At 73.9% G+C, this 57,671-nt stretch carries 37 protein-coding genes (2 of these 37 only partly in view); 18 read left to right on the top strand and 19 right to left on the bottom strand.

The genetic code is table 11. The features are described from left to right. The 6 genes in view from ACLQ22_RS09070 to ACLQ22_RS09095 are tightly spaced (at most 52 nt apart) and all read left to right on the top strand, a layout consistent with a single transcriptional unit that may run on beyond the window. A protein-coding gene (locus ACLQ22_RS09070; protein WP_425691853.1) for a PaaI family thioesterase crosses the window boundary here: on the top strand, positions 1-208 show its 3' portion. 440 nt of this gene lie to the left of the window's left edge; the window shows 208 of its 648 coding nt (coding positions 441-648); its start codon lies beyond the left edge, outside the window; it ends in the stop codon at positions 206-208. After that, complete coding sequence (locus tag ACLQ22_RS09075; protein WP_425691854.1) at positions 205-1,116, top strand: SDR family NAD(P)-dependent oxidoreductase; 912 nt, start codon at positions 205-207, stop codon at positions 1,114-1,116. Before ACLQ22_RS09070 ends, ACLQ22_RS09075 begins: the two co-directional genes overlap by 4 nt. Continuing rightward, positions 1,113-2,261 carry a TIGR03617 family F420-dependent LLM class oxidoreductase gene (locus ACLQ22_RS09080; protein ID WP_425691855.1) on the top strand — a complete coding sequence of 383 codons (1,149 nt, stop codon included), beginning with the start codon at positions 1,113-1,115 and terminating at the stop codon, positions 2,259-2,261. The genes ACLQ22_RS09075 and ACLQ22_RS09080 overlap by 4 nt, the downstream gene beginning before the upstream one ends. Continuing rightward, positions 2,258-3,154: a TIGR03619 family F420-dependent LLM class oxidoreductase gene (locus tag ACLQ22_RS09085; protein WP_425691856.1), complete on the top strand. Its 897-nt coding sequence runs from the start codon at positions 2,258-2,260 to the stop codon at positions 3,152-3,154. Before ACLQ22_RS09080 ends, ACLQ22_RS09085 begins: the two co-directional genes overlap by 4 nt. 52 nt (positions 3,155-3,206) lie before the next feature. Further along, on the top strand, positions 3,207-3,725 hold the full coding sequence (locus tag ACLQ22_RS09090) for a nuclear transport factor 2 family protein (protein ID WP_425691857.1): 519 nt from the start codon (positions 3,207-3,209) through the stop codon (positions 3,723-3,725). A gap of 4 nt (positions 3,726-3,729) precedes the next feature. Then, a complete protein-coding gene (locus ACLQ22_RS09095; RefSeq protein ID WP_425691858.1) occupies positions 3,730-4,599 on the top strand; it encodes a TIGR03619 family F420-dependent LLM class oxidoreductase in 870 nt (289 codons plus the stop codon). A gap of 86 nt (positions 4,600-4,685) precedes the next feature. Here ACLQ22_RS09095 and ACLQ22_RS09100 read toward each other — a convergent pair whose 3' ends face one another. From ACLQ22_RS09100 to ACLQ22_RS09110, 3 genes are read right to left on the bottom strand one after another with little or no spacing between them, the layout of a single operon-like run. Further along, the gene (locus tag ACLQ22_RS09100) at positions 4,686-5,516 is read right to left on the bottom strand and encodes an SDR family NAD(P)-dependent oxidoreductase (RefSeq protein ID WP_425691859.1); all 831 of its coding nucleotides are present in this window, start codon (positions 5,514-5,516) and stop codon (positions 4,686-4,688) included. Further along, on the bottom strand, positions 5,513-5,989 hold the full coding sequence (locus ACLQ22_RS09105; protein WP_425691860.1) for a nuclear transport factor 2 family protein: 477 nt from the start codon (positions 5,987-5,989) through the stop codon (positions 5,513-5,515). Before ACLQ22_RS09105 ends, ACLQ22_RS09100 begins: the two co-directional genes overlap by 4 nt. Further along, positions 5,986-6,909: an NAD-dependent epimerase/dehydratase family protein gene (locus ACLQ22_RS09110; protein WP_425691861.1), complete on the bottom strand. Its 924-nt coding sequence runs from the start codon at positions 6,907-6,909 to the stop codon at positions 5,986-5,988. Before ACLQ22_RS09110 ends, ACLQ22_RS09105 begins: the two co-directional genes overlap by 4 nt. A 206-nt stretch (positions 6,910-7,115) precedes the next feature. On the opposite strand from ACLQ22_RS09110, the gene ACLQ22_RS09115 reads away from it, so the two are divergent. Continuing rightward, positions 7,116-7,577, top strand: coding sequence for a hypothetical protein (locus ACLQ22_RS09115; protein WP_425691862.1), 462 nt, complete (start codon positions 7,116-7,118; stop codon positions 7,575-7,577). Positions 7,578-7,683: 106 nt separating this feature from the next. On the opposite strand, the gene ACLQ22_RS09120 is transcribed toward ACLQ22_RS09115, so the two are convergent. From ACLQ22_RS09120 to ACLQ22_RS09130, 3 genes are all read right to left on the bottom strand, one after another. Next, positions 7,684-9,294, bottom strand: a complete 1,611-nt coding sequence (locus tag ACLQ22_RS09120) for an amino acid adenylation domain-containing protein (RefSeq protein ID WP_425691863.1) — start codon at positions 9,292-9,294, stop codon at positions 7,684-7,686. A gap of 65 nt (positions 9,295-9,359) precedes the next feature. Next, on the bottom strand, positions 9,360-16,697 hold the full coding sequence (locus ACLQ22_RS09125) for an amino acid adenylation domain-containing protein (RefSeq protein ID WP_425691864.1): 7,338 nt from the start codon (positions 16,695-16,697) through the stop codon (positions 9,360-9,362). Further along, the gene (locus ACLQ22_RS09130) at positions 16,694-18,523 is read right to left on the bottom strand and encodes a condensation domain-containing protein (RefSeq protein ID WP_425691865.1); all 1,830 of its coding nucleotides are present in this window, start codon (positions 18,521-18,523) and stop codon (positions 16,694-16,696) included. Before ACLQ22_RS09130 ends, ACLQ22_RS09125 begins: the two co-directional genes overlap by 4 nt. A gap of 232 nt (positions 18,524-18,755) precedes the next feature. Here ACLQ22_RS09130 and ACLQ22_RS09135 point away from each other — a divergent pair, with 232 nt between their 5' ends. From ACLQ22_RS09135 to ACLQ22_RS09155, 5 genes are all read left to right on the top strand, one after another. After that, positions 18,756-19,763: a ketoacyl-ACP synthase III family protein gene (locus tag ACLQ22_RS09135; RefSeq protein ID WP_425691866.1), complete on the top strand. Its 1,008-nt coding sequence runs from the start codon at positions 18,756-18,758 to the stop codon at positions 19,761-19,763. 13 nt (positions 19,764-19,776) lie between these two features. After that, positions 19,777-20,046, top strand: a complete 270-nt coding sequence (locus ACLQ22_RS09140; protein ID WP_151452852.1) for an acyl carrier protein — start codon at positions 19,777-19,779, stop codon at positions 20,044-20,046. A gap of 5 nt (positions 20,047-20,051) precedes the next feature. Then, positions 20,052-21,218, top strand: a complete 1,167-nt coding sequence (locus tag ACLQ22_RS09145; RefSeq protein WP_425692142.1) for an acyl-CoA dehydrogenase family protein — start codon at positions 20,052-20,054, stop codon at positions 21,216-21,218. 5 nt (positions 21,219-21,223) lie between these two features. Next, on the top strand, positions 21,224-22,243 hold the full coding sequence (locus ACLQ22_RS09150) for an HAD-IIIC family phosphatase (protein ID WP_425692143.1): 1,020 nt from the start codon (positions 21,224-21,226) through the stop codon (positions 22,241-22,243). A 74-nt stretch (positions 22,244-22,317) separates the two neighbouring features. Then, a complete protein-coding gene (locus ACLQ22_RS09155) occupies positions 22,318-23,202 on the top strand; it encodes a 3-hydroxyacyl-CoA dehydrogenase family protein (protein WP_425691867.1) in 885 nt (294 codons plus the stop codon). A 145-nt stretch (positions 23,203-23,347) separates the two neighbouring features. Here ACLQ22_RS09155 and ACLQ22_RS09160 read toward each other — a convergent pair whose 3' ends face one another. The 4 genes from ACLQ22_RS09160 to ACLQ22_RS09175 form a co-directional block, all read right to left on the bottom strand. Continuing rightward, complete coding sequence (locus ACLQ22_RS09160; RefSeq protein ID WP_425691868.1) at positions 23,348-25,024, bottom strand: hypothetical protein; 1,677 nt, start codon at positions 25,022-25,024, stop codon at positions 23,348-23,350. Between the two features lie 166 nt (positions 25,025-25,190). Continuing rightward, a complete protein-coding gene (locus tag ACLQ22_RS09165) occupies positions 25,191-25,919 on the bottom strand; it encodes a VOC family protein (RefSeq protein WP_425691869.1) in 729 nt (242 codons plus the stop codon). A gap of 268 nt (positions 25,920-26,187) precedes the next feature. Further along, entirely contained in the window at positions 26,188-27,333 is a 1,146-nt protein-coding gene (locus ACLQ22_RS09170; RefSeq protein ID WP_425691870.1) for an RNA polymerase sigma factor, read from the bottom strand. A 4-nt stretch (positions 27,334-27,337) separates the two neighbouring features. Next, positions 27,338-27,745, bottom strand: coding sequence for a YciI family protein (locus ACLQ22_RS09175; RefSeq protein WP_121401212.1), 408 nt, complete (start codon positions 27,743-27,745; stop codon positions 27,338-27,340). An 801-nt stretch (positions 27,746-28,546) separates the two neighbouring features. Between ACLQ22_RS09175 and ACLQ22_RS09180 the strand changes: the two genes are divergently transcribed. From ACLQ22_RS09180 to ACLQ22_RS09190, 3 genes are read left to right on the top strand one after another with little or no spacing between them, the layout of a single operon-like run. Continuing rightward, positions 28,547-31,069, top strand: coding sequence for a beta-ketoacyl synthase N-terminal-like domain-containing protein (locus tag ACLQ22_RS09180; RefSeq protein ID WP_425691871.1), 2,523 nt, complete (start codon positions 28,547-28,549; stop codon positions 31,067-31,069). Next, entirely contained in the window at positions 31,066-37,950 is a 6,885-nt protein-coding gene (locus ACLQ22_RS09185) for a condensation domain-containing protein (protein WP_425691872.1), read from the top strand. The genes ACLQ22_RS09180 and ACLQ22_RS09185 overlap by 4 nt, the downstream gene beginning before the upstream one ends. Then, on the top strand, positions 37,947-38,981 hold the full coding sequence (locus ACLQ22_RS09190; protein ID WP_425691873.1) for a MupA/Atu3671 family FMN-dependent luciferase-like monooxygenase: 1,035 nt from the start codon (positions 37,947-37,949) through the stop codon (positions 38,979-38,981). The genes ACLQ22_RS09185 and ACLQ22_RS09190 overlap by 4 nt, the downstream gene beginning before the upstream one ends. A gap of 8 nt (positions 38,982-38,989) precedes the next feature. Here the strand turns inward: ACLQ22_RS09190 and fabD are convergent, their stop codons facing one another. Beyond that, positions 38,990-40,027: an ACP S-malonyltransferase gene (gene fabD / locus ACLQ22_RS09195; RefSeq protein ID WP_425691874.1), complete on the bottom strand. Its 1,038-nt coding sequence runs from the start codon at positions 40,025-40,027 to the stop codon at positions 38,990-38,992. On the opposite strand from fabD, the gene ACLQ22_RS09200 reads away from it, so the two are divergent. Then, positions 40,016-41,356, top strand: a complete 1,341-nt coding sequence (locus tag ACLQ22_RS09200; RefSeq protein WP_425691875.1) for an MATE family efflux transporter — start codon at positions 40,016-40,018, stop codon at positions 41,354-41,356. The two genes, fabD and ACLQ22_RS09200, sit on opposite strands and share 12 nt — an antisense overlap. A gap of 216 nt (positions 41,357-41,572) precedes the next feature. Here the strand turns inward: ACLQ22_RS09200 and ACLQ22_RS09205 are convergent, their stop codons facing one another. The 6 genes from ACLQ22_RS09205 to ACLQ22_RS09230 are packed head-to-tail and all read right to left on the bottom strand — an operon-like array spanning position 41,573 to position 50,433. Then, a complete protein-coding gene (locus ACLQ22_RS09205) occupies positions 41,573-42,400 on the bottom strand; it encodes a phytanoyl-CoA dioxygenase family protein (RefSeq protein WP_425691876.1) in 828 nt (275 codons plus the stop codon). A gap of 32 nt (positions 42,401-42,432) precedes the next feature. Next, positions 42,433-45,291, bottom strand: a complete 2,859-nt coding sequence (locus tag ACLQ22_RS09210; protein WP_425691877.1) for a non-ribosomal peptide synthetase — start codon at positions 45,289-45,291, stop codon at positions 42,433-42,435. Positions 45,292-45,302: 11 nt separating this feature from the next. Beyond that, positions 45,303-46,844 (bottom strand): amino acid adenylation domain-containing protein, encoded by a 1,542-nt coding sequence (locus tag ACLQ22_RS09215; RefSeq protein ID WP_425691878.1) that lies wholly within the window; start codon positions 46,842-46,844, stop codon positions 45,303-45,305. Beyond that, the gene (locus ACLQ22_RS09220; RefSeq protein ID WP_425691879.1) at positions 46,831-47,073 is read right to left on the bottom strand and encodes an acyl carrier protein; all 243 of its coding nucleotides are present in this window, start codon (positions 47,071-47,073) and stop codon (positions 46,831-46,833) included. Before ACLQ22_RS09220 ends, ACLQ22_RS09215 begins: the two co-directional genes overlap by 14 nt. Continuing rightward, positions 47,070-47,327 carry an acyl carrier protein gene (locus tag ACLQ22_RS09225; protein ID WP_425691880.1) on the bottom strand — a complete coding sequence of 86 codons (258 nt, stop codon included), beginning with the start codon at positions 47,325-47,327 and terminating at the stop codon, positions 47,070-47,072. The genes ACLQ22_RS09220 and ACLQ22_RS09225 overlap by 4 nt, the downstream gene beginning before the upstream one ends. A gap of 28 nt (positions 47,328-47,355) precedes the next feature. Next, positions 47,356-50,433 carry a non-ribosomal peptide synthetase gene (locus ACLQ22_RS09230; RefSeq protein ID WP_425691881.1) on the bottom strand — a complete coding sequence of 1,026 codons (3,078 nt, stop codon included), beginning with the start codon at positions 50,431-50,433 and terminating at the stop codon, positions 47,356-47,358. 432 nt (positions 50,434-50,865) lie between these two features. Here ACLQ22_RS09230 and ACLQ22_RS09235 point away from each other — a divergent pair, with 432 nt between their 5' ends. After that, positions 50,866-54,300, top strand: a complete 3,435-nt coding sequence (locus ACLQ22_RS09235; protein WP_425691882.1) for a non-ribosomal peptide synthetase — start codon at positions 50,866-50,868, stop codon at positions 54,298-54,300. Positions 54,301-54,315: 15 nt separating this feature from the next. On the opposite strand, the gene ACLQ22_RS09240 is transcribed toward ACLQ22_RS09235, so the two are convergent. After that, positions 54,316-55,494: an ATP-grasp domain-containing protein gene (locus tag ACLQ22_RS09240; protein WP_425691883.1), complete on the bottom strand. Its 1,179-nt coding sequence runs from the start codon at positions 55,492-55,494 to the stop codon at positions 54,316-54,318. 574 nt (positions 55,495-56,068) lie between these two features. Here ACLQ22_RS09240 and ACLQ22_RS09245 point away from each other — a divergent pair. Continuing rightward, the gene (locus ACLQ22_RS09245) at positions 56,069-56,896 is read left to right on the top strand and encodes an SDR family oxidoreductase (RefSeq protein WP_425691884.1); all 828 of its coding nucleotides are present in this window, start codon (positions 56,069-56,071) and stop codon (positions 56,894-56,896) included. Positions 56,897-56,950: 54 nt separating this feature from the next. On the opposite strand, the gene ACLQ22_RS09250 is transcribed toward ACLQ22_RS09245, so the two are convergent. Further along, positions 56,951-57,671, bottom strand: the 3' portion of a protein-coding gene (locus ACLQ22_RS09250; protein WP_425691885.1) for a hypothetical protein. Its footprint extends 215 nt past the window's final position; 721 of the gene's 936 nt are visible here — the last part of the coding sequence; the start codon falls outside the window, past its right edge; the stop codon is at positions 56,951-56,953.

Raw genomic sequence — 57,671 nt, forward strand, 5'->3', positions numbered from 1 at the left:
CGACATCTCCTTCCGCGCGGCCATTCCGATCGGCTCGACGATCACGATCCTGGCCCGGCACGACGGGCGCGACGGGCGCAAGGTGCGCAGCTCCGGCGAGCTGCGCGTCGGGGACCTGACGTGCGTCACCGCCACGGGCACCTTCGTGCTCATGGACGACCCGTCGACGCGGGAGAAGTTCCGACGGGACTCGAGGGAGCAGGGATGAGCACGAATCCCGACCACCCGCCACGGACACGACCCGACAGGGGGCAGCACCCGACCAGCGCCGCACCCGGTCCGCTCGCCGGCCGCGGTGCGCTCGTCATCGGCGGGGGCGGCGGCTTCGGCCGCGCCATCGCCGCCGCGCTGGCCGCCGACGGGGCCGCCGTGACGATCATGGGACGCACCGGGGCGACGCTGCGGGCGGCGGCCGCGACGATCGCCGCAGCCGCCCCCGGGGCGCTGCCGGTGCGGGTCAGCGTCGGCGACTCCGCTCTCGAGCAGGACGTCGCCGCGGCGGTGCGCGTCGCCGACGAGACCCCGTTGGTGGCCGTCGTCACGACGGTCGGCGGCGGCACCTTCCGTCCCGTGCTCGCCCTCGACGCCGAGACCCTGGAGCACGACTTCCGGCGCAACGTCACGACGGCGCTGCACGCGATCCGGTACGGCGGACAGGCCCTGGCCGCGCGCGGTGGGGGCTCGATCGTGTGCACCTCCTCGAGCGCGGGCGGGCACTCCTTCCCGTTCATGCCGTCGTACTCGGTGAGCAAGGCCGCGCTCGAAGCGCTCGTGCGGGTCGCCGCCGACGAGCTCGGCCACCTCGCGGTGCGGGTCAACGTCGTGCGCCCCGGCATCGTGGCCACCGACGGGAAGAACCCGGGCCTGCTGCTGGCCGACCCCGAGCTGGCCGCCGCGACCGTCGCCGAGAAGCCCCTGTCACGGGTCGGACGCGCCGAGGACGTCGCCGCCGCGGTCCGCTTCCTGTGCGGTCCCGAGTCCTCGTGGGTCACCGGCGCGTGCCTGCCGGTCGAGGGCGGGGCGCACCTGCGCCGCGCGCCCCGGCTGGAGAAGCTCGCCCGGATCGTCAGTGGCGACGAGGTCGTCGACGCCGCCCTGGCGGGCCGCATCCCGTGACGGCGGCACAGGCGTACGCCACCCGGATGGAGCTGGCCACGACGCTGCCGGCGACGACGGCGCTGCGCGAGGTGCCCGCGGTCGTGGCGCGCATCGAGCGGCTCGGCTTCGACACCGTGCACGTCCCCGAGACGACGCACGACTCGCTGGCGGTCGCCCTGCTCGCGGCCGAGCACACCAGCCGGATCACCGTGCGTACCAGCATGACGCTGGCCTTCCCCCGCAGCCCGATGGTGACCGCGTACGCCGCGTGGGACCTCGCACGGTTCTCCGAGGGTCGCTTCCAGCTCGGTCTGGCCACCCAGGTACGCGGCAACATCGTCGGCCGCTTCTCGGTGCCGTGGGACCGGCCGGCCGAGAACCTGCGCGACTACCTTGCCTCGATCCGGGCGATCTTCGCCGCGTTCACCACGGGCGGGCCCCTGGCGCACGAGGGCAGCCACTACCGCTTCACCCGGCTCCAGCCCTACTTCAACCCCGGCCCGCTGTCGACCGCGGCTCCGGCGCTCTACACCGGCGGGGTCAACCGGCGCGTCTGCGAGGTGGCCGGCGAACTCGCCGACGGCTTCGTCACCCACGCGACGAACTCGCACCCGAGCCATTTGCGCACGGTCGTGCTCCCCGCACTCCGCGCCGGGGCCGACCGGGCCGGACGCGCCGGGATCCCGCGGGTCGTCGTCGTGTCCAAGTCGATCACCGGTCCGACGCGGGCCGCACTCGCCGCGAGCCGCGACTCCGCCCGCCAGGAGCTGGCGTTCCTCTTCTCCACCCCGGCCTACCGCACCACCCTGGACCGGCTCGGCCTGGGCCGGGTCGGCGAACGGCTCGCCGAGATGGCCGCCTCCGGGCGCTGGGCGGGACTCGCCGACATCCTCGACGACGAGACCCTGGCCACGCTCATCCCGCACGGCACCTATGCCGAGCTGCCGGACGTGCTCGAGCAGGCCTACGGCGGGCTCGCCGACGGGCTCGGGCTCGGGCTGCCGCTCGACCCGGCCGACGACGAGGAGTTCGAAGCGCTGCTCGTACGCCTCCGGCACATCCCCACGAGTACCGCGGCCTGCGGTCCGCCCGCGACCGGCAACCCCAGCGACGGGGCCGCCGGCGCGACGCGCGGCGGCGCCGGATCGGAGACCCCGTCATGACCGCACGAATCGGGCTGCTCACCCCGGTCGTCGTCCAGCACCCGCGCACCGCGGCCGCCTGGGAGCGGGACGTCCTGGCCGGCCCCGACGTCGGCGGCGCGCTGCTGGCCATCGCCCGCGCCGCCGACGACCTGGGCTACCACCACCTGACGTGCAGCGAGCACGTCGCGGTGCCCGCCCCGATCGCCGCCGAGCGGGGCGCGACGTACTTCGACCCCGTGGCCACGCTGTCGTTCCTCGCCTCGGCGACGCGCCGCGTCCGGCTCGCGACGAACGTCGTCGTCATCGGCTACCACCACCCGTTGGCCCTCGCCAAGACCTACGGCACCCTCGACCTGCTCAGCGGCGGGCGCGTCATCCTCGGCATCGGGGTCGGCAGCCTCGAAGAGGAGTTCGACCTGCTCGGCGCCGAGTTCGCCGAGCGCGGCGCGGTCGCGGACGAGGCGATCGCGGCCCTGCGCGCCGCATGGGGCAGGGCCGTGCCGCACCACGAGGGGCCCCGGTTCACGTTCACCGACTTCGTCGTCGAACCGCACGCGCCGCGCACGACGGTGCCGCTGTGGTTCGGTGGACGCACCCGCCGCTCGCTGCGCCGCGCCGTGGCGCACGGCACCGGGTGGGCGCCGTTCGGCCTCGGGCCGCAGGAACTGACCCGCCTGTGGACCTCCGTGGAGCGCCCGGACGACTTCGACCTCGTGTTGCAGATCCCGCCGCTGGACCCACTCGGGGACCCGGACCGCTCCCGCGCGCACCTGCGCACGGCCGATGCCGTCGGGGCGACCGCGGTCAACGCGAGCCTCGTGGCCACCTCGGCGGCCCACCACCTCGCGCAGATGGCCGCGCTGCGTGAGCTCACCCCGGAACGCTTCGAGACGACCGCGCCCACGACCTGACCGGCCACCGGCCGGATCGGCCCGCGAGAAGCCCGCTCGAGAGGAACCCACCATGACCGACTCGCAGCCCGACCGGCTCGCCCTGCTCGAGGCGCGCCTCGAGCAGGCCGAACGGCGCCTCGCCGCCGCCGAGGACCAGCTCGCCCTGTGGCAGGTCGTCGCCGGCTACGGCCCCGCCGTGGACAGCGGCTCAGCCGAGGTCACCGCCCGGATGTGGACCGAGGAGGGCGTGTACGACACCTACCCCGTCGTGCTCAACGGCCGGGACGCGCTGCGCGCCATGGTGACCGGTGAGCGGCACCAGGCGCTGATCCACTCCGGCGCCGCCCACCTCATGGGCCTGCCGCACATCGTCGTCGACGGCGACCGGGCCGTGGTGACGAACTACTCGCAGCTCGTGCTCCACGCTCCCGACGAGAACGGCTACCGGATCTGGCGCACCGGCTCCAACCGGTGGGAGTTCATTCGCACCGACGAGGGCTGGAAGGTGACCCACCGCTGGAACCGCCAGCTCGACGGCACCGACGAGGGCCGCGACATTCTCGCCCGCGCCGTCGACTCCGAGGCCTGAGCCCGTGCGCATCGGCCTCAGCGCCCCGGTCCTGGCCGACTCCGGGCCCCGGCCCGCGTGGGAGGCCGAGGCCGGGGTCGCCGAGCTGCGGGAGGTCTTCACGACCGCCGACCGGCTCGGGTACGAGTTCTTCACCTGCCCGGAGCACGTCAGCGTCTCAGCGGGGTTGGCCCGGGGTGAACGCTTCTACGACCCGGTCGCGACGTTCTCCCACCTCGCGGCGATCACGGAGCGGATCCGCTTCCTGCCGTACGTGCTCGTGCTCGGGCTGCACCACCCGCTGGAGCTGGCCAAGCGGTACGGCACCCTCGACCACCTCAGCGGGGGGCGGGTCGTCCTCGGGGTGGGCGTCGGCAACCTCGAGGAGGAGTTCGCGCTGCTCGGGCGCCCGTTCGCCGACCGCGGACCACGGGCGGACGACGCCCTGCGGGCCCTGCGGGCGTCGCTGTCGGTGCGGCTCGCGACCTACCACGGGGAGTACTACCACTTCACCGAGCAGGTCGTCAGCCCGCACGCGGTCCAGGAGAAGGTCCCCATCTGGGTCGGTGGTCACAGCAGGCGTGCCCTCCGGCGCGCGGTCACCCTGGGCGACGGGTGGGCACCGGCCCCGGTGACGTATCGCGGTCCGGACCTGGAGACCCTGCCGCGGATGCTCGCCGAGCACGACCTTCCGGAGGGGTTCGATGTCGTCATCACGCCGCCGGCTCGCCTCGACCCGACGGGCGACCCGGAGGCCGCGCTCGACCTCGTCGGCCGGATCGGCGAAGCGGGGGGCACCGTGGTCAACCTCGTCGTACGGCACCGCGAGCTGGCCGAGTACCTCGACCAGCTCGCGGCGGCAGCCGAGCTCTTCGGCCTCGACCGCCGCGACTGAGCACGGCCGGGTGCGCCGGGACCCCTGCGTGGGTCCCGGCGCACACACGCTGGTGTTCGTGAACGCCTACCTGGCCGGCTCGACGGTCAGGCCTCGTTGGGCATGTTCGACCAGCCCTTGCGGTCGACCCGCGCGTACCAGCCCGAGGCGGCCAGGGTCCCTCCGTCGACGGGGATCGTGTGCCCGGTGACGAAGCGGGCGTCGTCACTGGCGAGGAACTCGACGACGGCGGCGTAGTCGTCGGGCTGGCCGAAGCGCCCGACGGGGATCCACGTGCGGATGAGTTCCGGGTCACGTCCGCGCAGCATCGCCGCGGCCGGCGTCTGGGGCGTGTCCGCGAGGTCGGGCGCGATCGCGTTGACCCGTACCCCGTGGCCGGCGACCTCGACGGAGAGGCTCCTGGTGAAGGCGCTGACCCCGGCGTTGTAGGCGGAGTACGGGGCGCACGCCGGGATGCCCCGGAAGGCCTCGACGGTCGAGTTGTTGACGATGGCGCCACGGCCTCGCTCGACCATGCCGGGCAGCAGCGCGTGGGTCATCGCGAGCACGTGCCACAGGTTGACCTCGTAGAGCGCCTGCCACTGCTGCGGGGTCGAGTGCAGGAAGGTCCTGGAGGCCGGGCGGAAGTCGCCGACGTTGTTGACGAGCACGTCGACCCGCCCGGAGTCGAGGGCCGACGCGGCGGCGACAGCGGCGGCGACACCGTCAGGGGTGCGTACGTCGGCGAGGACGACCTCGACCTCGCCGCCGGCGCCACGGATGTCGGCGGCGGTGTCGACGGCGGCCTGCCCGTCGATGTCGACGAGGACGACGTGGGCACCGGCGGCGGCGAGACGGCGGGAGATGCCGCCGCCGATCCCGAGGGCGCCGCCGGTGACGACCGCGATCTGGTCCTCGAGCCTGCGGGTGGCGCTCATCTGCCGCTCTCTTCCTCGTCGGTCCTGATCGCGGAGACGCGGTGGCGCTCGATCCAGTTGATGGTCACGGCGCGACGCGTGAGGGCCCATCCGTCGTCGGTGCGCGCGTACTCGTCGTCGTAGTGCAGGAACCAGACGAGGTCCGAGGGCCCTTCGCGACCGGGCAGCAGGTGGTGGGCCGTGCCGCGGACCCGGCCACGGGCCCCGGTCGGCGTCGGCAGGTAGCGTGCCCCGGCCACGACGTGGGTCGTCGCCAGGGTGCCGGTGAGGGCCCCGAGCGCGGCCACGACAGCGGGACGGCCGACGTGGGACACGCGGGCGCCGAGGTGCGCCGGCGGCTCGGGGACGACGAGGACGCCGTCCGGAACGAAGAGCGCGCCGACCGCGGCTGCGTCACGGTCGTCGGCGGCCGCCGCATACGTCTCGGAGAGTACGCGCAGCGCGGTGAGGTCGGCCGCGTCGAGGCTGGTCACGACGCGGGGGCGGTCGCCGCGCGCACGACCTCGACGAGTTCGGCGGCGGCACGCTCGCAGTCACCGCGGGTGTAGCCGAGCAGTGCGGTCTCGGCCGGATCCGGTTCGTAGGAAAGGACGGTCCCGCGCCCCTGGACGATCATCGAGTCGGGCATGAAGGGGTGCGGCTCGTCGAGCTCGGCGATGGTGCGGTCGCCCCCGGCCGCGTCGACGAGCAGCTGGAAGAACTGCGCGAACGTGAGGTTGGCGTCACCGATGAGGTACGCCGCGCCCGCCGTGCCGCGGTCGAGCGCGCCGCCGATCGCCTCGGCCAGGGACCGGGCCGACATGTAGTTCGTGCCGCCGGCCGGTGCGTGGTCGGGGATCTGCGGCTCGTTGCCGGCTGCCCAGGACACCATGCGGCGGTAGCGCTTGGCCGTGATGCCGGGGATGGCACCGATGATCGAGGGCGGGTTGAGGGTGCAGACCGTGAAGGAGGCGTCAGCCAGCGCCCGGGCTCCCTCGTCGGCGTCGCGGCGGGCGGCGACGTAGGCGTTCGAGTCGGCCAGGGCGGGCCGCAGGTGGTGGTAGTAGCTGCCGACCTGGACGAAGCGGGAGACACCCGCGCTCTTGGCGAGCGCCGCGAAGGCCGGCACCCCCGCGCTCTGGGTCTCCTTCCAGAACTGGGTTTCGTCCGCGTCGCGGGGCAGGTGGCGCACGTCCTGCCCCGCGGCGAAGACGACCGCGTCGAAGGGGGCCAGGTCCTTGCGGGTGAAGGTCTGACGGGTGTAGTCCCCGCGGAGGACGGGCAGGTCGGCGACGGGCGAGTCCGCATCGACCGCCCCCCGGGCGGCGACGGTGACGTCGTCTCCCCGATCCCGCAGGTGGAGGGCAGTGTGGGCCCCGATCATGCCGGTTCCACCGACCACGAGCACCTTCATCGTGAGGTCTCCTTGCGTAGTGAGGCGACTCCCCCGCGCGGATCCGGGAGCCAGCAGGCTGCCGAGCTTACCAATCAAGCGATAGCTTGGTTAGCGGTACCGGAGTGTGCGCGCTGACGCAACAGGTGTGCACCCGCCCGTAAGGACAGCCATGTGCCGCGGCGAGCATGCTCGTTCCACAACGTCCGCAACAGACGGAGGAACCCATGCGAGATCTACGGAGAATCCGGGTCCTGGCGACGGCCGCCGCGGTCGTCGCGCTGCTCACCGCCGCCGCGTCCCCGGCGCGGGCGGACACCACGCTGGAGGTGAGACCGGGTCTCAGCCCGTTCTTCTCCGACGGCAAGAACGGCAGCGGATTCCGGGAGTACGTGACCCGCAACCTGAGCACGGAGGCCCGCAACCAGTACCTGCGCAGCTGCAGGTCGGGCTACTCCTGCTACGCCGTGGGAGAGGGCGACGGTCAGCACACCTTCTTCGAGCTCTACTACTGCGACGATCGGAACCTCACGAACTTCCTGGGCCGTGGCGCCGCCGTCAACCACCAGACGGACGACGCGGTCGTGTACCTCAGCGACAGAGACAGCTTCACGAAACAGGAGATCAACCCGGACAACATCCCGGTCTCCGTCGACTGGGACCCGATCTGGTACATCCACCCATGCTGACCCGGTGAGCGGGCCCGCGCCGTCGTGATCCGGGGGGCGACGGCGCGGGCGCGGTCGTGCGCGCACCTCTCCCCCCGGGGTGCGCCCACCGGCGGCCGGCCGGCGACTACCCCGGCACCCCGAGCACGTGCGTGCTGCCGGTGCGCGCCGGCCACGGCAGCGCCGCGCGGTCGAGCTTGCCGTTGTCGGTGGCGGGAAAGCCGTCCACGAACACCACCGCGGCCGGCACCATGTAGTCCGGCAGCGCGGCGGCCACGTGCCGGCGCAACTCCCGTACGGTCGGGCGGCAGCCGGGTGCCGGCACGACGTAGACCACCAGCGCGCGGTCGCCGTCGGGGGCCGGCCGGGCCAGCGCCACCACGTCCTTCACGCCGGCGTGCCCGCGCAGGCGGTGCTCGACCTCGGCCAACTCCACCCGGGCACCGCGGATCTTGACCTGCCCGTCGACCCGGCCGAGGAAGGTCAGCACCCCGTCGGGGCCGAAGCTCGCCCGGTCGCCGGTGCGGTAGAGCCGGCCCCGCGGGTCGAGCCCGAGTGTGTCCGGGACGAACCGCTGCCGGGTCAGCTCCGGCTGACGGTGGTAGCCGAGGGCGAGGACGTCGCCGCCGATGAGCAGGTCGCCCGGCACGCCCGCCGGGCACGGCCGCAGGTCCTCGTCGACCACCCAGTACTGCGCGTTGTCGATCGGCCGCCCGTACGGGATGCTCCGCCAGGCCGGGTCGACCGCGCCGACTTCGAACCAGTTCGACCAGACGGTCGCCTCGGTCGCGCCGCCGAGGCTGACGATCGTCGCCCGGGTGAAGACCGACCGCACCTCGTCGGGCAGCGTCAACGGCGTGTAGTCGCCGCTGAGGTAGACCAGCCGCAGGTCGCCGGTCCCGGCGGCACCCCGGTGCCCGCCGAGCAGCGGCGCGAGTTGGGCCAGCGTGGTCGGCGCGGAGTTCCAGTACGTCACCGGCTCACGCAGCAGCACGTCGAGCAGCAGTTCCGGGTCGCGCCGCTGCGCGTCGTCGGCGATGTAGACGCCCGCCCCGTACGCGGGCAGGCCGAGCAGGTCGAAGACGGACAGGTCGAAGCCGAGCGAGGTGACCGACAGGCCCAGGTCGTGCGGGCCGAAGCCGTGCGTGCGGCGACACCAGGCGAGGAGGTTGTGCAGCGACCGGTGCGCCACGGCGACGCCGTTGGGCCGGCCGGTGCTGCCGGAGGTGAAGACCACGTAGGCGGTGGAGTCCGCGCCGGTGCCGGGTTCCGGAGGGTGCTCCTCGCGGAGATCCGCGACCGGGGCGTCGGCGCCCACCGGGCGCACCCCCGGCGGCAGCGGCCAGCCGTCCTCGCCCTCGGCGACGACGAGCAGCCCCACACCGGCCTCGGCCAGCAGGGTGTGCGCGCGCTCGGCGGGCAGCGTCGGCTCGACCGGCACGTAGCAGCCGCCCGCCTTCAGCACCCCGTACACGGCGACCGCCAGCAGCGGGCCGCGCGGCACCCGGATGCCCACCGGCGTCTCGGGCCCGACCCCGCGGTCGCGCAGCGCCCACGCCAGCCGGTTGGCGCGCCGGTCCAGCTCGGCGAAGGTCAGCGCGCCGCCGGCCCAGCGCACCGCCACGGCGTCCGGGCGGAGCCGGGCCTGCGCCTCGAACAGCCGGTGCACCGGGCCGTCCGCGGCGTACGCGCGGCCGGTGGCGTTCCACGCCCGCTGCTGCGCGGCCGGATCGGGCACAGCCGGATCGGGCCTCGCCGGCCCGGGTGCCGCCGGGTCGGCCGACGGGCGGCGCGGCGTGGTGGTCATCGGGTGCCGGCCAGCACGGCGCTGATCACGTCGGTCAGGTGCACCAGGAGCGGCGGCTTCATGATCCCGATGTGGTCCCCGGGCACCCGGTGCAGCTCGATCCCCCCGCCGATCAGCTCCTCCCACCGTTCGAGGTAGTCGGCGAACGTCTGGCCGCTGGACACCACGTGCTGGCCGTTGGCGAGCGCGTCGCTGGCGATGAGGTGCAGCTTGCCGGCGTAGCGGGGGTTCGGGTATTCGATGAGCGCCTGCAACGACTCCCGCCAGACCCGGACCATCCGCGGCCAGGCGGCGCCGACGCCGCGCTCGGGCAGCGCCATGCCCTCCTTCTCGTCGATGTCGTTGGCCACCCGCTCGTAGAGGTCCATGATCTCGGCGCGCCGCTCGGGTGTGTCCGCCTCCGGCCCGCCCCGGTCGATCTCCAGCACCAGCTTCTCCAGCCGGCGCACGAAGCCCATCTGCTCGTAGAACTTCGGCCGGGTCTGCGCGTCCAGCACCGGGTCGAGAAGCATGAAGGTCACCTCCTCGCCGGCGTCCAGCAGCAGGGTGGCCAGCTCCGCCGCGATCGTGCTGCCGCCGCACCAGCTGAACAGCCGGTACGGCCCGTGCGGCTGGGCGGCCCGCAGCTCGTCGAGGTGCCGGCGGGCCATCTCGGCGGCGGTGGGGATCGTGGCGTGGTCGCCGTGCGGCTTCGGCCACTCGAACGCGGCCAGCGGTAGCTGCGGGTCCAGGTACGGCAGGAAGCGCTGGAACCAGTGGGCGCTGCCGCCGCCGGGGTGGATGCAGAACAGCGGCGTGGCGCTGCCGCGCCGCAGCCACAGCAGCGCCCGGTTGCGGCTGCCGGGCGCGGCCGGCGCCTCGGGGCCGCCGACCGCGCCGTCGGTGATCGCGGCGGCCAGCCGCGCGACGGTCTGGTGCTCCAGGAAGGCCCGGAACGTCAGCTCCACGCCGTGCGACTCCCGCAGCAGCGAGATGATCCGCATCATCGCCATCGAGTGCCCGCCGAGGTCGAAGAAGTCGTCGTCGATGCCGACCCGGTCCAGCCGCAGCACCTGCGCCCAGGCGTCGGCGATGCTCCGCTCCAGCGGCGTGCGCGGCGCCACCGGCGCGATCTGCGCGGCGGGCTTCGGTTCGGCCGCGATCAGCGCGGGGCGGTCGACCTTGCCCGAGGCGGTGACCGGGAACTGCCCGACGACGTGGCAGCGGGTCGGCACCATGTGCGCCGGCAGCCGGCGGCGTACGTGCTCGCGCAGCTCGGCCGGGGACGGGGCGGCACCGCAACTGCCGGCGGTGGGCCGGACGAACGCCACGAGCGTCGCCTCCTCGGTGCCCGCCGCGGCGACCGCGACGGCCGCGGCCTCGACGGCCGGGTGCGCCTGCAGCGCGTGCTCGACCTCGCCGAGCTCGATGCGGAAGCCGCGGACGCTGACCTGCTGGTCGCCGCGCCCGTGGAAGCGCAGCGAGCCGTCGGCGGCGCGGGAGACCACGTCGCCGGTGCGGTACATCCGGCTGCCGGGCGGTCCGAACGGGTCCGGGACGAACCGGTCCGCGGTCAGCGCCGGACGACCGACGTAGCCGCGGGCCAGGCCCGCCCCGGCGACGTACAGCTCGCCGCGCACCCCGGTGGGCAGCGGTCGCCCGTCGGCGTCGAGGACGTGGCACCGCACGTTCGCCAGCGGGGTGCCGATCGACGGCATCCGGTCCGGCGCGCCGGCGGCCACCGGCGCGTACGTGGCGGCGACGCACGCCTCGGTGGGGCCGTAGAGGTTGACGAACGTGGCGTGCCGCGCCCACCGGTCGGCCTGCACGGCGGGGCACGCCTCGCCGCCGACCAGGGTGACCCGCAGCTGCGGGAAGTCCGCCGGGTCCAGCCGGCTCAGCATCGACGGCGGCAGGAAGAGGTGGGTCAGGGTGGCCGCCTCGCCGCGCAGGTCGCCCGGGTCGCGGTCGGGCGCGGGCAGCACCAGCTCGGCGCCGGCGGTGAGCGCGGCGACCAGCTCGGACACCGACGCGTCGAAGCCCACCGAGAAGAACTGGAGCATCCGGTCGCCCGGTCGGACGTCGAAGACCTCCTGCTGGGCGTGCCGGAGGTTGAGCAGCGCCCGGTGCGGTACGGCGACCCCCTTGGGCCGCCCGGTCGAGCCGGACGTGTAGGTGACGTACGCCAGGTCCTCCGGCGCCACCGCCACCTCCGGCGTGGTGACCGGCATGTCGAGCTGGGCGGACTCGTCGGTCACGTCGACCGTCGGCACGCCCGCCGGACCGGCCTGGACGAGGCCGGCCCGCAGCCGCCCGGCGGCGAGCAGCACCGCGGCGCCCGTGTCGTCGAGCATGAACCGCAGCCGCTCGACCGGGTACGCCGGATCCAGCGGCAGGAACGCGCCGCCCGCCTTCAGCACGGCCAGCACGCTGACGGCGAGGTCGGGTGTCCGTGGCAGGCAGATGCCGACGACCGTGCCCGGACCGACGCCGAGCGTGCGCAGCCGGTGCGCCAGCCGGTTCGCGCGTAGCTCCAGCTCGGCGTAGTAGACCTTGACGGCGCCCTGCCGCAGCGCGACGGCGGTGGGCGCGGACCGGGCCTGCCGCTCGATCAGCCGGTGCACCGGCTGGTCGGTGGGGAAGGCCCGGTCGGTGCGGTTCGACTCGACGAGGACCCGGTCGCGGTCGGCCGGCGCCAGCGTCACGGTCCGCGGCGACGACGACGGCGTCGCGGCCGGGGTCGCGTCGAAACCGGCGCCGGGGTCGCGGGCGGCACCGGTCCCGGCCGTGCTGGCGGCCATCGACGCCAGCACCTGCCGGTAGGTCCGGCCGATCAGCTCCAGGTACGGCCGCCCGATCCTGCTGGGCCGACCGAGCAGGCGCAGGTACCCGGGGAACGACACCGCGGAGAACGGCTGCTCGCTCGGGCTGAAGTCGGCCTCCAGGTCGATGCCGGAGCTCCAGTCGAGCATGTGGAAGTCCAGGTACGTGAAGCTGACGTCGACCAGCGCCGAGGCGTGCCGGCCGTCGCGCCGCATCGCGGCCATCGGGTAGCGCCGGTGCGGCCACATCCGCGCCTCCCGCGCGAAGACCGCCCGCACCAGTTCCGGCCAGCTCGCGGCGGTCAGGTCGGCGGGGAACGGCACCGTGTTCAGGTACATGCCGATCACCTCGTCGCCGCGCAGCCGCTCCGGCCGGCCGTTGCCGACCAGCCCGGTGAAGAAGCGCTGCCGCCCGGTGACCACGCCCCAGGCCGCGAGGTGGGCGGCGTGCAGCACGCTCTTCAGCGACGCCCCCGCGTCGGCCGCGAGCCGGCGCAGCGCCGGCTCCAGGTCGGCGTACCCGACGACGACCTGGCCCGGCGCGTCGTCGGCGCCGTCCGACCCCTCGGCCCCGTCCATCCGGCCGCCCCACTCGGCCGGGATCTCCAGCTTGTCGGCGGCCGTGATGGTGGCGGTCCAGAAGTCCCGGTCGGCCGCCGAGCGCAGCGACTCCTGCTCGGCGGCGACGAAGTCGGCGAACCGGACGGCGGGCAGCGGCGCCGGCCGGGGTACGCCACCACGGCGCAGCGTCCGGTAGTGCGCGAGCAGTTCGGCGATCACCGACGTGTGGCTCCAGCCGTCGAGGATCGCGTGGCACTCGACGTGGGTGAGCCACCACTCGCGCTCGCCGGTCCGGTGCACCGTGTAGCGCAGCAGCGGCGGCACGGCCAGGTCGAACGGCACGGCGCGCTGGGCGAGCAGGAAGGCGTCGAGGACCTGGCGCTGCGCGGCCGGCGGCAGGTCCCGCAGGTCGTCCAGGTCCACCGGCAGCTCGGCGGTGCGGTGCACCAGCTGCAACGGCCGCGTGTAGCCGGCCAGCGCGAACGAGGTACGCAGGATCTCGTGCCGTTGCACCAGCAGCGCCGCCGCCGCGCGCAGGTCGGCCAGGTCGAACGGCGTCTCGTCCTCGATCCGGTAGCAGCTGACGTTCACGTAGACCGGCCGCTGCGCGGCCAGCATCTCGTACACCATCCCGGCCTGGATCTCGCCCATCGGGTACGCGTCGACCAGGCCCGGCGGCAGCAGCGCGCGGTCGCCGTCGGAGAGCAGCGCGAACGGCGCCACGACCGGCTGCTCGGCGGGCCGCTCCCCCACGGCGGCCGGCCTCTCCGGCGCCCGGGTGCCGACCAGTTCGGCCAGCTCGGCCACCGTGGCGTGACTGAACAGGTCGTGCACCGACACCGGCAGGCCGGCCGCCCGCAGCGCGCCGACGGCACGGATCGCCCGGATCGAGTCGCCGCCGTGCGCGAAGAACGCGTCGTGCCGGCCCACCGCGTCGACGCCGAGCGCGTCGGCCACGGCGCGCGCGATCGTCCGCTCCAGCGGGGTGTGCGGCGCCTCCGCCGCCGGCCCGGCGCTGGCGGCCGGCGCGGGCAGCGCGCGGTGGTCGACCTTGCCGGCGGCGGTCAGCGGCAGGGCGTCGAGCACCACCCAGCGTGCGGGCACCAGCTGCCGGGGCAGCCGGGCCCGGGCGTGCGCCGCGACGCCGTCCCGGTCGAGCGCCGGACCGGCCGCGTCGCCCGAGCCGACGAGGTACGCGACGAGCCGGTCGTCGTGCACGGTGACCACGGCGGAGGCGACGTCCGGATGCGCGGTGAGCACCGCCTCGACCTCGCCCGGCTCGATCCGGTGGCCGTGCAGCTTCACCTGCCGGTCCAGCCGGCCCAGGTACTCGATCGTGCCGTCGGCGCGGTGCCGGGCCAGGTCGCCGGTGCGGCAGAGCCGGCCTCCCGGCTGCGTGCCGAACGGGTCCGGCACGAACCGGTCGGCCGTGTGCGCGGGGCGGCCGAGGTAGCCGCGGGCGAGCTGGACGCCGGCCACCACCAGCTCGCCGGGCACGCCGGCCGGCAGCAGCCGCAGGTCCGGGTCGACGACGTGGACGCGGGTGTTGGCGACCGGCCGGCCGATCGTGACCGGCTCCCCGGGCAGGCAACGCGCGGCGGTCACGTCGATCGTCGCCTCGGTGGGGCCGTAGAGGTTGTGCAGCTCGCCACCGATCCGCTCGTGCACGGCCGCCGCCAGCTCGGCCGCCAGCGGCTCGCCGCTGGCGAAGATCCGGCGTACCGAGGGCAGCTCGCCGGTGGGCGTGTCGAGGAAGGCGCGCAGCATCGACGGCACGAAGTGCAGGGTGGTGACGCCGTGCTCGGCGATCGTCGCGGCCAGGTACGCCGGGTCGCGGTGCCCGCCGGGGCGGGCGACGACGAGCGTCGCGCCGGTGACCAGCGGCCAGAACAGCTCCCAGACCGAGACGTCGAAGCCGTACGGCGTCTTGTGCAGCACCCGGTCGGTCGCGTCGAGCGGGTACTCGCGCTGCATCCAGGCCAACCGGTTGACCAGCGCGCGGTGGGTGATCACGACGCCCTTGGGCCGGCCGGTCGAGCCGGAAGTGTGCAGCACGTACGCCGGGTGGTCCGGGTCGGTGTCGCCGGGCAGCGGCCCGTGCGGGGCGGCGCCACCCGCGTCGGGCCGGACCACCGTGCGCGCGGCGGTGCCGACGGTGTCCCGGTCGGTCACCACGACCCGTGCCGCGGCGTCGGTGAGCAGCTGCTCCAGCCGCTGCGGCGGGCTCTCGGTGTCCAGCGGCAGGTAGGCGCCGCCGGCGGTGAGCACGGCCAGCAGCGCGGTCACCAGGTCCGGGCCGCGCTCCAGGCACACCCCGACCACCGACTCGGGGCCGACCCCGGCCGCGCGCAGCCGGAGCGCCAGCGCGGTCACGCGGGCGTCGAGTTCGGCGTACGACAGGCTGCGGTCCGCCGTCCGCACGGCCACCGCGTCCGGGGTGGCGGCCGCCTGGGCGCGGAACAGCGCCGGCAGCGTGGTGGCCGGCACGTCGGTCGCGGTGTCGTTCCAGCCGTCGAGCAGCTGCTCGCGCTCGGCCGGCGGGAGCATCTCGATGTCGGCGAGCGGGGCGTCCGGGGCCGCCGCCACACCGGCCAGCAGCTGCCCGACGTGTGCGGCGAACCGCTCGATCGTGCCGCGGTCGAACAGGCTGGTGGCGTAGACCACGGCGCCGGCGAGCGAACCGTCCGGGCACGGGGACACCGACAGCGTCAGGTCGAACTTGGCGTCGGCGAACGGGATCGGCACCGACAGAACGTCCGCCCCCGGCACCTGGAAGCCCTCCGGCCCGGCCTCCTGCCAGACGAACATCGTCGAGAACAGCGCGGTCCGCGCGGGGTCGCGGACCGGCGCCAGCTCCTCGACCAACTGCTCGAACGGCAGCTCCTGGTGGGCGAAGGCGTCCAACGAGGTACGGCGGACCCGCTCGACCAGCTCGCCGAACGTCGGATCCTCGGCCAGGTCGGCCCGCACCACGACGGTGTCCACGAAGAGCCCGATGAGGCCCTGCACGTCGTCGTGCCCACGCCCGGCGACCGGCGTGCCGACCGTGACGTCGGTCCGGCCGCTCCACCGCCCGAGCACGACCGCGTACGCCGCCAGCAGGACCATGAACGGCGTGGCGTGGTGGCGGCGGGCCAGCTGCCCCAGCGCCGCCGCCACCGTGGCCGGCACGGTGAACGGCACGACGTCGCCGGCGGAGTCCCGTACCGCCGGCCGCGGCCGGTCGGTCGGCAGGTCCACCGGCGTGGCGCCGGCGAGCTGGCGGCGCCAGTACGGCAGCTGGCTCTCGCGCAGCTCGGCGGTCCGCTGCCGCTGCCAGGCCGCGACGTCGGCGTACTGCACCCGCAGCGGGGGAAGGTCGGCCGGGCGGCCGTCGAGCGCGGCGGTGTAGCGGTGGCGCAGCTCGTCCAGCAGCAGGCCCTCCGACCAGAGGTCCATGGCGATGTGGTGGGTGGTGAGCAGCAGCAGGTGCTGGTCGGGCTCCCGCCGCACGAGCAGGGCGCGGAACACCGGCCCGGCGCCCAGGTCGATCGGTTCGCGGTCGACCGAGACGAGCCGGTTCAGCAACCCGCACTGGGTCTCGCTGTCCAGGTGGGTGAGGTCGCGGACCGGCAGCGGGACCGGGGCGGGCGGGTCGATCAGCTGCACCGGCTCGCCGTCGGGGCCGACCGGGTAGCGGGTGCGCAGCACCTCGTGCCGGGCCACCAGCCCGTCGAGCGCGGCCCGCAGCGCGGGGACGGCCAACCGGCTGTCGGGCCGGTCGGTGATGTGCAGCGCGATCTGCACCAGGTACTCGACGCCGCCGGGGCGCAGCCGGTCGAGGATCCACAGCCGGCGCTGGGCGTGCGACAGCGGTGGCGGGTCCACCCGGGACACCGGGGGGATGCCCGGCTCGGGGAGCGGTTCGAGGCCGAGCAGCCGGCGCTCCAGCAGCTTCTCGTGCGGGGTGGGCGACTCCAGCATCTCGGTCATCGGGTTCCTTCCCGGGCGGCTCGGGACAGCCGGTCCTGCACCTGGCTGTCGGAGAGTCGGCTGACGTCGGCGCGGACCGCGGCGGTGACCACGGCCGCGAGTCCGGCCACCGAGGTGGCCTCGAACAGGACCTGCAGGGGGAGATCGACGGCGAACGCCTGCCGCAGCGCGGTACGCACCCGGGCGACCAGCAGCGAGTGGCCGCCGAGGTCGAAGAAGTCGTCGTCGGCGGCGATGTCGTCGACGCCGAGCAGCCTCGACCAGATCCCGGCGACGGCCTGCGCGACCGGGTCGGCCGGCGGCGCCGGGGCGGGTGCCGGCGCCAGTGCTGGTGCCGGCGCCGGGACTGGTGGCGGCGCCGGGGCGGGTGGCGGCGCCGGGGCGGGTGGCGGCGCCGAGGCTGGTGGCGGCGGATCCACCGCAGCCGGCGGCACGCCCGGCGCGCCGGGCGCCGGGGCCAGCCAGGCCGCCGGGGCCTCCGGTTCGCGGGCCGACCGCTCCAGCAGCGCCACGTAGTCCTCGGCGAGCCGCCGCATCGTCGTCCGGTCGAACAGGCCGCCGGCGTACTCGAGAACGCACCGCAGGTCGCCGGTCGCGGTGCGGCAGACCGTGAACACCAGGTCGAACTTGGCGTCGGTGGCGTTCATGGGCAGCGGTTCCACGGTGGCGCCGCCGAGCGTGCCGGGTGTCTCCGCCGTGTGCAGGACCTGGAACATGATCTCGAACAGCGGGTTGCGGGCGGGGTCGCGGCGGGGCCGGACCGCCGCGACGACGTCCTCGAACGGGACGTCGTTGTGCATGAGCGCGGCCAGTACCGTCGTGCGCACCCGGTCCAGCACCTCGGCGAACGACGGCCGGCCCGCCAGGTCGGTCCGCAGCACCAGGGTGTTGACGAAGAAGCCGATCAGGTCCTCGGTCTCTGGCGCGTCCCGCCCGGCGGCGGGCATCCCGACGGCGATGTCGGTGCGGCCGGTCCGCTGCGCCAGCAGCACCTGGAAGGCGGCCAGCAGGGTCATGAAGGCGCTCGTGCCGTACCGCTCGCCGGCGGCGGCGACCAACCGGGCGACGCGCCGCGGCACGTCCACGGCGAGCATGTCGCCGACGGGGTCGCGGCGGGCGCCGCGCGGACGGTCGGTGGGCAGCAGGACCGGTTCGAGCCCGGCGAGCTGGTCCCGCCAGTAGCCGATGCCGGCCGCGCCGACGGCCTCGCGCCGGGCCCGCTGCCAGGCCGCGACGTCGGCGTACTGCACCGGCGGCGGCGCCGGCACGGGCCGGCCGGTCGCCAACGCGCGGTACGCGTGGTCCAGGTCGCGCAGCAGCACGTCGCACGACCAGGCGTCGGCGGCGATGTGGTGCAGGGTGAGGCCGACCAGGTGCTCCGTCGGCGCGAGCCGTACCACCACGACCCGCAGCGGGTGCTCCCGGCGCAGGTCGAACGGCCGGCCCGCCGTCGTGTCGAGCAGCGCCGCCGCCCGGGTCCCGGCGTCCGGCCCGCCGGTCAGGTCCACGACCGTGACGTCGGCCGGACCGGGCGGGTCGACGACCTGCACCGGCTCACCGTCGCTGTCCCGGTACCGGGTGCGCAGCACCTCGTGCCGGCCGACGACAGCGGTCACGGCGCGGGCGAACACGGCGGGATCCCACGGCCCGCGCAGGCGCAGCCGCAGCCAGACGAGGTATTCGGTGCCGTCGTCGTGCAGCCCGTCGAGGAACCACAGCCGCTCCTGCCCCGGCGAGAGCCGCAGCGCGCCGGTGCGCGGCACCGGCCGGATCCGGGTGCCGCTCGGCGGCGGGGCGTTGGTCTGGGTGGGCATCCGGCTCGGCATCGGCGGTCTCCCCTTCACCGGCGGTCGGCGTCGGATCGAGACTGGTGGACGCGAGCAGGCCGGAACCAGAGAAGGACCGGCAACGCCTCTGCCGGTCCTTCTCTGTCCCGGCCCGAGCCGCGATCGGCACAGTGGCATCGAGTCGGCGGGCGGGGACACCGGACGGAGGACCGGGTCCGGACGCCCGGGACGGGACACCGACGACGGCCTCTGCGACGAAAGGTGCGGCGACATGCCCGGGACGATCGCGGTACGGACGATGGCGTCGTTCCTGCCGGAACGGTCGGTCGCGGTGGCGGAGCTGCCGGAGCTGGCGTACCTGGGGCCGGCCGAGCGGGAACTCTGCGCCGGCCTCGGGATCGACCGGGTGCGTACCGACCCGGAGCTGGACGCGTTCGACCTGGCCGCGGGCGCCGCCACCCGGGCGCTGACCGCCGCCGGGCTGGCCCCGGCCCGGATCGGGGCGCTGGTCGTGGTGGAGTCCCGCGCGCCGGCAACGCTGATGAGTTCCGCCGAGACCCGGCTACAGGCGTACCTCGGCGCCGAGCGGGCCCTGACCTTCTCCGTCGGCGGGCTGGGCTGCGTGTCGAGCACGCCGGCGCTGCTGGTGGCGCGCGGCCTGCTGGCCGCCGACCCGGACCTGACCGACGTCCTCGTCGTGCACGGCAGTACGCCGGCCACGCCGCGACGCTACCGGCACCCCGTCACGGTCAGCGGCGACGGGGGCATGGCCGTGGTCGTCTCGCGGGACGGGCCGCTGCGGGTGCGCGACGTGCTCCAGGAGACCGACGGCCGCTACTGGGACCTGTTCCGGGTGGACTACCGCGACCGCCCCTCGGCCCGCTGGACCGAGCAGTGCCGCGACACCCGGGAGTACTCCTTCCAGCTGGCGCTGGAGAGCCGCAACCGGCTGCGTGCGATGTACCGGCGCCTGCTGGACCGCAACGGGCTGACGCCGTCGGACGTCGCCCGGCACGTGAGCCACAACCTGTCGGTGGGCGCGTTCCGGTTCGTCGAGGAGACGCTCGGGGTGGCGGTCGCCTCGACCTGCCGCGACAACCTGCGCGACCTGGGCCACCTCGGCGCGAACGACGTGCTGCTCAACCTGGCGACCGAGATCGACACCGGGCGGCTGCGGGGCGGCGAGCGGGCCGTGCTGGTCAGCTCCAGCCCCGTGGCCGCCTGGAGCATGGTGCTGGTCGAGTTCGACGGCGATCCCGCGGCCGTCGCGGGTGACTGAGATGGGAGTGGGGATGGGAGCACCGGACCGGCCCGCGGTGGCGCGGGAGCTGCACGACTTCATCGCCCCGGCGGTGTCCGGACCGATCGGCCCGGACGAGGACTACTTCGCGCTCGGCCTGCTCAACTCGCTGTTCGCGATCGAGCTGGTGGTGTTCGTGGAGCGGCGCTTCGACATCGAGGTCGAGGTGGCCGACCTCGACCTCGACCACTTCCGTACGATCTCCCGACTGACCGACTTCGTGCTGGCCAAGACCGCCGGCCGCGCCGGGATCCCGGCGTGACCGCCATGGTCGCGCTGCCGGCCGGGCCGCCGGCGCTCGACGACCTCGGGGACGACCTCGCCGCGGCCGCGCGCGACGAGGCGGCCCGCTGGGACCGGGACGGCGCGCTGCCCGCCGGGGTACGCCGCGCCGCGGCAGCCGCCGGGCTGCTCACCGCGGACCTGCCGGTCGGCCACGGCGGCCTCGGCGCCACCCCGGCGCAGGTCGGTGAGCTGTGCGCCCGGCTCGGCGGCGTGTGCGGCGCGCTGCGCGCGCTGGTCACCGTGCAGGGCATGGTCGCCGCGGCCGTACTGCGCTGGGGCACCGCCGAGCAGCGGACGCGCTGGCTGCCCGCGTTCGCCCACGGTGAGCTGCTCGCCGGCTTCGCCGCCACCGAGGCCGGCGCGGGCAGCGACCTGACCGCCGTCGACACCCGCATCCGTGCCGTCGACGATGGCCGGCAGCCGACCCTGGAGCTGACCGGCGCCAAGCGCTGGGTGACCTTCGGCCAGGTCGCCGACGTGCTGCTGGTGCTCGGGGTGCTGGACGGCCGGCACACCGCCGTGCTCGTCGAGACCGACCGGGCCGGCGTGACGCGGCAGCCGGTCGAGGGCCAGCTCGGCCTGCGGGCCGCCCAGCTGGCCCACATCCAGCTCGACGGCGTACGGGTCCCGGCGGCGAACCGCGTCGCACCGCCCGGGTTCGGCCTGTCGCACGTCGCGGCCACCGCACTCGACCACGGCCGGTTCACGGTCGGCTGGGGCTGCGTGGGCATGGCCGAGGCGTGCCTGCGGGACATGGCCGACCACGTCCTCACCCGCCGGCAGGGCGGCACCCCACTCGCCGAGCACCAGACCGTACGGGGGCTGCTGGGCCGGGCCGCGGTGGACACCGCCGCCGCGCGGGAGCTCGCCGCCCGGGCCGCCCGGTGGCGGGCCGCCGGTGCTCCCGACGCGATCGCCGGCACGGTCGCGGCGAAGTACGCGGCGGCGCGCACCGCCGCACTGGTCGCCGGTACGGCCGTGCAGGTCCTCGGTGCGGCCGGCTGCGCCCCGGACAGCCGGGCCGGCCGGTTCTACCGGGACGCCAAGGTCATGGAGATCATCGAGGGCTCCGCCCAGGTGGCCGAACTGCACATCGCCGACCATCTGCTGCGGCGCGCCCGCGCGATCCGACCGGGAGGGCGGCCGTGACCAGCATGGTGAAGTGCCTGGTCTGGGACCTCGACGACACACTGTGGGACGGCGTCGTGCTGGAGGGCGACGAGCCGGTGCCGTTCCCCGCCGCCGTACGCACGCTGCACGTCCTGGACCGGCGCGGCGTCCTGCACGCCGTGGCCAGCCGGGGCGAGCGCGCCGCCGCCACCGCCCACCTGGCCGCGCACGGCCTGCTCGACCTGTTCACCCGGGTCGAGGTGGGCTGGGGCGCCAAGTCCCTCGCGGTCGCCCGGATCGCCGCCGACCTGGGCATCGGCCTGGACACCGTCGCGTTCGTCGACAACGACCCGGTGGAACGCGCCGAGGTGGCCGCCGCGCTGCCGGTCGTGCGCTGCCACCCGGCCGACGCCGTCGCCGGGCTGCCGGCGCTGCCCGAGTTCACCCGTGAGTTCGTCACCGAGGAGTCCCGGCAGCGCCGCCAGCTCTACCGCACCGACGAGCGACGCCGGGCCGCCGAGGCCACGCATGCCGGGCCGCCCGCGGATTTCCTCGCCTCGCTCGGCCTGGTGCTCGAGGTGCGCCGGGCCGGCCCGGCCGACCTCGCCCGTGCGCACGAGCTGACGGTACGCACCCACCAGCTGAACACCACCGGCGTCACGTTCAGCCTGGCGGAGCTGCGCGCGCTGTGCGCGTCGCCCCGGCACGAGGTGCTGGTGGCGCGGCTGCGGGACAGGTTCGGCTCCTACGGCACGGTCGGGCTGGCCGTCACCGAGTTGCAGCCGGGCGCGACCGTACTGCGGCTGCTGCTGATGTCGTGCCGGGTGCTGTCCCGCGGTGCCGGCGCGGCCCTGCTGGACCACCTCGTGCGCACCGCGCTCGCCGCGGGCCGGCGCCCGGTGGCGGAGTTCGTGCCCACCGCGGTCAACCGGCAGATGCTGGTCACCCTGCGGTTCGCCGGCTTCGCCGTCGAGGACGACGCGGGCGACCGGTGGACGCTCGCGATCGACCCGGCCCGGCCGCCGGCCGCGCGGGCGCACCCGGTGCGGGTGGTGGCGGCGTGAGCGAGCCCAGCGAGCGATTCATCGGACGCGGCGCGGCGGAGCCTCAGGCGTGCGGCGAGCGGAACGGGGGGCGCATGAGCGGAACCGTCGGGGTGGTCGGCGCCGGCACGATGGGCCTCGGCATCGCCCAGTGCCTGGCCGAGGGCGGGTACGACGTGGTCGTGGTCGACCCGGCGGTCGGATCGGCGGCCGGGGCGGCGGCGGCAGCGGGCCGGCTGCGTACCGGGCTGCGGCAGGCCCGGCTGCTGGCCCCGCACCGCGCGGGCGAGCCGGTGGCCCGGGTGATCGAGCGGATCAGCTGGACCGACCGGACCGCCGGGCTCGACCGGGCCGGGTACGTGATCGAGTGCGCGCCGGAGCGCATACCGCTGAAGGAACGGATCTTCGGCGAGCTGGACGCCGTCTGTCCACCGACGACGGTGCTCGCGTCGGTCACCTCCGCCATCCCGATCGACCGGCTCGCCGCCAGCACCCGCCGGCCGGAGCGGGTGGTCGGGACGCACTTCATGAACCCCGCGCCCCTCAGGGAGAGCGTCGAGGTGGTGCGGGCGCCGCGGACCAGCGCGGACACCCTCCAGCACACCCTCGACCTGCTCGCCGCGATCGGCAAGACCGGCATCGTGGTCGCCGACGGACCGGGCTTCGTGATCAACCGCGTGCTGATGCTCACCGTGAACGAGGCCGCCGAGGTCGTCGGCCGGGGAACCGCCGACGCCGCGACCGTCGACCGGGTCTTCCAGGAGTGCCTCGGCCACTCGACGGGCCCGCTGCGGACCGCCGACCTGATCGGCCTGGACACCGTCGTCGACACGCTCCTGGTGCTGCTCGAATGCACCGGCGACCCCCGCTTCCGGCCCGGACGCACGCTGCGGGAACTGGTCGCTGCGGGCAGGTACGGGCGCAAGAGCGGCAGCGGTTTCCACAAGTACCCGCAGCCGGTCGCGACCGCCGCCACCTGACCACCGCCGAGATCCGTGTCCAGGCACCCGCGTGAGGAGGGTGCGACGCCGGGTCGGTACGTGGCTCAGGCCGGCTGTCGTGGCTGAAAGCCGGCCGAAGGTCGACACAGGTCGTGGCACCTCGCCGACGGGTGCCGATCGACCGTCAGCGCTTCCCCTGCCGGGGTGCGGACGAGGCGGGTCGCTCGCGCATCACGTCGACCGGCAGGGCCGGGTTCCGCGCTGCGGACTCGGCCAGCTCGACGTCGTCGAGCAGGTCGACGATCCGGTCCACCGGCAGTCGGGGGCATGCCGCCATCGCCCGCCGCACCGCGGCGTCGGGGTCGCGGGTGAGCCGGTCGACGAGCGTCGGATCCGCCCGCGGGTCGCGGGCGACGAGCCGCCGGACCGCGGGATCCTGGTCGTCGGCGTACCGGGCCAGCGCCGCCGCCGGGAAGTTCGGCAGGGCCAGCAGCCGCCCGCGGTCGCATCGACGGTACCCGTGCTCACGGAACACCCGCAGGAGCAGTTCGGGCGGCGCGGCCGAGTGGTGATGGGCCAGGAGGGCTCGCACGCCGGGATCGGCATCGTCCGAGAGCGCGGTGACGATCCCGGCCGGCAACCGCGGGTCGAGCGCGGCCCGCCGGCGCAGCAGCGGGTTGACCGACATGGCGAGCCGTACCGACTCCGCCGGCGGCGGCAGCGGTTCAGGCGACACCGTCCCCCGCACGTGCCAGCACAGGTCGATCCGGCGGTCCCACGGCGCCGTGGTCACGTCGATGTCGATCGCCGCACGCTCCTCCTCGGTGAGCGCGGGATGCACGGAGACGGCGGTCCGTACCGACGCGTCCGGGTCGGCGGCGAGCCGCGCCAACTGGGCGCCGGTCAGGTCGTCACGCTCGGCGAGACTACGCCGCACGTCCGGCGACGGATGGTCGAACAACGCCTCGACCACCTCCGGCGGCAGGGTCGGGTTGGTCGCCATCGCCTCGACGCCATCCCTCCCGTCCGCGGCGGCGAGCACGAACTCGATCAGTGCGGGCGAGAGCCGCAGCTCGCTCAGCAGTCCTCGGTACGCGTACCCGTTAACGGGTAGGTCCGCCGGCTCCTGCACCCGTTCCCGCTCGGCGTGGAAACGGGCGGTCGCCGCCCGCACCTCCGGCACGTCGTCGTGCAGCAGGGCCTGGCGTAGTTCCTCGCGGGACGCCTCGTCCAGGCCGCCGAGCAGTCCGACCGCGGCGGCACGCACGAGCGGCTCCGGATGGGTGGCCACGACCCGCACCGCACGCCGGTCGCGCCATGCCAGCTCGATCACCTCGCCGCGCAGCTCGGCCGGCATCATGATGCCCCGCCGGAACTGCTCGACGAGCCGGTCCAGGCTCGGCATGAACGCGCGATCCGGCAAGGCCAGGTCCCGATCCGCACGGACGCGCTCGACCACGCGACGCTCGGGGTCTTCCAGCAGGCCGAGCCGGAGCGCCGGATCGATGTGCGGGTTGGCGGCGAGCGCGCCGCGTACCCGGGCCAAGGGGTGACGCATCGCCGCTGCGAGGACTGCGGGCGGCAGGTCGGCGCGCCGCCGCAACGCTGCGGGAACGGCCTCGGCGTGGTCGTCGAGCAGACGCAGCAGCACGTCGAGCGGTGCCGCCGGATTGCCCGCGAGGCCCCGCGCCACCGGATCTCCGGCCGGACCGTCCAACCAGAGGTCGCCGCGAAGGTGGACCACCCTGGAGGTGCCGATGTGGCCGTCGGTCGTCGCGGTGCCGCCGGTCGTCCGGATCGTCGTCCAAGCGTCGTCGTCAGTCACAAACAGCGAGGGTATAGCGGCGAAACCGCAGCTCAACAGGGCTTGTCACCCGAATGACGGCGGTGCGGACCCGACGTAGGCTGTGGACGGTCTCACTCCGCGCACGCCGCCAGCACCAGGGCGCTGATCCAGGGCGGCAGAGGAGAGCGACGTCGACACAGTGGACCCTCTCGCTGTCCCTGTGCACCCATCGAGGTTCGGGTCAGGCTGGGGTGAGGAGGCAGAACTCGTTGCCTTCCGGGTCGGCGAGGACGGTCCACGGGACATCCAGGTCGATGGCGGTGGCGCCGAGGGTCCGCAGTCTGGCCGCCTCGGCCGCCAGGTCGTCACCTGGGTACGGGCGGACGTCGAGATGGACGCGGTTCCACCCGGTCTTGACGTCGGGTGTGCGGAGGAACTGCAGATACGGGCCGACGCCCTTGGCGGAGCGCAGTACCGCCTTGTGGTCGGTCACCTCGTGCAGGGCCCAGTCCGTGGCCCTGCCCCAGAAGCGGGCCATGGCTCGCGGATCCGCGCAGTCGACCACTACCGCGGCGATCGGTCCGGTGTCCCGGTAGAGCGGTCGGGGGTCCAGCACGCAGAACTCGTTGCCCTCCGGGTCGGCCATGACGGTCCACGGGACGTCGCCCTGGCCCACGTCGGCAGGTGTTGCGCCGAGGTCCTTCAGGCGCGTGACCACCTCCGCCTGATGGGCCGCCGAGGTGGTGGCGAGGTCGACGTGCACGCGGTTCTTCACCGTCTTGGGTTCCTGGGAGACGACCAGGTCGAGGCAGACCGCGACGGGGTCGGGGTAGACGAAGCCCTCGGGTTCGAGGTTGGTCACGCCGGGTCCCTCGCTGGAGATTCCCCAGCCGAGCGCCTCCGCCCAGAAACCGCCCAGCGCGGAGTCGTCCCGAGCCTTCATGTTGATCTGCACGAGCCGCGTCGCCACGCCGGCAATGCTAGTGCCCGTCGAGTCGGCGGCCGTCAACGAGTGGCGGTGGCCGACTTCGACCAGACACCGGTCGGACAGCGGCGCGGCCCGGGCACAGGGCCCTCGGCTGCTCAGTCACCGTCCTCGCACGCTCGGCTGCGGGCAGGCCGGTGCGTGCTGACGCACATCCCGTGAAGCGTCCTAGGACATTGGTCCCGCGGCGGCCGGTCAGCCGCCGGCCGACCGCCCGCGACCAGGAGGTCCGCTGAGCCGATGGACGTACGCCTCAGGGACAGCGGTGGGCGTTGAGCCGGGCGGCCTGGCGCGTCAGGTGGTCGCGTTCGGCGAGGTTGGGCGCCTTCCGGGCCGCCTCGGCGTACAACCGTGCCGCCGTCACCAGATCGCCGTCGCGCTCGTGCAGGTACGCCGCCGCCGCCGCGTGGCGGGGCAGCGAGTCGTCCAGCGCCGCGAGCGCCGCCAGGCCGGCGCGCGGTCCGTCGGCCTCGCCGACGGCCACGGCGCGGTTGAGCCGGACGACCGGGCTGCCGGTCAGGCGCGCGAGCTCGTCGTACCATTCGACGATCTGCACCCAGTCGGTCTCCCCGGCGGTGGGCGCGTCGGCGTGGAGCGCCGCGATGGCGGCCTGGGCCTGGAACTCGCCCAGCCGGTCGCGGGCGAGGGCCGCCTGGAGGATCTCGACGCCCTCGGCGATCGACGTGGTGTCCCACAGGCCACGGTCCTGCTCGGCGAGCGGCACCAGACTGCCGTCGGGCGTGGTCCGGGCGGCGCGCCGGGCGTGGTGCAGCAGCATGAGGGCGAGCAGCCCCGCCACCTCGGGGTGGTCGATCGCGGCCGCGAGCTGCCGGGTGAGCCGGATGGCCTCGGCGGCGAGGTCGACATCGCCGGAGTAGCCCTCGTTGAAGACCAGGTAGAGGACGCGCAGTACGGTCGCGACGTCGCCGGGCTGGTTGAACCGCACGCCGGAGACGGTGCGCTTGGCCCGGCTGATGCGTTGCGCCATGGTCGCCTCGGGCACCAGGTAGGCCTGGGCGATCTGGCGGGTGGTCAGCCCGCCGACGGCACGCAGCGTCAGCGCGACCGCCGACGACGGCGTCAGCGACGGGTGGGCGCACAGGAAGTAGAGCTGGAGCGTGTCGTCCACCGCGGGCGCGGGCCCGGGCGCCGGCTCCTCGTCGACGAGGTCCTCGCGCCGGCGGCGGGCGACGTCCGCCCGGGTCGCGTCGAGGAACCGGCGCCAGGCCACGGTGACCAGCCAGCCCTTCGGGTCCCGCGGCCGGTCGGCCGGCCAGGTGCGGACCGCCTCGACCAGCGCGTCCTGTACGGCGTCCTCGGCCGCCGCGAAGTCGGCTCCGCGGCGGACGAGGACCCCGAGCACGCGGGGTGTGAGGCTCCGGAGCAGGGCCTCTTCCATCAGGTCACTCCGTGATGGTGGGCGGCGCGGTCAGGAACGGGCGCAGCTCCAGCCACTCGTGGATCGGCTTCCCGCCCGCCCCGGGGGCGGCCGACAGCTCCCCGGCCAGCTCGACGGCGCGCTCGTAGCTGTCGACGTCGATCACCATCCAGCCGGCGATGAGGTCCTTGGTCTCGGCGAACGGGCCGTCGGTGACGGGCGGGCGTCCCTCACCGTCGTACCGGACGAACGTCCCCTCGGGGGCGAGCGCCTGACCGTCGACGAACTCGCCGGTCCCCTCGAGCCGGGTCGCGAAGTCCTGCATGTACTGCATGTGCGCCGAGATCTCCTCCGGCGTCCACTGCTCCATGGGTACGTCGTTGACCGCGGCCGGGGCGCCCCGGTAGTGCTTGAGCAGCAGGTACTTGGCCATCGTGTTTCCTCTCGGTGCTGGTGCGAACCCATTCTGGTCGCGTTCACCACGGGGACGGAGCCGGTCGCGGATTCTCGACATCGCCGTCCGAGTCTTCCTGGGCCTCGTACCCGAACCTGGGTGAGCCGTCTCCCGGTGTCCGCGCCACAGGTTCGGACATCCCCAAGATCCGCTGTGCGCCGACTCCTGCCCTCCGGGCTGTGGGCATCGGCCGGACGGACCGGCATTCCGCGGCTGGCAGTTTTCCGTGGCCGCCACGCCGCTGGCACCGGCCATGCCGCCGGGGCCAGCGGGGCAGGCCATGAGCAATTCGCACATTATCGCAAGCCAGCGCACTGCGATCCGGTATCCGCTATGACGGGCGTCAACGGCTGATGGGCCTCCGACGAGGCGGTCGACGTCGATAGACATTGACGTCGATATGGTGAATGTCACAGCATGTTCCGGGTCTCATCGTCCCTGAGCTAGATTCCGGGGAATTCGCAGCCCCGCACTGCGAGAACTGTTCGACGCGCCACGGGGAGGTGTCGCCGGTGCGCCGTGTCCCGACTCGGGATCGCTCAGGTACGCACGCTCACCGGTGCGCGATGACGACGCCGGCCGACCAGCGCGAACCGCATTCCCGTCGGTGCCCCCGCCGCCCGTACCGCGCCGGCAGCGTGATTTCCCGCGACCCGCTTCCCGACCTGCGGGTCGGTGCTCGACCCGGCGAACCGGCCCGGGCGTCGAACCTGTTCACCCGTGGGCAGGCGGCGGTCGAGCCGGAAGACGCGGAATCACCCTGGAGAGGTACCGACCGACATGGCTGGAACCGAGAGCCCGCACCGGACCGACGTGGCGATCATCGGCATGGCCTGCCGATTCCCCGGCGCCGCCGACATCGACGAGTTCGCCCGGCTCGCCTTCGCGGGCGAGATCGCGATCACCACGCTCGACACGGCGGACCAGGCCGAACGCGGTGTCGCCGAGTCGCTGCGTAGGCATCCCGAGTACGTGCCGACCGCCGGTCTGCTGGACGGGATCGATCAGTTCGACGCCGCGTACTTCGGCATCGCCCCCGCCGACGCGGCGTCCATGGATCCGCAACACCGGGTGTTCCTGCAAGAAGCGGTACGGGCGTTGGACGATGCCGGGTGGTCCGGCGCCGACACCCGGTCCGTCGGGGTCTTCGCCGGTGCCGGCGAGAACCGCTACGCCGCCCGACGCCCCGTCGGCGCCGCCGAGCCCCGACTGCCCTGGGACCTGCCCGCCGCGCTGCCCCTGCTCGTCTCCTACCACCTCGACCTGCACGGCCCCAGCGTCCACGTCAGCTCCATGTGCTCCACCTCGCTGGCCGCGGTGCACGTGGCCCGGCGCGCCCTGCAAGCCAGCGACTGCGACCTGGCCGTCGCCGGCGCCGTCTCCATCACCTTGCCGGACAGCCACGGCTACCTCCGCCGCAACGGAGGTGTCATGTCCTCCTCCGGGCGGTGCCGGCCCTTCGACGCGGCCGCCGACGGCACGGTGCCCGGCAGCGGGGCCGGCGTGGTCGTCCTCAAGCGCCTCGCCGACGCCCGGCGTGACGGCGACAGGGTCTACGCCGTGATCCGCGGTTCAGCGCTCAACAACGACGGTGGCGACCGGCTCAGCTTCGCCGCGCCCAGCGTGCGGGGGCAGCGTGACGTCATCCTCGCCGCGCTGGCTGACGCGGCGGTCGACGCCGCGTCGGTCTCCTACGTGGAGGCCCACGGCACCGGCACCCCGCTGGGCGATCCGGTCGAAATGGCTGCGCTGGCCGAGGCACGGGCCAGCCTCGGCGCAACGGGTCCGTGCGCTGTCGCAGGCGTGAAGTCGGCCATCGGGCATCTCGACGAGGCGGCCGGCGCCGCCGGGCTCATCCGGGCCGTACTCGCGGTGCGCGACGGGATCGTCCCCCCGACTCCCGGCCACCGCGACCTCAACCCGGCCATCCGGCTCGAAGACACCGGGCTGTACGTGAGTGGCACCGCCCATCCCTGGCCCGCGGTGCCCGGCCCGCGCCGGGCGGCGGTCACCTCGCTCGGCGTCGGCGGCACCAACGCACATGTCGTCATCGAGGAGGCACCGGAGTTCGGCGAACAGACGCGCGTCGACGAGGACGGCGTCTGGGTACTGCCCGTGTCGGCGCACACCGAGGCCGCCTTCACCGCGCTTCGGACCGCCGTCGCCACGTCGGATGCCGCCCCTGCGGCGTTGGCGGTCACCCTCGCCCGCCGCAGGACGTTCCCGCAGTTCCGGCAAGCGGCCGTGCTGGCCACCAGGGACGAGGTCGCGGCCGCCTTCGGTGCGGCTCCGCCCGCGCCGCCCGCCAAGGGCATCGTGTTCGCCCTGCCCGACACGCTGGACCCGGCCGACACGGTGCTCGATCGTCTCGGGGCCGCCCCGTCGGCTGCTCCCGCTCCGCTGCGGCTGATCGAGGCGCTCGCCCGCCTCGGCGTGCGGGCGGACACCCTGACCGGGGCCGGGGCGGGAGCGTTCCACGCCCTCGCCGCGGCCGGCTCGGTGTCCCCGGCGGTGGCGGCCGAGTGCGCCCGCCTGCACGTCGACGGCATGCGCGTGGTCACCGAGGGCGGCGACCTCACCCGCTGCGACGACATCGCCGAGGCGATCGCGGCAGCTCTCGCCGCCGCCGCTCCGGCCCCGCTGCGCTGCGACGTCGTGCTGCGTCACAGCGGGATCGTGCTCCATGCGGGGAGCGCGCCGTCCCCCGACGACCTGGCCGAGGAGGCCCGCTGCGGGTTCATGGGGCTGCTCGATGAACCCGACGGTCCGGCGGCGCTGCCGCTGGCCGACGCGCTTGCCAGTTGGGAGTGCCTGCTGCGGATGCTCGCGTCCTGTTGGGAAGCCGGCGCCGACGTCGACTGGGCCGCACTGCGGCCGCGGCCGGAGGGGCCGCGTGCCCACCTGCCGGTGGCGTTCGACCCGCGCCGGCACTGGCTGCTCGACCGGAGCGCCCCGGCGCCGGCGGAGCCCGTGCCCGGGACGACCGGCGCGGCGCAGGTGGACATGGCCGGTGTCGACGTCGCCGCCGAACTGGCGGAGATCTGGTGCGAGGTGCTCGGCGTCGACCGGGTCTCGCCCGATGACCGGTTCTTCGATCTCGGCGGGCACTCGATCCTCGCCGCCCGGATGCTCGCCCGCATCCTGGACCGCCTCCATGTCCGGTGCACCCTCGTGGATCTGCTCGAGCCCGAGACCCTGGCCGAGATGACCGAGCGGGTGGCCGCCCGGGTGCGGCTGTCGTCGCTGTACAGCCAGATGCGCTCCGACCACCTCCAGGACGACGCCGAGACGGTCGAGCTGTGACCGCGGACCAGGCCGACCTCTCGACCGACGAGGCGGACCTGTCGGCGGTCGCTGTGGTCGGCATGGCCTGCCGCGTACCCGGTGCCGACTCGGTCGAGGAGTTCTGGCGTCTTCTCCGCGACGGTGCCGACCCGGTCGAGGACGTCCCCACCGACGAGGTCCCGGGCGGTGGTCCCGGCCATGTGGCGCGTCGCAAGCGGTTCGCCGATCCGGCGCTGTTCGACGGCGAGTACTTCGGGATGACACCGGCCGAGTGCGCGGCCACCGACCCGCAGCAGCGCTTCCTGCTGGAGACCTCGGTACGCGCGCTCGAGGATGCCGCGATCGACCCCGCACGCTTCAGGGGCGACATCGGCGTCTTCGTCGGCATGAACCACTCCGACTACCTGCTGCACCACGTGTGGCCGGAGGGGTCTTCCGTACGGCGCCTGGGTTGGCACCGGGTCCTCATGGGCAACGACCGGGGGTTCGCCGCGACGCAGGTGTCCTACCGACTGGGCCTGACCGGGCCGAGCATCGCCGTCGACTGCGCGTGCTCGTCCGGCCTGGCGGCCATCCATCAGGCATGCCGGGCGCTGGTCGACTACGAGGCCGACGCCGCGATCGCGGGCGGGGTGAGCATCAGGCCCACCGACTCCGGCTACACGTACGTCGAAGGCGGCATCGCCTCGCCCGACGGGGTGTGCCGGCCGTTCTCCGCCGACGCGAACGGCACCGTCTTCGGCAGCGGCATCGTGCTGTTCGTACTCAGGCGGCTCGAGGATGCCCTGTCGGAGGGCGACCGGGTGCTCGCCGTGATCCGCGGCAGTGGGATCAACAACGACGGTGGCGCCAAGACCGGTTACACCGCGCCCAGCGTCGCCGGGCAGGCGGCACTGATCCGCCGGGTGCACCGGCTCGCCGGGATCGACGCGGGCGAGATCGGTTACGTGGAGGCGCACGGCACCGGCACGGCCCTGGGCGACCCGATCGAGATCGCCGGCCTGACCGAGGCGTTCCGCGGCAGCACCGCCGGCACCGGGACCTGCCTGGTCGGTTCGGTGAAGTCGAACATCGGCCACCTCGACTCCGCCTCGGGGGCGGCCGGCCTGGCCAAGGCGCTCCTGGCCGTCCGTCACGGGTTCATCCCGGCATCGCTGCACGCGGAGCGGACCAACCCGCACATCGACTTCGCCACCACCCCGTTCCGCGTCTGCGCGGTCGGCACCCCGTGGCCCGCCGCGCGCCGCATCGCGGCGGTGAGCTCGTTCGGGGTCGGAGGCACCAACGTCCACCTGCTGGTGGAGTCCCCACCGGCCCAGGCCGCGGTGCCACCGGCCACCGCCGCGTCGATCGTGCTGCCCTTCACCGCGCGCCGGAGCGAGGATCTGGACACGGTCGAGGCGCAACTGCGGGCCACGCTCGCCGGGGCCGACGCCGAGGCGGCTCGCGACATCGCCCACACCCTGCGTCGCGGCCACCTGCGGCACGGTCTGCGCCGCGTGCTCGTCCGGTACCCGGGCGGCGAGCTGGAGTCCTTCGGCGCCGCGACGGGGACGCGCGGAGCGGCGGCGCGGGTGCGCAGCGCTCGCGCGGACGGTGCGGCGTTGGACGCTCTGCTCGAGCGGCTGTCCGTGGCGGCACAGGTGCGTGACCTGGCCGCGCTCGGCACGCCCGCCGCGGTCGCCCTGGCGTTCGCACACGTCTGGCGGCAGCACGACCTCGCGATCAGCGCCGTCGTGTCCGACCGGGACACCACGGCGGCTGCGGCGGTGCTGGCCGGGGTGCTGTCGTACCCGGACGGCATCGAGGCCGTCCGCCGTCTGGCCCGCGGTGCCACACCTGCCGCCGCCGCAGCGGGCCTGACCGTCCGCCCCTGCGCCGTCGCCTGGTACGACGCCGACGGCAACCAGTTCCACGCCGAGGGCCAGACCCCCGACCTCGTCGCACTGCTGGCCGGTGCCCCGCCGGCCCCCGGGCGTCGCACCCTGCCGCCGCGGGTGGACGCGGTGGTCGATCTCGTGCCCGGCCCCGGTGCCGACCCGCTACCGGAAGCGCTCTTTCCGTACGCCGCATCCGTGAGCGCGGCCGAGCCGGGTCCCGACGTCCTGCGGGTCGCCCTGGCCGCCGCCTGGGTGGCCGGTGTCCTCGACGAACCCGGCCCGGCCGAGCCCGGCGCGGTCGTCACCGTGCCCGGACATCCGTTCCGCCGCGAGCGGCACTGGATCTCGGCGCCCGGGGCCGACGGCGCAGTGCCCGCGGCCGCGGCGTCGACGCCCGACACCGGTGGCCCGGTCCATTCGGCGGCAGCCGCGGACCCACTCGACATCGCCCTGACGGTCTTCGCCGATGTGCTCGGCCGGCCCGGCACCGGGGCCGACGACTCCCTGTTCGCCATCGGCGGTGACTCCCTCGCCGCGCTGCGGGTGGTCGCGCGCACCCGATCGCTCGCGGGCGTGGACGTCCGCGTCGGCTCGTTCATGGCCGCTCCCACCCCCCGTACGCTGGCAGCGCTCGTCCACACCGCCGCCTCCGTGTCCGACGCGGCCGAGGCGGACACGCCCGCCGTCCCGGGGCCGGTTCCGCTGACCGCCCTGCAGCGGCGGTTCCACTTCCTGTCCCAGCTGCCCGGCGCCGCCGAGGCCTACCACGTGCCGGTCCTGGCCGACCTGCGCGGTCCGCTGGACGTCGAGGCCCTGCGCGCCGCCGTCGGCGACGTGGTTCGTCGGCACGAGAGCCTGCGCCTGTCCGTGACGGACACTCCCGACGGGCCCGTGCAGCAGGTGGTGCCCGCCGGCCCGGTGCCGGTGCCGGTGGTGGACTGCGGCAGCGAGCAGGAGTTGCAGGCCGAGATCACGGTGCTGCTGGACGCGCCCATCGCGCTGGACGGGTCGCCCCTGACCGCCCGCGTCCTGCGGATGGACCCGCAGCGGCACGTACTGGCCGTGGCCGTGCACCACATGTTCGCCGACGCCCGCTCCACCGGCATCTTCCTGCACGACCTGTACGCGTTCTACCAGCAGCGCACCGGTGGCGCGCCGGCCGGTCTGGCCCCGATCGACGGGGTCTTTCTCGAGTACGTGCGGGCCGAGAACCGCTGGCTCGACTCGGCCGAGGCCGCCCGCCAGCTCGCCTACTGGACCGGGGAGCTGCGCGGCGCGCCCGAGGCGCTGGAGTTGCCCGCGGACCGCCCTCGCCGCGCCGAACCGTCGTTCCGGGGCGGCCGGCGCGGGTTCGCGCTCGCCGGTGCCGACGACGGACTGCGCCGGCTGGCCGGCGAGGAGGGCGCCACCCCCTTCGCGGTCATGTTGGCCGCGTTCGGGCTGTTCCTCAGCCGGGTCGGCGCGGTGCGCGAGGTCGTGGTGGGGGTGCCCGTCTCGGGCCGGCACCGGCCACGCACCGAGCACCTCATCGGCAACTTCGTCAACACCCTGCCGCTGCGGCTGCGAGTGGCGCCGGACGACGACTTCCGCTCGCTGGTACGTCGCACGGCCCGCGCCCAGCGCGACGGCCTGGACAACCAGGACATCCCGTTCGAGGTGCTGGTCAGGTCGGTGCGGGGCGCCCGCGAGATGTCCGCCGCGCCGTTGTGCCAGGTGCTGTTCAACATGCTCGACACCGCCTCGTCGCGGCCGGACGGTCCCGCCGGGCTCACCGTGGAGGCGGTGCCGTTCGACACCGGCGGCAGCCCGATGGAGCTCCAGCTGGACTGGTGGCTGACGGACGACGGCGTCAACGCCCGCCTGCTGCACTCCGACGTCTTCGCGGAGCAGACCGTCGCCCGCTGGGTGCAGATGCTGCGCACCATCGTCCGGGAGGCACTGGCCAAGCCCGACACCCGGTTGCGCGACCTGCCCGTCGAGCCGCCGTCCGCGCGCGCCTGGTCGGCCGCGGCCCTCACCGGGCCCCGCACCGAGGTGCCCGCGGGGCCCGTTCACGCCTGGTTCCTCGACGCCGCGGCGCGACACCCCGACAGCCTGGCAGTGACCGACGGGACGAGGTCGTTGACCTATCGCGACCTGGCCGAGATCTCCGGCGGCATCGCCCAGGAGCTGCACCGGCGCGGGGCCGACCGGGGCGACGTGGTCGCGATCGCGATGCGCCGCGAGGTGTCGGCGGTCTGCGCCCTGCTCGGCGTGCTGCGCGCAGGTGCGACCCCGGCACCGGTCGACCTCAACCACCCGCCCCGGCGGACCGCGGCGATCCTGGCCGACTGCGGTGCGAGGGTGGTGTGCGTCGACTCCGGCGACACCCTCGACATCACGGCGGGCCTGAACCGGTACGACCTGTCCGAACCGGCCGCGGTCGGGCGCTGGGCCGGACGCCTGCCCGGTGACGACGTGTCGGGCGACGTCGGCGCCTACCTGACCTACACGAGCGGCACCACCGGGCGGCCGAAGGGAATCCACTTCCCGCACGTGGCGCTGGCCAACCTGATCAACTGGGAGACCGGCGGCCTGACCCGGCCCGTGCGTTTCCTCCAACTGGCGTCCTTCGGTTTCGACGCGGCCTTCCACGAGACCTTCGCCGCGCTCTGCGCCGGAGGCTCCCTGCACATCGCGACCGACGAGGTCAAGCACGACCATGACCTGCTGCTGCGCTTCATCGCCGAACAGCGGGTGAGCAAGGCGATCCTGCCGGTGTCGCTGCTGCACGCGCTGGCGGCCCGCCCCGCGGCCGACCACGCCCTGCTGGCATCACTGCGCGAGATCGCCTCGACCGGGGAGCAGTTGCGCGTCGGCGAGTCCCTCGTCGCGTTCTTCACGGGGCTGCCCGACTGCGCGCTGATCAACAACTACGGTCCGGCCGAGACCCACGTGGTCACGTCGTACCGTTTCGGCGCGACGCCCGAGGACTGGCCGCGGTACGCGCCGATCGGCCGCCCGATCGACAACGTGGTGCTGCGCGTCGTCGACGAGAACGGCGTGGACGTGCCGCGCGGCAGCGTCGGCGACCTGGTCATCGCCGGGCCGTGTGTGGCTACCGGCTACACCGACGACGCCGGACCGGCCGGGCACCGGTTCGGCCACGAGGGGCCGGGCGGGGCGCGCAGCTACCGCAGCGGCGACCGGTCCCGACTACTTCCCTCCGCAGACCTGCTGTTCCTGGGCCGGGCCGACCAGCAGGTCAAGATCCGCGGTTTCCGGGTGGAGCTGGGTGAGCTGGAGGTGGTGCTCCGGCGGTCGCCGGAGGTGGCGGACGTCGCCATCGTCGCGCACGGCGACGAGGGCGACCGTGCGCTGCACGCGTACCTGGTCCTCGACGGGCCGACCGAACCGACTGTCGCCCGCCTGCGCGAACGGCTACGCGAGGAACTGCCGTCCTACATGGTCCCGGCGTCGTTCACGGTCGTGCCCGCGCTGCCGGTCAACGCCAACGGCAAGGTGGACGTGGCCCGGCTGCCCCGACCGGCGGCACGGGTCGGCGTGCCGGCCGATCCCGCCGGCACCGGTCTCGGGCAGCGCGTCCTCGCGCTGTTCCGCGAGGCCCTGGAACGGCCGGAGCTCAGCGACGACGAGGACTTCTTCGAGGCCGGCGGCCATTCGTTGCTGGCGACCACGCTGGTCCACCGCGTACGCACGGAGTTCCGCGTCGCACTGAGCGTGCCGGAGTTCTTCCGCGCCAGCACCCCGGCCGCCGTCGCGAAGCTGGTCGAGGCGCGCAGCGGGGGCGAGCGGACCCCGCCGACCGGCGTCGAGCTGCCCGCTCCCGTACTGCCGCAGGCGCCCCCGCCCGGACTGGCGTGGCTGCTGACGACGCCGCACCCGACGCACCAGAAGACCTTCGTCTACCAGGCGGACGGCCCGGTGGACCCGGTGCGCCTGCAGCGGGCGCTGGACGCCGTGGTGCGCCGGCAGGCGGCGCTGCGATTGCGCCGGGTGGGTCAGCGGCTCGTGCTCGCCACCGATCCGGTCGAACTGCGCCGGGTGGACGGTCCCGACGACCCTCGTGCCCTCCACGACCTGCTCCAGGCCGACCCGCTGGACCTGAGCAGCAGTCACCCGGTCCGGCTGGTGCTGGCGCGGGCGTCGCAGGAGCGCAGCCTGCTCGGGCTCACCCTGCACAAGGCCGTGCTGGACGGGCGGAGCCTGGGCGTGTTCCTGGACGAGCTGGTCACGGCGTACGACGCCCCGGCCGCGCTGGGCCCCGAGGACGACGGGTTCCTGCGTCATCTGACCTGGCGCAACGGGCCGCACGCGCCGATCGCCCGGGCCCGGGAGGTGCTGGTCCGGGGCGGCTGGACGTCGCCGCCGGGCGGATCGCTCCCGGCAGCCGCGACGGCGGCGGTCACGCGGTCCCGATGGGCGCCCAGCGCGGCGCTGCAGTCGGCGATCCGCCATGTCTGCGGCGAGCTGCGGATCACGCCGTTCACCGTCCATCTGACCGCGTTCGCCGCCGCGCGGGCCCGTCTGGACGGCGGCGAGGCCGTGCTCGCCGTGCCCATGGACGGCAGGACGGGTCCTGAACTCGACGCCACCGTCGGCGGCTTCGCCAGCATCGTCCCGCTGCGCGTCGCGCTGCGGTCGCAGGTGCCCGCCGGCGAGCTGTTGGCCGACGTTCGCACCCGCGTCGAGGAGTTGTTCGAACTGCGGGCGCTGCCGTTGGCCGACGCGGCCGGTGCCACGATGCCGGGCGGCCACCTCGGACCGCCGGTGGTGTTCAACTACGCCCGCGCCGGGCGTGGTCCTGCCCGCCTCGGCGCGACCAGCCTGGTCCCGGTCGGTCCGGATCTGCTCGAACCCGAACTGCGCCTGCACTTCGCGGTGTACGACTCGGCGGAGTCGTTCCAGGTCGTCGCCCGGCAGGCCGGCGGCCCCGCCGTGCTCGACGCCTACCGCGAGGCGCTGTACGCGATCGTGTTCGACCCCCGCACCCCACTGCCGCAAGGAACCCCCTCATGAAGTTCAGCCTCTTCTTCTTCGCCAGCGGTGACGACGCCGCCGAGCAGCTCCGCCTGCTGCTGGAGGCGGCGAGGTTCGCCGACTCGCACGGATTCGAGGCGGTCTGGACGCCGGAGCGGCACTTCCACGAGTTCGGCGCGCCGTTCGCCAACCCGGCGGTCACCGGCGCCGCGGTCGCTGCGGCCACCCGGTCCGTTCACGTCCGCGCGGGCAGCGTGGTCCTGCCGCTGCACGACCCGCTCCGGGTGGCCGAGGAATGGTCCATGGTGGACCAGCTCTCCGGGGGTCGGGCCGGGCTCGCCTTCGCGTCCGGCTGGAACCCACGCGACTTCGTGCTCGCGCCGCAGCGCTTCGCGGACCGCCGGGAGAACATGCGCGCCGCCATCGCCGAGTTCACCCGGCTGTGGGCCGGCGGGTCGGTCCCGCGTACCGACCCGGCCGGGCAGGTCGTCGAGGTCCGCAGCTACCCGCGGCCGGTGCAGCCGCTGCCGCCGTTGTGGCTGACCGCCGCCGGATCGCCGTCGACCTTCGCGCTCGCCGGCGAGTTCGGCGTCGGCGTGCTGACCCACCTGCTGGGCCAGTCGTTCGACCGCCTGGAGGCCAACCTCGCCGAGTACGGCGACGCCATGGAGCAGCACGGCCACGACGCCGGCAACGAGCGGGTGGCGCTCATGGTGCACACCTTCCTGGCGCCATCGGTCGAGGAGGCGGTCGCCGTGTCACGGTCGCCCATGACGGCGTACATGCGTACCTCGATGGACCTGTTCGCGGTCAACCGGCCGGGGTCGCCCGCTGTCGACGAGTTGTCCCCGGCCGAACTCGACGAACTGCTGGAGCACGCCTTTCAGCAGTTCGTCGGCGAGCGCTGCCTGATCGGCTCGGTCGACAGCTGCGTGCCGCTGGTCGAGCGAGCCGCCGACCTGGGTGTGGACGAGCTCGCGTGCCTCATCGACTTCGGCGTCGGCGCGGATGAGGTGCTGCGTGCTCTGCACCACCTGGCCGAGCTCAAGAACCGCTGCGCCGAGCTGTGACCGGTCGGCTAGGCCGGGGCGCGGAGGTGGACCGCCGCCGCGTCGAGCTGCGCGCCGGTGCCCGCGGGCACCGTAGGGATGCCCGGGGCGATCGCGCGGCCGAGGTTGGTCAGCACGCGGCCTGCGCCGACCTCGACGAACGTGCTGACCTCCTGCTCGGCGAGCGCGCGGACGACCTCGTGCCAGCGCACGGGCGCGCAGAGCTGACGTTGCAGTGCCGCGGCGGCCGCCTGCCCGTCCATCAACGGCTGTGCGGTGACCGTGGAGACGACCGGAATCCTCGGCGTGGCGAAGGCGACCTCGGCCAGGGCCGACGCGAACTCCTGCTCGATGTCACGCATGAGGCTGCAGTGGAACGGCGCCGAGACCTTGAGCGCGACCACGTCGGCACCAAGTTCACGGGCGGCGGCGCTCGCCGCCGCGACCCCGGTCGTGGTGCCGGAGACGACCGTCTGGCGTTCGGAGTTGTAGTTGGCCACCTCGACGGTGCCGTCGCCCGTCCGCGCCACCCGGGCGCAGATCTCCTCGACGCGGGCGGCGTCGATGCCGAGCACCGCGGCCATCCCGCCGGGGGCCGCCTGCCCGACCCTGGACATCATCTGCCCGCGGCGGTGCACCAGCCGCAGCGCGTCGGTCCACTCCAGCACTCCTGCGGCGACCAGCGCGGTGAACTCGCCGAGGCTGTGTCCGGCCGTGACGGACGGCTCCAGGCCACGCTCGCGCAGCAGTTCGAGGGCGATCAGGCTGGTGAGCAGGATGGCCGGCTGGGCCACCGCCGTGTCGCGCAACTCGTCGGCCGAACCCTGCAGGCACAGTCGGCGCAGCGGCATGCCCAGCAGATCGTCGGCGATGTCGAGGTAGGGCGTGCGCGATCGAGCGTCGACAGCGGCGAGTTGGGCGGCCATCGCGGGCCTCTGCGAACCCTGGCCAGGAAATAGCGCGGCGAACCGATATGCGAGCATGTCTCCAGCTTGGGTCGCCGGCCGGACTGTAGTCAATTGATCAGCGACAATAGCCGAAGACCGGAGGACTCCGTGACCGAGCATGAACCGGCAGACCAGCGCGGCGACACGAGAAAGATCGTCGCAGTGGCCGCGCCGCTGTACCTTTCGATGATCGCGGCGTCCGTCAGCGCGCTGGTGAACACGGCCGCACTGGGCCGGTTCGGCACGGTGGCCCTCGCGGCGTTCGCGCTGACCGGCGCCGTCTACTTCCCGGCGACCGCCGCGGTCACCGGAGCGGTGCGCGGCGTCATGCCGTTCGTGTCGGCGTCGGCCGACGACCGGGACAGCGTGATCAAGGTGGTCCGTGACGGCACCTGGCTCGCCGTCACGATCGGCCTGCTCGGCGCGGCCGCCGTGTCCGGGGCGGGCCTGCTGGCGCGTTCCAGTGGCGTACCGGACGAGACGATCGCCGAGTTGGGCTACTTCCCGCTGCTGATGGCCGGGTCCGTGCTGCTGGGCTCGATCGCCGCGATGGCCTCCTCGAGCCTCGTCGGCCTGGGACACAGCAAGATCGTGATGCGGGCCGGTCTGGTCGCGGCCGCGTGCACGGCCGTGCTGTCGTTGCTGCTGGTCAACGGAATCGGGCCGCTGCCGGCTCTCGGACTGGTGGGTTCGGGCCTGGCCATGCTGGTGGCGAACCTGGCCACGTGTGTGATGACCATGCTCGGCCTGTGCGCCAAGCTCGACATCCCGTTGTCGGGCCTCGCCGTGGCCCGGCTGCACCCTCGCCGGGTGCTCGAGTTGGCCAAGGTCGGCATCCCCATGGCCGGCACCGTGCTGGTCAAGTTCGGCGTCCTCGGCGTGCTCGCGTTCGCCGCCGCCCGGATCAGCACGACCGCCGCCGCCGCGCACAGCATCGCCACGGCGCTGGTCGGTCTGACCTTCACTGCTGCCGTCGCGGTCGGTCAGGCGGGCATCCCGCTCGTCAGCAGCCGGGCCGCGACCGCCGACATCCCGGGGGTTCGCCGCGGCGTGCGGGCCGGGCTGCTGGTCGCCGCCACCGTGGTCGGGACGCTGTGCGCGCTGCTGGTCGTCCTGCGCCCCGTGTTCCTCCCGCTGTTCACCGTGGATCCCGACGTCCGCGAGGTGATGGTCGGTCTGCTGCCGGTCGTGGCCCTGGCCATCCTCGGTGACGGTCTCCAGGCCGTCCTCGGCTTCGGCCTCACCGGCCTCAAGCGCACCATGCCGAGCTTCCTCGTGTTCTCCGTCCTCTACGGCGTGCTCGCCGTGATCGCCCTGCCGGTCGCCTCCGCCACGGGCATCATCGGGCTCTGGACCGCGCTCGTGGTGATCAACGTGCTGGTCGGGATCGGCCAGGGCACCGCGTTCCTGCGCGTCAGCGGCGGGCTGCGGAAGCCGGCGCCCGTGTGACGGGCCCGTCGCGCTCCACCGTGTCCGCAGCGGTCGCGCGAGCGGCCCGCTGCGGACACGGTTGACGCACCCGATCGCCTCGGCGGACGGCGACAGGTGCGCCGTCCGCCGATTCGCACGGCGGCGGGCCCGGCTTGCTGCGGGGCCCGCCAAGGCCCCGGCGGCCCCGGGGTCACGCCGCGGGAAGCCGGCCCGACTCGACGGCGGCCGGCGGCTTCAGGCGCTCGCCGCGACGAGGGTGAGGCGGTCGTCCGGGCCCGCGGTGATCGGCGTGGTGTCCCGCGACACCAGGAACTCCGGCCGCGTCGGGGCTGCCGGCGCGTTGTCGACCCTGTTGTACGTGATGAGCAGCAACGCGCGTCGGTCGGGCGAGTCGTTGTTGGACGACGAGTGCAGGATGCTGGGGTGGAACGCGTTGATCGTCCCGGCGGGACCGGTCATGCGCAGGCCGCCCTTGGCCGCCATCAGCTCGGCCGCGCGCTCGTCGCTCACCGTGTAGGTCAGCGTCGTCGACACGTGCTCACGCCAGTGCTTGCCCCGTTGCGCCTCCGCCCGGGGCAGGTCGTAGATGCCGTCGTCGTGCGACCCCGGCACGATCAGCAGCGGCCCGTTGCGGTCGTGCACGTCGTCCAGCGAGATGGCGATGTTCACGGCCGCGGGCCGGGGCATGCCGTCCTCGAGGTGCCAGAACGAGAAGTCCTGGTGCCACGGCCAGGCCGCCCCCTCTTCCGCCTGCTTGAGGTTGACCTTGAACTGGTAGACGTACACCTCGCCGCCGACCAGCGTCTCGGCCAGGCGCACCAACTCCGGCGTCCGCACCAGAGCCGCGCACAGGTCGTCGAACGCGTGGCACCCGTGGACCGCGCGCACCGTGGCGCCGTCGTCCTCGTGGACGACCTCGGGTCGCGCCGACGCGCACAGCTCGTCGATGCGTTCGCGGACAGCCGAGACGGAGGCGGCGCTCAGCCGCGCTGCCGGCGAACACCAGCCTTGCTCCTCGTAGCGCGAGCGCAGCGCGGCAAGGTCGGTCGGGGAGAACATCATCTCTTTGCGACTCCGCTGGACGTGGGGGACGGTCATCGGTGGGACGGGGAGGGCGGTCGACCGCCGTGCTCGCGCACGAGCGCCAGCCGGTCGACCTTCCCGCTCGGCGTACGGGGGAACTCCGCAAGGAGGTGGACGAACCGCGACGGCAGCATGTAGTCGGGCACCCGGGCCGTGATCGCCCGGCGGAGGGTGTCGAGGTCGAGCTGCTCACCCGAGGCGGTGCGGTAGAAGGCGGTGAGGCGGGTGTCGCCCACCCCGAGGGTCTCTGCGGTCACCACCGCCCCGACGACGCCGGGCGCTTGGCGTACCACGGCTTCGACCTCGCCCAACTCGACGCGGTAGCCGCGTATCTTCACCATGCCGTCGCGCCGGCCCAGGAACTCGATCCGCCCGTCGTGGAGGAACCGGGCGACGTCGCCGGTCCGGTACAGCCGCCCGATCCCGGGCAGCGGGCTGTCGACGAAGCGCTCCCGGGTCAGCTCGGGCTTGCGCCAGTAGCCGTCGGCCAGCGGCAGCCCGGAGACGCACAGCTCGCCGGCGACACCGACCGGCTGGGGTCGCAGCCGGTCGTCGAGGATGGTGACGCGGGCGCTGTTGATCGGATAGCCGATCGCCGGCAGCAGTGGCCACGTGGCCGGATCACCGTCGATCCGCAGCGACGTCACGCTGTGGGTCTCGCTCGGGCCGTACTGGTTGAACAGTGTCGCGTCGTCGAGTGCGGCGAAGAACTGCCGGATCGCCGGCGTGACGTGGATCTGCTCGCCCGCGCAGACGAACTCCCGGAGGGGCGGCGGCTCCAGCCCGAGTGCGGTCACGTACTGGGCGATGCTCTGCAACGCCGCGAACGGCAGGAACATCCGCCGTACGGCGTGCTTCCCGATCACCGCCAGCAGCAGGTCGTAGTCGGCCCGTTCCTCGGCGTCGACGAGCACCAGCGTGCCGCCCGTCGACCACGTGCTGAAGATCTCCAGGAACGACGCGTCGAAGCTGAGCGCCGAGTACTGCAGGGTCCGGTCGCCGGGGCCACAGGCGGAGTCACCGCACTGCCAGGCGACCAGTCCGGCCAGCGGGCCGTGCGGCATCGCCACGCCCTTGGGCAGGCCGGTGGAGCCGGAGGTGTAGATCAGGTAGGCGAGGTCGGCCTCGGTCGCGACGGGCAGCGCGGACCCGGCTCCGTCCGGCAGGTCGTACCATCGATCCGGTTCGAGGACGGTGACGCCGTCGGGCATCGGCACCGCGTCGGCCAGCCACGGCTGGGCGAGCAGGCACGCCACGTCGCTGTCGCCCAACATGTACGCCAGGCGCTCGCCCGGATAGGTCGGGTCCAGCGGCACGTAGGCGGCGCCCGACTTGAGCACCGCCAGCACCGCGACGACCATGTCGACGGACCGTTCCAGGAGGATCCCGATCGGTCGCACCGGTCCCCCGTCGCGCTGCCGATGCAGCACCTGGGCCAGCCGGTCGGCGGCGTCACCCACCTCGGCGTAGGTGACCTGCCGGTCCCGCCAGATGGCCGCGATCGCGTCGGGGGTGCGTTGCCGCTGTGCCTCGAACGCCTCGTGTGCCAGCGCTGGCCGGGTGGTGGGCGCCGGGGCCTGCGCGAAGACCCGCGTGACGAGGTCGAACTCGTCAGGGGCCAGCAGGTCGAGGTCGCCGATCGACCGACCCGGCTCGGAGAGCGCGCTCGCCAGCAGCGTCCGGAACCGGTCGACCAGGCGCCGCGCGGTCGCCGGGTGGTAGAGGTCGGTGGAGTAGTCGAGCATGCCCAGCACCGGGCCGTCGGATCCACTCAGCCGTAGCAGCAGGTCGAACTTGCTCGTGCCGGTGTGCACCTCCAGCGGCTCGACCCGCAGACCGGGCAGCCGCAGCTGGGTCGACTCGCCGTCGTCGATCCCGATGACCGCCTGGAACAGTGGGAAGCGATCCGGTTCGCCGGCGGTGGCGGTCTGGCGGACGATCGTCGTGAGCGGTACGCCGCAATGCCGCTGCGCCGCCAGGCTCTCCTGCTTGACCGTTGACACCAAATCGGCGAACGACATCTCCGGCGTCACCGTGAGCCGCAGCGGCAGCAGATCCGCCAGGCAGCCCACGACCCGGTCCAGTTCGGCGGCACCGCGGCGGGCCACCGGTGTGCCGACGACGAGGTCCTGCTGCCCGCCGTGGCGGTGCAGCAGGGCGGCGTACGCGGCCGTCAGCACGGTGAACGCGGTGGTGCGCCCGGCGCGCGCGACGGCCCGTACGGCCTGGGCGGTCGCTTCGTCGAGTACGAACTCGACCCGGTCCCCCGCGTGTCCGATCTCGGCCGGGCGCCGCCAGTCGGCCGGGACCGTCGTGAACTGTGGCGGCGACTGCAACCGGTCACGCCAGTAGGCCACGGCTGCGGCGTCGGCCTCCTGCGCCCGCTGCCGCCGCGCGTACTCACCCATGGTCAGCGCGGGCGCCGGCGGCGGCGTCGGGTCGGCGTACCAGCGGGCGATGTCGTCGGCCATGACCTGGAGCGACCAACCGTCCATGGCGATGTGGTGCAGCAGGAGGGCGAGCACGTGGTCCTCGCGCCCGAGCCGGAGCAGGAAGGCCCGCATCGGGGTCCGGTCCAGGTCGAGATCGAGTTCGGCCAGCTCACGCAGCCGCCGCTCGACCGCCTCCGGCGGACAGTCTTCGCTCTCGAGCGCCGCTCCCGTGTCCTCGACGATCTGAGCGGGCTGCCCCTCGTGCAGCCCGTACCGGGTGCGCAACCCGGGGTGGGCGGATGTCAGGCGGTCGATCGCCAGGGCGAGCGCGCCGGTGTCGAGCGGGCCGTGGATGCGGTGCGTCCACAGCACGGTGTAGCGGGACCTGCTCTCCGCGAAGGCGTCGCTGAGCCAGATCGCCTCCTGCTCGTGGGTCATGGGGTGGACGGTCAACGCGTGCTCCGGGTTCGGGTCGTCGGGGTACGGGCCGCGTTCGCCAGTGCATCGCGGTCGAGCTTGCCGTTGGGGGTCAGTGGGAACCGGTCCAGGGCCCGCACGATCGTCGGGACGAGCGACCGGGGCAGCCGGTTCAGCAGGTCGCGGCGCAACGCCGCGGGTCCGCCCGGATCGTCGCCGGGCACGTAGAACAGCGCCAGGGCCTGGTCGACGACGGTCACCGTGCAGTCCCGTACGCCAGGTGACTGTCGGGCCGCCGCCTCGACCTCCGCCGGTTCGATGCGATGGCCGCCGACCTTCAACTGGCGGTCGCGCCGGCCCCGGAAGCGCAGGAGCCCGGCCGGATCGATCAGGCCGTAGTCGCCGGTGCGGTACGCCCGCACCGTCTCGCCGCCGATCTCCACCGGCACGAACGCGCGGGCGGTCAGCTCCGGCTCGCCCAGGTAACAGGTGGCCAGGCCGTCGCCCGCGACACAGATCTCGCCGGTTTCCCCGGGCGGGCAGATCCGGCCCTGCCCGTCGAGCACCAGTACGGTCGTCGCCGGCACGGGTGAGCCCAGCGGGATGTCCGCACCGTCGGCGCAGTCTTCGAGCCGCACCCGGTGGGTGGTGGTGTGCATGCAGCTCTCGGTCGGGCCGTACCCGTTGAGCAGCTCGGTCCGTGGGTGGCGGCGCAGGAACCGGGCCGCGTGCGGCGCGGGCAGGCGTTCCCCGCCCACCAGCACCGTTCCCAGCCCGGCGAAGCTGTCGAGGTCCTCGTCGACGAAGAGCGCGAACAGCGAGGTCGTCAGGCGCAGCGTGGTCGCGCCGTGCCGCTCGACCATCCGGCGCAGTTCTCCGGGGGTGAGGTAGTCGCCGTCGACGAGCAGCGACGTGCCGCCGGTCATCAGCTGGCCGAACAGCTCGTAGCTGTACATGTCCCACGACGGCGGCGCGCCCTGGGGCATCGCGTGGCCGGGACCGAAACCTGGCGGCGGGGTGGCACGGAACATCCGCGTCAACGCCCGGTGCGGCAGCACCACGCCCTTGGGCCGGCCGGTGGTGCCCGAGGTGAAGACGACCGTCGCCGCCGCCTCCCCGTCGATCGCCGTCCCGGGCACGGTGGGCGGGTGTGCCGTGCCGCCCGGTCCAGGGGCCGGGTCGGTCGCCGTCAGCGGCAGGACCGTGCGGCCGCCCCAGTCCTGGCCCGGATCGGTGGTGAGCACCAGGGCGGCCCCGACAAGATCGGTGATGGCGAGCCGACGCGGCGTCGGCCACCGCGGGTCGACGGTCGTGTACGCCGCGCCGCACCACAGCACGCCGAGCTGGGCGGCGACCAGCTCCGGGCAGCGGTGTGCGCAGAGCGGCACGATCGCACCCGCACCGATCCCCTGTGCGCCGAGGCGTGCGGCCACGGTGAGCGCGCGCCGGTGCAGCTCGGCGTACTCGACCGGTGCCCCCTGGTGCACGAGGGCGGTGGCGTGCGGAAACCGCTCGGCCGACCGGGCAACCGCCTGGTGGACCAGTGCCTGCCCCGCACCGTCAGCCGGCGTCACCGGCGGACCTCGCCGACACGAGGGCGATGAAGTCGCCGAACACGTCGTTGTCCAGCAGGTCGACCGGGGTCAGCGCGACTCCGGTCGCACTCTCGATCCGCGCGCAGATCCGCAGCGCCTGCAGCGACGTGCCGTCGTGGTCGTAGAAGCTGTCCGCGGGATCGACCTCGTCCAGGCCGAGGACGTCGGCGATGGCGTCCGCGACGACCTGCGCGGTGGACCGCGTCACCGGGCAGCCTCCGCACCGATCGCAGCGGCGAGCGCGACGACCGTACGGTTGCGCAGGATCAGCCGCATCGGCAGGCGGTTGCCGACGCGGTCGGTGAGTTCGACCATCACCTGCACGGCGGTCAGCGAGTTGCCTCCGGCGACCTCGAAGAAGGGCTCCTCGTCGCCGAAGTCGGCGTGGCCCAGCACCTTCTCCCACACCGCACGCACTTCGTCGACGAGGTGCTGCGGCGGATCCTGGGTGGCATTGGACATCGTCACTCCGTTCTCCACAGGCCGATGGTCAGTCGCGGCGGGCGGCGCGGTCGAGGCGCTCCGTCAGCGCGGCGGCGAGTGCCGCGACGGTCGGGTACTTGAACAGGTCGGTGACCGGCACCTCGACCGCGAACTCCCGTCGGATCTCGCGGTGCACCTGGATGAGCGTCATCGAGCTGGCGCCCAGCGCGAACAGGGGCACGTCGCGCGGCAGGCGCTCGGGCGCGGCGCCGAGCGCTCGTGCCCAGAGGTCGGCGAGTTTCCGCTCGACCACGCCGCGCGGCTGTGCGTCGGCGCCGACCGGGAGACCCACCTCCGGCACGGGCAGGCGGCGGGGATCGGCCTTGCCGGTGTTCCCGGTCGGGATCCGGTCGATCGCGACCAGGTAGGCGGGGACCAGTTCGGCGGGCAGTTCCCCGGCGAGGTGCGCGCGCAGCCGCGCCGCGTCGAGACCGTCGAGCGTGACCGCGTACGCCACGAGCGCGTCGGGCCGTCGGGGATGGACCGCGACGAGGGCGTCGACGATCCCGGGAAAGCGCAGCACGACGCGCCGCACGCCCTCCAGCTCGACGCGCAGTCCGCGGACCTTGACCTGGCCGTCCTCACGGCCCAGGAAGGCGATGTTGCCGTCACCGCGCAACCGGGCCAGGTCGCCCGTGCGGTACAGGCGGCCTCGGCCCTGGCGGCTGACGGTGTCGGGCACGAAGACCTTCGCGGTCAGCTCGTCGCGGTTGACGTAGCCCAGCGCCAGTCCGACGCCCCCGACGTGGAGTTCCCCGGGGAACCCCGGCGGCAGTAGTTGTCCGCCCTGGCCGAGGACGTAGGCCCGCATCCCGGCCACGGGCCGACCGATGGGCGGGTCCGCGTCGGGCTCCAGCGGCGCGTCGCCGAGGACATGGAACGTCGCGTCGATGGTGGTTTCGCTGGGCCCGTAGAGATTCACCACGCGGGCGCGGGTGGCGGCGGCCGCCGCAGCGGCCGTCTCCCGGGTCAGCCGCTCCCCGCCGCAGAAGAGCCAGCGCAGGCGCGGACAGTCCCAGTCGGAGCGTTCCGCGAGCATCGCGCCGAGCAGGGTCGGCACGAACTGCGCCACGCTCACGTCGTGGGTGCGCAGCTCCGTGTGCATCAGGGCCGGGTCGCGGTGGGCGTGGGCGGGAGCGACGACGACAGCGGCGCCGATGACCAGCGGAGTCAGGTATTCCCAGACGGAGGCGTCGAACACCGGTGAGGTCTTGAAGTAGAACCGGTCGGTGCGGTCGAGGCCGAACTCGTGCTGCTTGAAACGCAGGTGGTTGAGGATGGCGCGGTGCGGGACGACCGCCGTCTTCGGCAGTCCCGTGGTGCCCGAGGTGGTGATCAGGTACGCCGGAGCGGCGGGGTCGGCGGCGACGTGGGTGAGCGGCGCCGCCGACCCGGCCGGCGGAGGCTCCTGCGCTGCGACGACCACCGGCAGCCCGGCCGGGGCGTCGGCGGTCGCCGTGACGACTGCGGCGCCGGCCGCGGCGTCGCTCAGCAGGAAGGAGCGTCGGCCGGCCGGTTGTTCCATGTCCACGGGCAGGAAGGCGTGGCCGCACCGCAGGACCGCGAGCACGGCCGCGACGAACGCCGCGGAGCGCGCCATGCACAGCGCCACCACCGACCCGGGCGGTAGGGACAGCGCGCCGATCTCCGCGGCCAGGAGGTTGGACCACCGGTCCAGCTCGGCGTAGCTCACGGTGCGATCGCCGGCGACGAGCGCGAGCGCGTCGGGCCGGTCGGCGGCGCACGCACGGAACGCCTCGATGATGCCGGGGCCGTCGTGGGCCGGCGGCCCCACGGACCAGTCGGTGAGGATGCGCTCCTCGGTCTCGGGGCCCGCCAGCCGCACCGTGAGCGGGGTGCCGGCGTCGGCGAGGAGCTGGGCCAGCACTGTCTCGAACCCGCGGGCGATGGCGTCGGCCTCGGTGGCCTGGAACAGGTTCGTGCAGTAGTCGAGCCGCCCGGTGAGCACTCCCCCGCGCAGGTTGATGGACAGCAACAGCTCGGCCTTGCTGCCCCGGGTGGCGAACTCGACCGGCTCGCTGACGACGCCGGGCAGGGTGAGGAGGGGGAAGGACGCGTCGTTGAAGGAGAGCACCGCCGGCAGCGGAGGACGGCCCGGCTGGATCATGCGTCCGCCCGACCGTGCCGTGTCCAGTGCGACGCCCTGGTGCTCCACCCCGTCCATGACCCGGTCCTGCACCAGGCGCACGTACTCCGCGAGGCTGGGGGTGGCCAGGCTGGGCGCGCGAAGCCGAAGCATGTCGGAGAACAGGCCGACGACGTGCCGGTACCGTGGCCGTCGCCAGTCGACGCCGGGAAAGGCGACCACGACGTCGTCGCTGCGGGTGTAGTGCTGCAAAACCAGCGTGTACGCGGCCATGCAGGCGGAGAACGGCGTCACCTCGATGCGGGCGGCCCGGGCGTCCAGGTCGGCCGGCAGCCGCACCGCGATCGACGCGACGCGGGGCTCGACGGCGGCCGACCCGACGGTGCTCGGGGCGATGCCGCAGCCCGGGTCGACCCCGTCCAGGGACTCCTGCCAGAACCGCTGCGCGGCCCGGCCGGCCGGGGAGGCGGCGAAGTCCTGCTGCCACCGCACGTAGGAGAAGTAGTCGGGGCCGTCGGTCTCCGGTTCGGCGACGCCCGCGTACGCACGCGACAACTGGTCCAGGAACAAGGGCAGCGACGGCGCGTCCACCGCGAGGTGGTCGAAGACGATCAGCAGCAGTGCCGCCGCCTCGTGCTGACGCAGCAGGTGGGCCCGCAGCCGTACGGAGTCCTCGGCCACGAACGGCACCGCGCACAGTGCCGTCAGGTGCGCGTCGAGGTCGTCCGCCACCACGTCCGTGGTCCGCAGCAGCGACGCGGGTGCCGGCTGGAGCACCTGATAGGTGACGGACTGCTCTTCCTCAAGTTGGACGCGCAGTTGCGGCTGACGCCGGACCACCTCCGTGAGGGCCCGGTCCAGGCGCCCTTCGTCCAGGGCACCTGTCAGCCGGTACGCCACGGCGACGTTGTAACCCGCGCCGTCCGAGACGAACTGCTGTGCGACGTGCACGGCGCGCTGCTGGACGCTGAGCGGCACGCGGGCGTGGTCCGGCCGCGATGGCTTCACATGCTCCCCCCGTCATGAGCGGCTCGGATGCGCCCCTCGCCAGCGGTCGTACGGCCCTACCGTCCCATCCTTGCCGAAGTGAGTGGCCCGCCCGATCGGCGATCGTGCGAATTATTGGGCGATTGAAGCACGTCTTTCAATACAGTGTGAGTTGTTTCACACCGGTTGATCGTCCGCGATTCCACCGATAGCTTGGCCGGAAGCGATTCGCGTCAAAGTCGCATGCTGAATGACGGAATCGTCGACTGCCCGGCGAGGCAAATCCGCAGCGGCATCGCGCCCTGCCGGAGGCGTGCGTCGAATTTTGCGAAGTCAATTAAATAGCATGCGTATTACCGGTGACGCCTGCGCTACCACGGCCGGTCTTGTTGCGCGCACAACAGGCAAAGGAGACCGAACCTGATGGCACTGATCGACCTGCTGTCCGAACTCGCGGGCCTGGGCATGCGCCTTTCCGCACAGGGTGACAAGTTGCGGATAACCGGCCCGCGCGAGCGGCTCACCGAGCCGCTGCGAGCCCGCCTCGCCGCGCACCGCGACGAGGTGCTGCAGTTCGTTCGCGAGCAGGAGCACGAAGAGCGGCGCCGAAGTGTGCGCATCGTCCCGGTCGACCGCGCCCGACCGCTGCCGGCCTCCTACGCGCAGCGGCGCCTCTGGCTGATCGAGCAACTCGCGACCGACGTGCCGATCTACAACATGTACATGGCGCGCACCATCACCGGCCCGCTCGACACCGACGCGATGCGGTCCGCCGTCGAGACCATCACGGCCCGGCACGAGATCCTGCGCAGCGCGCTCGTGGAGGACGGCGACGACCTGTTCCAGGTGCCGGACCCGGCGGGACGTCCCGCGTACACCGAGCACGACCTGCGGGAAGCCGCCGACGAGACGGTCCGGCAACTGCTGTACGACATCGTCGCGACCCGCTTCGACCTGTCGCGCGCCCCGCTCATCCGCTTCGACCTCATCCGCACCGGCGTCACCGACTGGATCCTCGTCATCACCCAGCACCACGTCATCTCCGACGGCTGGTCGGCGGGCATCATCCGCAAGGAGATCTCGGAGCTGTACTCCGCCGCCGTCGAGGGCCGCGAGCCGGACCTGCCCGACCTGCCGGTGCAGTACGCCGACTTCGCCGCGTGGGAGCGGCAGTGGATCACCGGCGAAGTGGCCGAACAGCAGCGCGAGTTCTGGCGCGGCCAGTTGGCGCAGTTGCCGCCGGCGCTGGAGCTGATGCCCGGCCGGCCCCGGGCCGCGGTGCAGAGCTACCGCGGTGACGCGCTGGTGTTCACCTACGACGCGGAGCTGATGAAGCGGCTGCGGGAGCTGTGCGCCGAGTGCGGCACCACCCTCTACGGCGCCCTGGTCGCGGCGTACGGCCTGCTGCTGTCACGGATGACCCGCGCTGACGACCTCGCGATCGGGAGCCCGCTGGCCAGTCGGCCCTACCCGGTGCTGGAGAACACCCTCGGCCTGTTCTTCAACTCGATCACGGTACGGATGCGGCCCGATCCGCAGCAGACGGTCCGCGAGTTCCTCGCCGCGGTCCGCCGCAGCGTCTTCGACGCCTTCGCCCACCAGGATCTCCCCTTCGACCAGGTGGTCCAGGCGGTCGCGCCGGATCGCAGCGTCTCGCACTCGCCGCTGTTCCAGGCCATCTTCATTCTGCAGAGCTACCCCGAGACCGGGCTGTCGCTGACGGGCCTGGAGACCGGGCAGGCCGTCGCGCCGGTCTACGCCACGCAGTACGACATCATGTTCAAGTTGCGCGAGGACGGCGATCTGGGCAGGGGCTTCCTCGTCTACAACAGCGAGATGTTCGCCAAGTCCGACATGTCGCGCCTGGTGGACTGGTTCGCGCGCGTGGTCCGGCTGATGGCGGCCGACCCCGACGCCAGGCTCGGCGACCTGGTGCTGGCCGGCGCCGAAGACCTCGCCGACGTGGCCCGATGGAACGTCGCCACCGCCCGGGAGCTGCCCGCCCTGCCGGTGCACCGGCAGATCCTGGCCCAGTTGCACGCCGACCCCACCGCACCCGCGGTGACCTTTCGCGGCCACACCCTCACCGGCGCCGCGCTGGCCGAGCGGGCCCAGGCCATCACGGCCGGTCTCGTCGCGGCGGGGCTACGCCCCGGCGACCGCGTCGGCGTCCTGGTCCCCCGGTCCACCGATCTCGTCGCGACTCTGCTCGGCGTGCTCAGCGCCGGCATGGCGTACGTGCCTCTCGACGGGGCGGCACCGCAGCCGCGGTCGGCGGCCAGCCTGGCCATCGCCGAGTGCGCCGCGCTGATCGTCGAACACCCCGCCGTGCCGTCACCGCCGTTCGACGGCCGGGTCCTGCCGCTGACCGAACTCACCGGTCACCCGCCGCTGGGCACTCTTCCCGAGGTCCCGGCGGACAGCACCGCATACGTCATCTTCACCTCGGGCTCGACCGGCGTGCCGAAGGGCGTCCGCATCGCACAGCGCAACCTGACCAACTTCTTCGCGGCGATGGACGAAACGGTCCCGCTTCCGCCACGGCCGGTGTGGCTCGCGGTCACCAACGTCACCTTCGACATCGCGGTACTCGAACTGCTGTGGACCCTCAGCCGCGGTGTCCACGTCGTCCTCGGCGAGAGCATGGAGACGCTGCACCGGTTGGCGGAAGCCGACACCGAGCCGGTCAAGGTCCCCGACCTGATCGAGACCGCCGGGGTCAACGCGCTGCAGGCGACACCCACGTTCGTCCGTACGGTGCTGCGGATGCCCGGCGGGCCCCGGGCTCTCGCCCGGCTGCACACTCTGCTGGTCGGCGGTGAGCCGCTGGACCCGGCGCTTGCCACCACCCTGCGCGAGCTCGGCATTCCCAGGGTGCTGAACATGTACGGTCCGACCGAGACCACGGTGTGGTCCACCGCCTGGCAGCTCGACTCCGGGCCGCCGTTGGTGGGCAGGCCGCTCGCCAACACCACGGTGCACATCGTCGACGCCTTCCTGCGTCCGGTGCCCGTCGGCATGTTCGGCGAGCTCGTCATCGGCGGCGCGGGGGTCAGCCAGGGCTATGTCGGGGACCCGGAACTGACCGCGCGGCGCTTCGTCTCGGCGCCGCACCTCGACGACGGAGCCACCGTCTACCGCACCGGCGACCTCGCGCGGATGACGCCCGACGGCACGATCGAACTGGTCGGTCGCTTCGACAACCAGGTCAAGCTCAACGGCCACCGGATCGAGCTGGAGGAGATCGAGCGGGCGGTGGCCGCTCTGCCCGGTCTACAGGACTGCGCCGTGGTCGTGCAGACCGACGGCGACCAGAGCCGCCTCGCCGCCCACTGCGTCACCGCCGACGGCGCGGCGGTGGACGAGGAATGGCTGCGGGTCGAGCTGGCGCGCACGCTGCCGCCCCAGATGATCCCCGGCCTGGTCGCCACCATCCCCGCGCTGCCGGTCTCTCCCAACGGGAAACTCGACCGCAAGGCGCTTCCCAGGATCGAGGCGCGCGCCGTCGGGTCCGAGCCGGTCACGGCGGATGGCGACCTCGAAGAGGCGCTGCTGGCGGCCTGGCGCCGGGTGTTGGGCGACGAGCGCATCGGGGTGACCGACGACTTCTTCCGCTCCGGCGGCAACTCCCTGCTGGTGGTCCGCCTGCTCAGTGAGGTGCGTGCGCAGGCCGCGCCCCAGGCGCGCATCGTCGACCTGTTCCGCTTTCCGACGGTACGCAACTTCGCGGCACACCTGGCCGGTGCGGCCACCGATGAGCCCCCCGGCGTGGCAGCGGACCACGACGAGGCACAGCGCGCCCGCCTGCGCCGGCAGCAGCAGGTGCGCCGCAAACGGCAGGCGCGCACCGGAGGCTAGCGACGCGCCGCACGCTCAGCGGTAGACGACGTTCAAGCGCTCCTTCAGCTCGGCCAGAGACGCCAGGATCGCCTCGTGCGTCGTCGCCGTACCGTGCACCAGACCGATGCTGTTGGCGGTGCCGTCGCGCCAGTCCAGCGCCCGGCCCGGCTTCGAGCGCAACTCGATGCTGCGGATACCGCCGACGTCGCGGGGTCGCACGTCGTTCCAGGACACCAGGGTCTTCGCTTCGACCGGCGGTGCCAGCAGGTAGGCGAACTCCATGCGCTTCCACACCAGGGTGGGCACCGTCACCGGCTCGCCTGTCGCGAGCCGCAGCACGGTCCGCACGAGGTCGAAGCCGGACGCTCGGCGTAGCAGCACCGGAACGTAGCCGCCCATCCGGCCGTTCACTTCGATCACGCTGGGGCCGGCCGGGGTCAGCTTGACCTCGGTGTGCGTCACGCCGTGCCGGACCCCCAGCGCCCGCAGCGCGGCACTGGCGACCTCGGCCACGGCTGCCTGGTCGCGCTCCGACAGCGTGCAGGGAAGCACGTGCCCCGTCTCGCGGAACGGCGGCGCGAGCGGGAGCTTGGAGGTCACGCAGACGGTCTGGACGTCCTCGCCCTGCACCACGGATTCGACCGAGACGTAGTCACCCCAGCATTCCCCAGCCACGGACGGGTCTCCGGTCAGCAGCTCTTCCAGGACGAAGTCGCCGGTGCCACGTGCCACGAACTCGGCCACGTAGCCGCGGCACCGCTCCAGCGACTCGATGCGGGCGGTGTCCACACTGCCCGCACCGTTGCGCGGCTTCAGCACCGCCGGCAGTCCGATCTCGGCGAGGGCGGTGACCGCATCATCGACCGTACGCACCAGCCGCGCCTGCGGCGAGGGCACCGCCGCCGCGTTCAGCAGCGTGCGCTGCAGGAACTTGTCGGTCAGGGCGGGCACGGTCGCCGGGCTGTGGAACGACAGCCCGCAGCGCTGGGCGATGCGGGCAGCCAGGTGCAGCCAGTTGTCGTTGAACGCCGCCACCCCGTCCGGGCTCAGGCTCGCAGCCAGGTCGCAGATCTCGTCCTCGGACAGTCCGACAGCATCGACGACGCGAACGTTCTCGGGGATCGCCCACATGTCCGAAGCTGCCGCGTCCTCGTGCCTCATCCGCAGGAACACGACATCACAGACGTCGCGCGCGGCCGACAGGACGGTCACCGCACTGGCCGAGCCTCTGTCGTAGACGATGAGGCACGTCGGAAGACTCATCTGGCCGGCTCCTCCAACCTTCGGCCCCGGGTTCGACGGGGGCCCCTACCGCAGGCGGGGACGGGCGCCGACGTCGCCTGAACGGCCCGACCTCGACGTTCCGCGCCGCCGCCACCCGGTCGCAGAAGGCGCAACGCCCGATACGCCGAGCCCGAACGGACCGACCACGTACCCGGCCGTCCGCGCCGGGCACGGGGGCGAGACAGGACCTGCCCGATGGTAGCGGTAATCGCGGGGCGGCAGGGATCCCGAGGCGCCCGCCGGCGAACGGTGTCTGACGGCTACCCGCTGGCCGCGGCGATCCGGCGAGCGGTCCGCGTCCGCCCCGCAGACCTGGCCGGGCCAGCCGTCGCCCCTCGGTCCGCAGCCGGCGGCGCGTCGCCTCCACCGCCGGCGAGGGCGTCACGCAGCCCGGGTTCCCGACGAGTCCGGTTGGCGACAGCCGACGTCTCTTCACCGCCGCCAGCGGCTCTGACACTCTGCAGTTGGCAGGTAACCCTTCGGGCTGGGCGGGTCGAGAGCGATGGCGAAGCGTTGGTTGATCACGGGGTGTTCGAGCGGACTCGGTCAGGCCCTCGCGGCCCGGCTCGCCGCCGAGGGGGAACAGGTGGTGGCGACGGCCCGACGGCCGGAGACCCTCGGCGCGCTGGTGGCCCGGCATCCGGGCAACGTGGTGGCTGCCGCGCTGGACGTACGGGATCCGGCGCAGTGCGTGGCGGCGGTCGAGCGGGCGGTGGACGCCTTCGGCGGTGTCGACGTCCTGGTCAACAACGCCGCCTACGGCCAGTTCGGCACCTTCGAGGAGGTCACCGACGAGGAACTCGCCGCGCAGTTCGACACCAACGTCTTCGGGCCGTGGCGGCTCACCCGGGCCGTGCTGCCGGTGTGGCGGGCGCAGCGCTGCGGGCACGCGGTCTTCGTCAGCTCGGTCTCCGGTGTGGTCCCCATCCCCGGGCTGGCCGCGTACACGGCGAGCAAGTTCGCGATGGAGGGAGCGGCCGAGTCGCTGGCCGCCGAGGCCGGGCACCTCGGGGTGAAGGTCACCATCCTGCAGCCGGGCGGCTTCGCCACCGGGTACAGCGCCAACCTGGTCATGCCGGAACACCGGATCGCGGACTACACGCCGGTCAGCGACGGCCCGCTCGACGCGCTGCGCAGCATGAACACCTGGATCGAGGTGAACTCCCCCGAACTCTTCGCGGACGTGGTCTGGCGGCTCGGCCAGATGGAGTCGCCGCCGCTACGGCTGCCGGTGGGACCGGACTCGGAGACGTTCCTGAAGGCCGCCTACGACGCCCGGCGCAATGAGTACGACCAGGTCGTCAAGGCGGGCCATCACACTCTGGCGTGACCCCGCCCGGACTCGGCCGCGCCCGCGGGGGGGGGGGCGCGCCCGGCCACGCTCTCAGCTCGACAGGCACGGCGGGGCGTGCGCCATGTCCCCGACCACCGGCTGTGCCCTCCGGTAGGCGGCGCAGTGCGCCGCGCCCAGGTCGTTCAGCTCGTGCCGCCGGGTGGCGGGCAGGGACCCGGCCCCGCCCCGACGTAGCGCGAGCTCCGTCGACGGCACGTGGGCCCGCAGGGCGCACTCACCGTCGGCGGTGGCCACGGCGATCTCCCGGCGGCGCAGGGAGGCGGAGTCGCCGTTCTGCCGGTACGCACGCGACAGGTCGTCGGCCGCGGCCTCCGGATCGGGGTACGGGTAGCCCGACGCGGCCATGCAGGAGAGCCACCGGGCGCGGGCCCGCGCCAGTTCCGGGGCCTTCTCGACCTGCTCCCTGAGGGCGTTGTTCAGGACCTGGGGAACGGCGTCGACGCGGGCCCACCGCCGGGCGTCGCCGTACAGGGCGGCCCGGCTCTCGGCCACGCACCCGATTCTCGGATAGGACAGGACGCTGCCGTTGGGCAGCTCCAGCTTCTCGTACCGCCGGGTGTCGCCGAACAGGGCGAGTTGGAACGCCGGCTGCCGGTCGTTCGGCCCCGCCCTCGGAGGGCCCGATGCCTCCGCCAGCCCGAAACCCTTCGCGCGGCGCCGGGGCAGGTCGACCGCACGCTCTTCGTCCGACCCGGTGACCGGTGGCGGGGTGACCGGCCAGTAGACCTGCCCACGCGCGGCCATGCACCGC

Origin of the sequence: Micromonospora sp. DT178, from assembly GCF_049841695.1 — a bacterium.
In the GTDB taxonomy this organism is placed as follows: domain Bacteria; phylum Actinomycetota; class Actinomycetes; order Mycobacteriales; family Micromonosporaceae; genus Micromonospora.

Excerpts from the sequence above, each read along its gene's own strand:
- ACLQ22_RS09075 (WP_425691854.1), top strand. The coding sequence starts at position 205 with ATGAGCACGAATCCCGACCACCCGCCACGGACACGACCCGACAGGGGG.
- ACLQ22_RS09085 (WP_425691856.1), top strand. The coding sequence starts at position 2,258 with ATGACCGCACGAATCGGGCTGCTCACCCCGGTCGTCGTCCAGCACCCG.
- ACLQ22_RS09090 (WP_425691857.1), top strand. The coding sequence starts at position 3,207 with ATGACCGACTCGCAGCCCGACCGGCTCGCCCTGCTCGAGGCGCGCCTC.
- ACLQ22_RS09100 (WP_425691859.1), bottom strand. The coding sequence starts at position 5,516 with ATGAGCGCCACCCGCAGGCTCGAGGACCAGATCGCGGTCGTCACCGGC.
- ACLQ22_RS09110 (WP_425691861.1), bottom strand. The coding sequence starts at position 6,909 with ATGAAGGTGCTCGTGGTCGGTGGAACCGGCATGATCGGGGCCCACACT.
- ACLQ22_RS09115 (WP_425691862.1), top strand. The coding sequence starts at position 7,116 with ATGCGAGATCTACGGAGAATCCGGGTCCTGGCGACGGCCGCCGCGGTC.
- ACLQ22_RS09125 (WP_425691864.1), bottom strand. The coding sequence starts at position 16,697 with ATGACCGAGATGCTGGAGTCGCCCACCCCGCACGAGAAGCTGCTGGAG.
- ACLQ22_RS09130 (WP_425691865.1), bottom strand. The coding sequence starts at position 18,523 with ATGCCGAGCCGGATGCCCACCCAGACCAACGCCCCGCCGCCGAGCGGC.
- ACLQ22_RS09135 (WP_425691866.1), top strand. The coding sequence starts at position 18,756 with ATGCCCGGGACGATCGCGGTACGGACGATGGCGTCGTTCCTGCCGGAA.
- ACLQ22_RS09140 (WP_151452852.1), top strand. The coding sequence starts at position 19,777 with ATGGGAGCACCGGACCGGCCCGCGGTGGCGCGGGAGCTGCACGACTTC.
- ACLQ22_RS09145 (WP_425692142.1), top strand. The coding sequence starts at position 20,052 with ATGGTCGCGCTGCCGGCCGGGCCGCCGGCGCTCGACGACCTCGGGGAC.
- ACLQ22_RS09150 (WP_425692143.1), top strand. The coding sequence starts at position 21,224 with ATGGTGAAGTGCCTGGTCTGGGACCTCGACGACACACTGTGGGACGGC.
- ACLQ22_RS09155 (WP_425691867.1), top strand. The coding sequence starts at position 22,318 with ATGAGCGGAACCGTCGGGGTGGTCGGCGCCGGCACGATGGGCCTCGGC.
- ACLQ22_RS09170 (WP_425691870.1), bottom strand. The coding sequence starts at position 27,333 with ATGGAAGAGGCCCTGCTCCGGAGCCTCACACCCCGCGTGCTCGGGGTC.
- ACLQ22_RS09175 (WP_121401212.1), bottom strand. The coding sequence starts at position 27,745 with ATGGCCAAGTACCTGCTGCTCAAGCACTACCGGGGCGCCCCGGCCGCG.
- ACLQ22_RS09180 (WP_425691871.1), top strand. The coding sequence starts at position 28,547 with ATGGCTGGAACCGAGAGCCCGCACCGGACCGACGTGGCGATCATCGGC.
- ACLQ22_RS09190 (WP_425691873.1), top strand. The coding sequence starts at position 37,947 with ATGAAGTTCAGCCTCTTCTTCTTCGCCAGCGGTGACGACGCCGCCGAG.
- fabD (WP_425691874.1), bottom strand. The coding sequence starts at position 40,027 with ATGCTCGGTCACGGAGTCCTCCGGTCTTCGGCTATTGTCGCTGATCAA.
- ACLQ22_RS09205 (WP_425691876.1), bottom strand. The coding sequence starts at position 42,400 with ATGATGTTCTCCCCGACCGACCTTGCCGCGCTGCGCTCGCGCTACGAG.
- ACLQ22_RS09210 (WP_425691877.1), bottom strand. The coding sequence starts at position 45,291 with ATGACCCACGAGCAGGAGGCGATCTGGCTCAGCGACGCCTTCGCGGAG.
- ACLQ22_RS09225 (WP_425691880.1), bottom strand. The coding sequence starts at position 47,327 with ATGTCCAATGCCACCCAGGATCCGCCGCAGCACCTCGTCGACGAAGTG.
- ACLQ22_RS09235 (WP_425691882.1), top strand. The coding sequence starts at position 50,866 with ATGGCACTGATCGACCTGCTGTCCGAACTCGCGGGCCTGGGCATGCGC.
- ACLQ22_RS09245 (WP_425691884.1), top strand. The coding sequence starts at position 56,069 with ATGGCGAAGCGTTGGTTGATCACGGGGTGTTCGAGCGGACTCGGTCAG.